We start from the raw sequence: 42,112 nt of genomic DNA, 5'->3' as shown, positions 1-42,112 counted from the left end.
TCGGGCAGCCGGCGGGCGGCGGTGGTGAAGGTGCCGTGGGGGTGTTCGGGGGTGCCCTCGGAGCGGGGGAAGAACTCGTACCAGGAGCCGTACAGGGCGCGTTCGCGCTCCACCAGCAGGGGCAGCGGCTCGGAGGCGGTGACCAGGTCCCGCAGCGGATACCGCCCCAACACCGCGTCCACGTTCGCCGCGAAGGCCGCCGCCAGCCGCGACTCGGGCGGCAGCGAGTCGTCCCGCAACGCGTTCGCGGCGGCCATCACCGTCGCCCGCCCCGCGTCGTCGGGCACTCCGGCGGCCGCACGCTCGTACAGGTCGCCGCCCTCCTCCAGGACCAGCCCGACGTCGATCCCGGCCGGGATCTTGATCCGGGCGTGATGCCGCCAGGTCGTGACCGGATCGCTCCAGGCCTCCACATGGAACGTCCAGCGGCCCACCGAGGGCGGTGTCACCTTGGCGCCCCAGCGGTCGGTGCCCGGAGCCAGTTCGTGCATGGGCGTCCAGGGGCCGGGACGGCCGTCCGGATCGGTCAGCACGACATTGGCGGCCACGGCGTCATGGCCCTCGCGGAACACGGTGGCGGAGACCTCGAAGGTCTCTCCCGCAACCGCCTTCGCCGGATGCCGGCCGCACTCCACGGCCGGCCGCACATCGCGTACCGGGATGCGGCCGATGGTCCCGGTGCCTGCACCGGCCCTGCTCTTGGTCCTGCCCATGGTTCACCTCCACCGTGCTCAAGGCCGGGCACCAGGCCCGGCCGGGGATCCAACTGCGCCGGAAGGCGCCGGTCCGCGTGCTATCTCCCCGCGAGGAAACGCCACCGCCGTGATCTCGGCGGACCCCGCCGCGCCGCCGGGCGGGTACGGGTCCGCTCGTCCTGCTCCCGGAGGTAGGCCGCCAGGGTGATGCGCAGATAGCGCTCCGCCGCGTCCACGGCCTCGCGCGCGCAGCGCTTCCCCATCAGGACGCACAGCGTGTAGCCGGCGTCCTCGAACGTGGCGCGCACCGCGTGGTCGGCCGGGGCCGCGAGCATGGCGCGTTCCCAGGCCCGGTATCGCCGCAGTTGCCGGGCGACTTCGGCTTTGGCCGGTAGCAGCATGGCGCCGTTCACCTTCCGGGCTGCTCGATGACGCGTCTCCCGACCGTCGGGCGGAACCCGTGCGCGCACACGCACGGGTTCCGTTACGGGCATCGAGGTCTTCACACATGGTGCATGGTCGATGACGCAGCGTCCTGTTGGAGCTTCAACTACCCCGGGCGCGCGTTCCTGTTGCACGAATGGCGTACGGCACTCACCCTGGAGTGACTCAGAAGCGATCAGTGCTCACGCTCCGTGTTCGGGGCCCGTCCCGCAGGGGCGAGGAGAGCGGGAGCTTTCGCGGTGAGGAGGTAACGACGGTGAAGACCGCAGTGCCCTGCTACTACCACCTCGATGTGGAAGTCAGCCCCGAACGGGTGGGTCAGGTCAGCCGAATTCTGGCCGCCCACCTCCGGTACTGGGACCTGGAGACCCTTGTCGAGCCCGTCCGCCGCGGCACGGAGATGCTGCTGCGGGCCATCGACGAGCATGCGACGGACAAGAGCACCTCGATCGAGATGTGGTGGAACGGCCAGCACCTCATCACCGCCATCGGCGACAACGACCGCGCCCTGCGCCCGGACCACGAACTGCGCGCCTGCCTGCAACACCTCGCGGCGATGAGCGACGGCTGGGGCTGCTGTGCCACCGGGACCGGCAGCAAGGTGATCTGGTTCTCCCAGCGCGCCCGCGCCGGCGAGCGCGCCCCGCTCATGCCGGCGGCTCCCGCACCCAGCCTGCGCGAGGCGCGCGGAGTGCCCCGCGAGGTGCCCGTCACGGCCCTGGCCGACGCGGTGGGCACCCGGGACGAAGTCCTGGAGGAGGCCCGGTGACCGCGAGACGGCGCCGCAAGGAAGTGAGCAAAGGGGTGCCCGCGTGGAGCGGGCACCCCTATCCGCTGGGTGCGGCCTTCGACGGTCAGGGCACGAACTTCGCCCTGTTCAGCGAGGTCGCCGACCGCGTCGAACTCGTCCTCGTCGACGACAAGGGCCGGCACACCCCGGTGCCGCTCACCGAGGTCGACGGCTTCGTCTGGCACGGCTATCTGCCCGGCATCGGTCCGGGCCAGCGCTACGGCTACCGGGTCCACGGCCCCTGGGACCCGGACCTCGGCCACCGGTGCAACCCGGCCAAGTTGCTGCTCGACCCGTACAGCCGGGCCGTGGACGGCCAGGTCGACAACCACGCCTCCCTGTTCGAGCGCACCCCGGGCGCCCCGTCCCCGGCGGACAGCGCCGGGCACACCATGCTCGGCGTGGTGACCGACCCGCACTTCGACTGGGGCGAGGACCGTCCCCCCAGGCTGCCGTACGCCGACACCGTCATCTACGAGGCGCACGTACGCGGCCTCACCCGCACCCACCCCGACGTCCCGCCGGACCTGCGTGGCACCTATGCCGGGCTCGCGCACCCCGCGGTCGTCGAGCATCTGACGTCCCTCGGGGTGACCGCCGTCGAGCTGATGCCGGTCCACCAGTACGTCCAGGACGGCGTACTGCTCGACCGAGGTCTGTCCAACTACTGGGGCTACAACACGATCGGTTTCTTCGCACCGCACAACGCCTACGCCGCCCACGGCACCCGCGGCGAACAGGTCGATGAGTTCAAGGCCATGGTGAAGGCGCTGCACGCGGCCGGCCTCGAAGTGATCCTCGACGTCGTCTACAACCACACCGCCGAGGGCAACGAGCGGGGCCCCACCCTGTCCTTCCGCGGTATCGACAACGCCTCGTACTACCGCCTCGTGGACGGCGACTGGGCGCACTACTACGACACCACCGGCACCGGCAACAGCCTGCTGATGCGCCACCCCTACGTGCTCCAGCTGATCATGGACTCGCTGCGGTACTGGGTGACCGAGATGCACGTCGACGGCTTCCGCTTCGACCTCGCGGCCACCCTCGCCCGCCAGTTCCACGAGGTGGACCGCCTCTCGGCGTTCTTCGACCTGATCCAGCAGGACCCGGTGATCAGCCGCGTCAAGCTGATCGCCGAGCCCTGGGACGTGGGGGAGGGCGGGTACCAGGTGGGCAACTTCCCGCCGCTGTGGTCGGAGTGGAACGGCAAGTACCGGGACGCCGTACGGGATTTCTGGCGCGCCGAACCCGGTTCGCTCGGTGAGTTCGCCTCCCGGCTGACCGGCTCCGCCGACCTGTACGCCCACAGCCGGCGCCGTCCGCGCGCCAGCGTCAACTTCGTCACCGCGCACGACGGGTTCACCCTGCGCGACCTCGTCGCCTACAACGACAAGCGCAACGAGGCCAACGGCGAGGGCAACCGCGACGGCGAGAACCACAACCGGTCCTGGAACTGCGGCGCCGAGGGCGAGAGCCGCGACCCGGCGGTCCTGCGACTGCGCGCCCGACAGCAGCGCAACTTCCTGGTGACGCTGCTGCTGTCCCAGGGCATCCCCATGCTCTGCCACGGCGACGAACTCGGCCGCACCCAGCGAGGCAACAACAACGCCTACTGCCAGGACAACGACCTCTCCTGGATCGACTGGCGCCTCACCGAGGATCAGCGCGCCCTCGCGGAGTTCACCCGCTACGTCATCGCCCTGCGCGCCGCCCACCCCGTCCTGCGCCGCCGCCGCTTCTTCCGCGGCGAAACCCCCACCCACCCCGACCAACCCCTGCCCGACCTGGTGTGGCTGCAGCCGGACGGCGACGAAATGACCGACGACGACTGGCACCGCCCCGACGCCCACTCCCTCGCGGTCTTCCTCAACGGCGACGCCATCGCCGAGCCGGACTGGTGCGGGCGGCCGGTCGTGGACGACTCGTTCCTTCTGCTTCTCAACGCCTACTGGGAGCCGGTGGAGTTCCTGCTGCCGGACGTCGCGTACGGCGAACGCTGGACGACTCTGATCGACACGGCCGAGACACAGGGGCCGCCCGACGAGCAGGAGCACAAGGCGGCGACCCGGGTGCTGGTCGAGCGCCGAAGCCTGGTGCTCCTGTCGAGACCGTCCCGCACGACCTCGTAGCCGCGGCCTCCACCGAAGTCGCGGCTTCTACCGATCACGTCGCAAGGTCACCGTGAACTGTGCCCCGTCCGGATCCCGCAGCACGGCCTCGTCAATGACCTTCGACAGCACGCTCCCCCCGTGCAGCTCCGCCGCCCGCGCGCACCCTTCCACGTCGGGCACCGCGAAGTGCACCTGCCAGTGCGGCCGGATCGTCGGATCGGGCGCGGCCTCCAGCGCCCCCGACTCGATCCGCGCCACCACGTCCCCGCCGCTGCGCAGCACGACCTCGCCGCCCTCGTAGCGGACCTCGCAGCAGCCCGGCCGCTCCGTCGCCCAGTCCAGGACCTCGCCGTAGAACATGGCGGCGTCGAAGGCGTCGCGGGTGTGGAGCCGGATGAACGTCGGTGCGGCACGGCGCCAGGTCTCCCAGTTGGAGATGAGCTCCCCCTCCCAGACGCCGAACGTCGCCCCGTCCCGGTCGGCGAGCAGCGCCGCCCGCCCCGGCGGCAGGGACAGCGGCCCGACGGCACTGGTGCCGCCGCGCTCCTGCACCCGGGCCACGGCCTCGTCCGCGCTGGGCACGGCGAAGTACGGCGTCCAGGCCACGGCCATCTGCCACATCGAGGCGACCGCGGCGATCCCGGCCACCGGCACGCTCTGCGCCAGCGCGACCCGGAACCGGTCGCCCAGCTTGGCCGGCCGCCAGCGCCAGCCGAGTACGGCCGAGTAGAACGCCTGCGTGGCCTCCAGGTCGCGGCTGGTCAGGCTCACCCAGCAGGGTGCGCCGAACACGGAGTGGGTGGACACGACCTCGGCCGTGCCCCTGGGGGTCTTCACATCGTTCATGTCAGTCGCGTCCTGGTCTCGCCCGACCGGCGGCCACCGGTGCTCTCCCAGTGTCCGGCGAGATGCCCTCCGGGGCCTGTCGAGTAGGCCTGTCGAGTACCCCTGCCGGGGCGGCGAAACAGCTGAGGAACGGCCTCCGCTTCTCTGGCCTGCGACTGGCAAAAAGACGATTATGGAGACGTGGCACCGACACCGAACGAGCCCGCCGACGGGAACGAGACCGACCGGATCCTCGAACTTGAGGAGGAGGTCGACCAGCTCAAGGCGGCGGTCGTCTCGCACGCCGTCGTGGACCAGGCCATCGGAATGGTGGTCGCTCTCGGCCGCGTGGCGCCGCACCAGGGGTGGGCCGTGCTGAAGGACGTCTCCCAGCACACGAACATCAAGCTCCGCCAGGTCGCGGAGCTGATTCTCATCTGGGGCCGGGACGGTGAAATGCCCGCCGAGATCCGCGTCGAACTCGAAGAGGCCCTCGAACGGTACGGTCCGACGCAGATTCCGGGATCACCGCAGGAGTAGACGCACCAGCCTGGGTTTTCAGCGGGCCTCGGCGAGCAGTTCCTCTCGCAGATGGGCGAAGCAGCCGCTCAGCAGCCGGGACACATGCATCTGTGAGATGCCGAGCTGCGTGGCGATGCGACTCTGGGTCATACCGCCGAAGAAGCGCAGGTAGAGAATGGTCCGTTCGCGCTCCGGCAGCCGCTGCAGACACGGCTGGACGGACACGCGGTCGACGATCACCTCGTACGCCGGATCCGGGCCGCCTATCGCGTCTCCCAGCGCGTAGCCGTCGGTGCCGGGCATCTCCGCCTCCAGCGACAGCGCGGAGAAGCACTCCAGGGCCTCCATGCCGGTGCGCACCTCTCCCTCGCTCAGATGCGCGTGATCGGCGATCTCGGACACGGTGGGCGCCCGCCCCGGAGTCAGCTGCGACAGCTCCTTCGCGGAGCTCCGCACCCGGTTGCGCAGGTCCTGGACCCGGCGCGGCACGTGCAGCGTCCACATGTGGTCGCGGAAGTGCCGCTTGATCTCGCCGGTGATGGTGGGCACCGCGTACGCCTCGAAGGCGTGGCCGCGGGCCGGGTCGTAGTGGTCGACGGCCTTCACGAGCCCCAGGGCGGCCACCTGGTACAGGTCCTCAAGGGACTCGCCGCGGCCCTTGAACCGGACGGCGATCCGCTCGGCCATGGGCAGCCACGCCTGAACCAGTTCGTCTCTGAGGGTCTTGCGCTCCGGACCGTCGGGCAGTCCCACGAGCCGTTCGAAGGCCTCGATCGTGTCGGGGGCGTCGTCGTGCGGGTGCTGCTTCGTTCTGGTGGTGGCACTCATCCGTGCGCACCTCCTCGGCAGGTGCCGGCTGGACGGACACCATGGGAGGCGCGGACTCGGACCACATGGAGGACATCCAGGGGCCCGAAAGCGCCGGCTCCCACGGACGTGCCTCCTGTCCGAAGCACATAGTGGGGAATTCCCCCCTAAATGGCATCTGAAACGCAATTCGTGAATGCCACTACGTGTCGCTGCCGGGTGACTGTGGGTTTGCCGGTGATCTCGGCATCGCCACGGCCTCCTCGCCGCGGGGGTGGCGGCTCGTCGATCTTGGCCCGGAACGTGATGTGCGGCACGTGGGTGAATGCGCCCGCCGGACCGGAAAGCGGATTCCTCCTGCCCACGGCTTGATCGGTGATCAAGAGGGCGAATGGGCTGGCCACAGCGCATTCTGCTCATTTGACAGTGCCCTGAGCGCAAAGATAGGAAGCAGCTCTCTGGGTCGAGAGGTGGATTGTGTACGAGCCGAACGTGGTCGGGGACTGGCACGAGTACGACGAGCATGCCGGTCTGCGTCTGCGCGTCCACTGCCTGGAAGCCGCCGAGCCGCCCCGCGGACGGGACGAGGCCGCCGAGGGGCTGACGTACTTCAGGGTCCGCGTCACCGTCGAGAACCGCGGCGAGCGGCATCTCGGCATCCACCTGGAGGACGGCCAGATCGACGTGCGGATCGGCCGCGACGGCGAGGCCGCGTTCATCGACTGGCGCAACTCGCAGTTCATCGAGGGCTTCGACGTCTACCCGCTGCGCCGGGCCACCGCCGTGCTCTACGCCGCGGGCCCGGAGGCGAGCCTGACCCAGGTCGACGTGCAGATCCAGCTGCGTGTCGAGGAGGAGTGGGCGGACCGCCGGCTGTGGACCGGCGGACTCGGCCTCCAGGAGCCGGCCGGCGTCCACGCCGCCACCCTGCGCGACGGCATCGCGCTCCAGGTCAGCAACTTCCTGCGCGAGCAGGCCGAAGAGGGCACCGCCTGACGGGTGAGCGTCCCGGCCGGCGGCGCCGCCCGACGCGGCAGCGCCCGCACGGCCGGGTGGGTCAGTGCGGGATGCCGTCGATGATCTCGCGGGCGCCCTGACGCAGCAGCGCGACGGCGACCGACGTGCCGAGCGTCGCCGGGTCCAGTCGGCCCGCCCACTCGTGCGCGTTCAGCCGCGTCTTGCCGTCCGGCGTGAACACACAGGCCCGCAGCGACAGCTCGCCGCCCCGGTCCACACGCGCGTACCCGGCGATCGGGCTGTTGCAGTGCCCCTGCAGGACATGCAGGAACATGCGCTCGGCAGTGGCCTCCCGATAGGTGTCCGGGTCGCCGAGGCCGCTCACCGCGTCGATGAGCCGGGAGTCGCCCTCCCGGCACTGCAGCGCGAGGATGCCCGCGCCGATCGGTGGCATCATCACGTCGGCGGAGAGGACCTCGCTGATCACATCACCGCGGCCGATGCGCTCCAGGCCGGACACCGCCAGCAGTAGCGCGTCCGCCTCGCCGTCCGCCAGCTTCTGCAGCCGCCGGTTGGCGTTTCCGCGGAACGGTACGCACTCCAGCTGCGGGTGGGTGGCGGCCAGTTGGGCGACCCGGCGCACCGAGGAGGTGCCGATCCGGGTCCCGGCGGGCAGCTCGTCCAGCGTGAGCCCGCCCGGGTGGATGAGGGCGTCGCGGATGTCGTCCCGCTTCAGGAACGCGGCGAACGTCGTCCCCGCGGGCAGTGGCCGGTCGGCGGGGATGTCCTTGAGGCAGTGCACGGCGAGATCGGCCTCGCCCGCCAGCAGAGCGGCGTCGACCTCCTTGGTGAACGCCCCCTTGCCCTCGACCTTGGACAGGTCGCCCATCCACTTGTCGCCGGTCGTCTTCACCGGCACGACCTCGGTGCGCACACCGGGATGCAGGACCGCCAACTCGGCGCGCACACGCTCCACTTGGGCGAGGGCCATCGGCGAGTCGCGGGAGACGATGCGGATCAGTTCAGGGACGGACATGCGGACACGATAGACCGTCACGACCCCGCGTCCGTACGGTACCGCCCTTTTGCGGCCCGCCCCTTCACCCCGCGGCCCGCTGCCGCCCCATGGCCCTCGGCGGCCGCCCCGCCACCGTCCCCGACGCCCACCTGCCCCGGCAGGCCCAGCACCGCGAGCGCCCCCACCGTCAGCAGCCCCCCGACCAGGAACGTGCCGCGCACCCCGACCGAGGGCAGCAGCAGGCCCCCGAGCAGCGCGCCGGCGGCGACGCCCACGTTGAAGGCGGCCGAGTTGGCCGCGAGGGCGGTCTCGGTGCGGCCCGGCGCCACCCGGAGCACCTGGCTCTGCGTCGCCATGAAGACGGGCGCGACCGAGGCGCCCAACAGCATCATCAGCGCGACGCTTGCCGCCGGGACGTGGCCCGCCGCCCAGAGGCCGAGCAGGGCCACCGCCTGGGTCGCCACCGGCACGGCCAGGGTGGCCTGCGGGAACCGGTCGAGCAGAGGCCCGGTCACGGTGACCCCGGCCAGTGCCGCCCCGCCGAACGCGAACAGCACGGCGCTCACCGCGTCCCCGCCGAGCCCGCTCACCTCGTCGAGGAAGGCGACGACATAGGTGAACCCGGCGAAGACACCCGTCACCGACAGGGCGGTCACGCCCAGCACGACGCGGAACCGGCGCCGGTCGGGCGCGGCACCGTAGGCGGAGTGGCCGTCCTGCGGGCGGGACGTGGGCAGCAGGGCGCCGACGGCCACGAGGCAGACGAGCGCGAGGGCGCCGAGCAGGGCGAAGGGTGTCCGCCAGTCGGTGTGCGCACCCAGCCAGGTCCCGGCCGGAACCCCGGCCACCGTCGCCAGGGAACCGCCGACGGACAGCAGCCCGATGATCCGCCCCCGGCGCTCGGGCGGGAACAGACCTACCGCGACCGGCCCCATCACCGCCCAGAACAACGCCTGCGCCGCTGCCGTCACCACCCGCGCCGCCAGCAGCAGCCCGTACGTCACCCCGCCCAGCGCCGACACCCAGCTGGCCACGACGAGCAGTCCCAGCAGCCCCGCGAGCAGATACCGGCGGGGCACGGAACGGCTGACATGGGCGAGCGGCAGCGACACGACGGCCACGGTCAGGCCGTACCCGGTGACCAGCGCGCCCACGGCCGCGAGCGGGACCCGCAGATCCTGTGCCATGAGGGCGAGCAGGCCGACCGGCAGGTTCTCGGTGGTGTTGAAGGTGAACGCCGCCAGCATCAGCGCCGCGACGACGGCGGCCCGCCGCCAGGGTTGTGGACGTACGCTGCTCATCCAACCGCCTTTCCGACCGGGGGAGTCGGAGCAAGCGTGCTGGTCGGCAGCCGAGGCCTCCACTCATTCGGTCCTGGACGAATCGACGCTCACGACGGGGGACGCATGCCTCTGGCCCTGCCGCTCGGCACCGACGACCTCACGCGCTGCCGGTTCGCGATCTCGCCGCTGTGCCAGACCCACGAGGCGCTGCGCATGCTGCGCCGTCCGTCCCGGCACGGCTACCACCGAAGCTGGCTGCGCCGAATGCGCAGTACGGTCACCGGCCTCGACCTGGCATCGCTGTGGCTGTTCATGCCGCCGCCCGGCGGCTACACCCCGGACTTCCTCGGCGCGCCCCCGGAGGAGCCGTACCCCTGCTTCGAGGACGAGCTGGCCCGGATGCGCGCCACCGACCCCGCTCTGGCGCACGCGGAGATGACCCGCTCGTTGGCCTGCACGCCGGGCCTCGCCGAGTCACCCCGAGGGCGTGGCGCGCTGGACGACCCGGCCGCCACGGTCCGGCGCCTCGCCGATCTCACCGAACTGGCCTGGCACGCGCTGCTCGCCCCGGACTGGCCGCGCCACCGCGCCGTGCTGGAGGCGGACATCGCGCACCGGTCGCGGCAGGCGGCGGACGGCGGTCTCGACGCGCTGCTGACCGGCCTGCACCCGGCCGTCGACTGGGCCGACCACACCCTCACCCTGCGCCGGTACGTCGATGTGCCGGACGCCCAGCGCCCCGACGGCAGGGGCGTGTTGCTCATGCCGAGCGTTTTCGTGTGGCCGGACGTGGTCAGCGGCTTCGCCCGGCCCTGGCAGCCGACGGTCATCTATCCCGCCCGGGGCATGGGCCGTCTGCACACCGAGCCGGTGCCACGCCCGCCGGAGGCGCTCGCCCGGCTGCTCGGCCACCAGCGCGCGACCGTCCTCGCGGGCCTTGCGACCCCGTCCTCGACGACGGACCTCGCCCGCCGTCACGCTCTGGCCCCCTCCACCGTGTCGGCCCACCTCTCCGTCCTGCGGGAGGCGGGCCTGCTGGTGTCCCGGCGGCAGGGCCACTACGTGCTGTACGGACGAACGGCCCTGGGCGACGCCCTCCTGGACCGGGGCGTCGGCCCGGAGGCCGTCTGACCGTTCTCGGTGGCGACCGCCCGCGGGATCAGGCGTTCGGGTCGAACGCGATACCGGACGGCTTCGCCGACGCCAGGTGGTTCGTGAAGTTGCCGTCCTTCAGGCCGAAGTTGGCGCTGCCGAAGTTGTACGCGACCAGCTTGTCGCGCACGCCCGACGGGTAGCCGTTCCAGCCGACCAGCGGCGGGTACTGCCAGGTCCCCTTGTGGTTCTCCGGCGGCTCGTCGTTCGAGTTGGCCGGCCGGAAGCAGTGCGTGCTGATGCCGTCCTTGTGGTAGACGATCTTCGCGTGGGTGCCGTCGAAGCGCACCGAGGACGCCGGGCTGATCGTGAACGAGCCGTGGTTGGACGTCGACACGTACTGCACCGCGTTGTTCTGCACCCACACCACGACGTGCTCCCAGTCGTGCCGGTGCCCGCCGATGCTGCTGCCCGCCACCGCCTGGTCCTTCTCGAAGTACAGGCCGTACATGTAGGCGCACCAGCCGTTGTTGCACTTGTAGCGCGAGTAGCCGTTGGTGTTGTCCAGATCCGAGGCGTCACGGCAGTCGCCGCTGAGTGAACCGGTGGGGTTCAGGCCGCCGTTGACGGTGCCGTCGGGGCCGATGGCGGGCGTGGAGTAGCAGCCGTCCGTGTCGTAGTCGAAGGCGGGCTGGTACGTCTGCTCGGCCGCCTCGGCGTTGGCGGGCAGCGCCTTGGGCGGAGCGGCGAAGGCGGTGCTGGGGAAGGCTATGACGAGCGCGGCGGCACCGGCCGCACCGGTGATCCAGCGCTTGCGGTGCGTACGGGACGTCTCTGAAGACACTGCGTCTCCTCGGGGGAAATCGGGCGCAGCCCAACGGTTGTGGGGGGAAAGGCAGTTCAGGATCCTGGCTTTTCACTTCCGTGCCAAGAGCCACGGGGGTACCGGCGGTAACGATCAGCGCAACAGTGAGCGGAAAGCAGGGAGGAAAGCTGTGTGTCAGGCGCTCTCGTCCGGGAGGTGGGCCGCCGACTCCTGCGGTGTGAGGTCGGGCCGCAGCCGCAGCCAGGACGGCTGGCGCAACAGCCCGGAACGGGTGCGCACGCTGTAGCGGACCTCGCCGACCAGCCGGGGCAGCACCCAGTGCGCGCCCGTCACCCGCGGGGCGGGATCGAAGGGGCAGGCGTCGGTTTCCGACGCCCGGAGTAGTTCCGCCAGTTGCGTCCGCTCCGCCTCGCTCCAGCCGGTGCCCACATTGCCGACGTACCGCAGCCGACCGCCCGCGCGCTGTCCGACCAGCACCGAGCCCGGGAGGCCGGTGAGCCGTCCCTTGCCGGGCAGCCAGCCCCCGACGACGACGTCCTCGGTCCGCATGTTGCGGATCTTGATCCAGGCGCGGGAGCGCACCCCGGGCTCGTACACCGAGTCCAGCCGCTTGCACACCAGCCCCTCCAGCCCGTGCTCACGGGTGGCCCGCAGGGCTTCGGCGCCGTGTCCGACCAGCGCGGCCGGCGTCGACCAGAACGGCCCGTCGAGGCCCAGCTCCTCAAGGCGCCCGCGGCGCCGGGTGTAGGGCAGCGTGACGAGGGACTGGCCCGCCAGATGCATCACGTCGAACAGCACCAGATGGACGGGCGTACGGGCCGCCAGCCGGGCGGCCCGCTCGGGCGCGTGTGCCAGCCCCATCCGGGACTGCAGCAACTGGAAGTCGGCGTGCCCCTGTTCGTCCAGCGCCAGGATCTCCCCGTCCAGAACCGCGGAGGTGGCGCCCAGCGCGCCGCCCAGCGGCCGCAGTTCGGGGTAGGCGGCCGTGATGTCCTCGCCGGAACGGGCGCGCAGCAGCAGGCCGCCGTCCCCCTCCAGGTAGACGACCGCGCGCTGGCCGTCCTGCTTGGTCTCGTACGCCCAGCGGGCGTCCTGAGCGGCGGGCGGCAGGGCGCCGGACCTGGCGAGCATGGGAGGGATCAGCGGCAGGCTCACGGGTCAGTCTTCGACGGCCCCGCCCGCCGCCACGCACCCTCGCCGCCGTTTTCCCCTGAACGGCGGCCGTGGCGCACGTCCCCCGGACGACGGCAGCGCCGTCAGCCGTCCCCGTTCGGCGGTACGGCCCGCACCAGACCCGACTGATAGGCCATCACCACGAGTTGGGCGCGGTCCCGGGCGCCCAGCTTCGTCATGGCGCGGTGCACGTGGGTGCGCACGGTCAGCGGGCTGACGAAGAGCTTCTCCGCGATCTCCTCGTTGGAGTGGCCCTCGGCGACCCGGGCCATGACCTCGCGTTCGCGGGCGGTGAGCGCGGCGAGGTCCTCGGGCGAGGCCGACTGCGAGCTCTCGGCGGGAGAGGCCAGGAACCGGGTGATCAGCGTGCGGGTCGCGGTGGGGGAGAGCAGGGACTCGCCGGCGGCCACGGTCCGGATGCCGTCGAGCAGCACGTCCGCGGTGACGTCCTTGCCGAGAAAGCCGCTCGCCCCGGCCCGCAGCGCCCGGGCGACGTACTCGTCGATCTCGAACGTGGTGAGGATCAGCACCCGCACCGCCGTGAGGTCCGGGTCGGCGCAGATCGCGGAGGTGGCGGCCAGCCCGTCGGCGCCGGGCATGCGGATGTCCATCAGGACCAGGTCGGGGCGGTGCGCCCGGGCGAGGTCGACGGCCTCGGCACCGTCGGTGGCCTCGCCGACCACCTCCATGTCCGGGCAGGAGTCGATCAGGATCCGGAACGTGGCCCGCAGCAGGGCCTGGTCGTCGGCGAGCAGTACGCGGATGGTCATGTGCGGGGTTCTTCCGGTTCCGGAGCGGTCGGGTACAGCTTCCAGGGAACAGCCAGGTATGTCGTCGTGCGTCCGCCGACATTCACCGCTACTCGGTTCGCAGTACGTGCCGCGGGCCAGGTCATCCCCGAGGGGGAGCGGGGCTCGTCCTCACCACACGCACGGCAGCTCCACCTCGACCGCCGTCGGCCCGCCCACCGGGCTCGACATCCGCACCGTCCCGTCGAGCGCCGCGACCCGCCGCCGCATCCCGAGCAGCCCCGAACCCTCCGACTCGTCCGCCCCGCCGTGCCCTGCGTCGGCCACCTCGACCCGCAGTCCGCGCCGCACACGGGCGATGCGGACGGCGGCCTCGGAGACGCCGCTGTGCTTGGCGACGTTGGTGAGCGCCTCCGCCACCACGAAGTAGGCGGCCGTCTCCACGGCCGCGGGAGCCCTCGGCCCGTCGTCCTCCAGCCCCGCCACCTCCACGGCCACCCGCAGCCCGCTGCCGGCGGCCAGCGCGCGCACGGCACCCACCAGGCCGCGGTCGGTCAGGATCGGCGGATGGATGCCGCGCACCACCTGCCGCAGCTCCGACAGCGCCTGCTCGGCCTGCTCCTGGGCGTCGTCCAGCAGCCCCCGCGCGGCGTCCGGATCACGGTCGTAGGCGCGCTTGGCGAGCCCGATCCGCATGGACAGCGACACCAGCCGGGCCTGCGCGCCGTCGTGCAGGTCGCGTTCGATACGGCGCAGTTCGGCGCCGTGCGCGGCGATCGCGTCGGCCCGTGTCGCGCTGAGCTGCTCGACCCGTGCGGCGAGCTGTGCCTTCGGGGACGGCCTGAGCAGCGCGGTCGACCAGCCGGCCTCCAGGTCCGCCAGGCGCACGATCCACGGCAGGACCACGGCCCGCCGACGCAGCAGCCCGCACCCCACGCCGTCGACGACGAGCCCGACCGGCCACAGCGGCAGGGCGACGATCAGCAGTGCGCCGTACACGTAGTAGGCGGCCATCCAGCGCAGATCGGTGAGCGTGCCGGGATCGCGCACCGCCGTGCGCAGCCGCCCGGTCAGCGGCCCCTCGATGGTCCGGTACGCCTCGGGGATCTCCCGCCCCGTCCAGGCGGTGGTCAGCCGGCGCTTGGCCCCGGCGATCCGCCGCAGGAGCAGCACCGTCTCGGGCAGCAGCCAGGCGCCGATCACCACGACCGTCCCGACGGCGGTGATCAGCAGCACGGTGATGAAGAGATACATTGCGAAGGCCATCGCGGCGGCCACGAGCAGATGGCCCGTCGCACGCCCGGCCTGCCGCACCGTCGCCCGCATGCCTGTCACGCCAGGCGACCGGGGGCCGCGCGCGGGGGTGCGGACACCCGTGGCGCAGGTGCAGCCCGCTCCACCATGCTCACCCTTTCTTTCAATCAGGTGACTTAGATTGTAGGGGTGAGGAGCCGCGACGGTTCGAAGGGACTGGCCGTCGCGGTGATCGGTGAAGTCCCGGTGCGGTGGTGATCATGGCAGGCAGGACTCTGCGGGCGGAGCAGGTCAACGCGACCCGGGAACTGCTCCTGACCGCGGCCGAGCGGCTCTTCGCCGAGCATGGCGTGTACGCGGTGTCCAACCGTCAGGTCAGCGAGGCCGCGGGACAGGGCAACAACACCGCGGTCGGCTACCACTTCGGCACCAAGACCGACCTGGTCCGCGCCATCGTTCGCAGGCACGCCACGCGCATCGAGGAGATCCGCGTCCGTCTGGTCGCCGGCCTGGCGGACCCCGACGACGTGCGCGGCTGGGTGGACTGCCTGGTCCGCCCGGCTCTGGAGCACCTCGCCGCACTCGGCAGCCCCACCTGGTACGCGCGGTTCTGTGCCCAGGTCGTCTCCGACCCGGCCCTGCACCGGATCATGGTCGAGGAGGCCCTCACCTCCCCGTCCCTGCAGAAGATCATCGAGGGCCTGAACCGGTGCCTGCCCGACCTTCCGGCCGAGGTCCGCGCCGAACGCGGCGAGATGGTCCGCCATCTCATCGTCCATGTGGCCGCCGAGCGCGAACGCGCCCTCGCCGAGCACACCCCCACCCCACGGTCCACCTGGGGCGACGCCGCCACGGGCCTCGCCGACGCCGTCGTGGGCATGTGGCTGGCACCCGTCACCGCGGGCCACTGATGCCCCGTGCAAGGAGTACGACCGTGACATCGACCCCCGGTCAAGGCCCGCGGCGGCGCCGGACGGGGCGCGTCATGAGCACCCGGCACCCGGTCCCGCCCCCGGACCGCGCCACCCGTGAAAGCCCTGCCCCCGAACGCGGTGCCCTCGCCCGCGGCGCCGGCCAGCATCTCCTGATCGTCGCCGGTGAACCCGATCTCGCCGAACTCCTCTCGACCACCCTGGAGTTGGCGGGCTACCGGACCAGCCTCAGCGGCACCGGCGCCGACGCGCTGGAGCGGGTCGTGGACCAGCACTTCGACCTGGTCGTCTTCGACACCACCCTGCCGGACATGGCCGACTTCGGCCCCGAGCGCCGCCCCGTGCTCCCGCACCGCCCGCCCGTCCTCCTGCTCACCGAGTACGACGCGCTGCACCGGCTCGTGCCCGAACTCGGCCTGGGGGAGCGGGACTACGTCACCAAGCCGTTCCGGGTGGCCGAGGTCCTCGCCAGGATCCAGGTGCTGCTCCGCGGCAATCGCCCCGGCCCGCCCCGGGGCAATCCCCTCCAGTACGGCGACCTCGCGCTGGACGACACCGCGTGCCGGGCGACGCGCGGGGCGCGGGTGCTGAGCCTCACGCCCGCGGAGTACCGGCTGCTGCGCCATCTCCTGGTCAACGCGCACCGGGTGCTGTCCAAGGAACAGATCGGCAGCTACGTCTGGGGCGGCCACCGCGACGGCAACGCGATCGAGCAACTCGTCTCCCGGCTGCGCCGCAAGGTCGACCGCGACACCCCGACGCTGATCCACACGCGCCGGGGCTTCGGCTACTGGCTGGGCCGCGCCGACGCCGACCCCTGACCCACAGCACAGCAAACAAGGGCGCCACCGGGGACTCCCCGGCGGCGCCCTTCGCCATGGGGACGCCTTCTCGCCGGCCGCCGACCGATCTCCCAACCCGCCCTCCGTAAAGGCAAGTTAAGTGCAGCGATGTGATCTGGGTCATGTCAGCCTCCTGTCAGGAAGCTGACCGGAAGGCGTCAGGCCCCTCTGTTTGCATGTGCTCATCGAGGTCGATCCCCCCACCTCCGAGGAGAGCCATGGCCGACATGCCGGCCGGCACCGCGCCCGAAGCGCCGGACGCCGCCCCCGAGTTCCCGATGCCCCGGCAGTCCCGCTGCCCGTTCGACCCGCCGCCCGCGCTCAAGCAACTGCAGGAAAAGGGACCGCTCACCAGGGTCCGCCTGTGGGACGGCAGCGAGCCCTGGCTGGTGACCCGCTACGCCGAGCAGCGCGCCCTGCTGGGCGACCCGCGCGTCAGCGCCGACACCGACCGGCCCGGCTACCCGACCAAGGCCGGCCCCGAGGCGGGCGAGGGCAAGCTCAGCTTCATCATGATGGACGACCCCGAACACGCCCGGCTGCGCCGGATGGTGACGGCGCCGTTCGCCGTCAAGAAGATCGGAGCGCTGCGGCCCGCCGTGCAGCGCATCGTGGACGGCCTGATCGACGACATGCTGGCCGGTTCCGGCCCGGTGGACCTGGTGGACGTGTTCGCCCTGCCGATCCCCTCGCTGGTCATCTGCGAACTGCTCGGCGTGCCCTACGAGGAGCACGAGTTCTTCCAGGAGAACACCAAGACCATGGTCCGAACGACCGCCACGCCCGAGGAGCGGGGCGCGGCGAGCCGGGAGGTCGCGGGCTACCTCGCCGGACTCCTCGGCAAGCGGCTCACCGAGCCGAAGGACGACCTGCTCTCCGCCATCGCCGCCCGCATCACGGCCGGCGAACTCACCCACCAGCAGGCCACCGAGATGGCCCTGCTCCTGCTGATCGCGGGCCACGAGACCACCGCCAACATGATCGCGCTCGGCACCCTGGCCCTGCTGCAGCACCCCGACCAGCTCAAGCTGCTGCGCGAGACCGACGACCCGAAGTTCGTCGCCGGCGCCGTCGAGGAACTGCTGCGCTACCTGCACATCACCCACCTGGGCCGGCGCCGGGCGGTGACCGGGGACATCGAGATCGGCGGCCAGGTCATCAAGGCCGGCGAAGGCGTCATCATGGTCAACGAGATCGGCAACCGCGACCCCGAGGTGTTCGCCGACCCCGACCGCCTCGACCTCACCCGCGACGCCCGCCGCCACGTCGCCTTCGGCTTCGGCGTCCACCAGTGCCTGGGCCAGCCGCTGGCCCGCATGGAGCTCCAGGTCGTCTACGGCACCCTCTACAAGCGCATTCCCACGCTGAAGCTCGCGGGCGCGCTGGAAGACGTCCGCTTCAAGACCGACGCGTTCATCTACGGCGTCCACGAACTGCCCGTGTCCTGGTGACACCCCCACCCCGACAACACCCGTGTCCGAAGAAGGGAAACCGACCGTGAAGGTGGAGCTGGAAGCCGACAAGTGCGTCGCGTCCGGACAGTGCGTGCTCGCCGCGACGGACGTGTTCGACCAGGACGACGACGGCATCGCGATCCTGCTGGACGAGCAGGTCGGCGAGGACCGACTCGACGACGTCAGGGAAGCCGTCGCGGTCTGCCCGGCCGCCGCGATCCGGCTGGTCGGTCAGTGAGGCGCATCGTCGTCGTGGGTGCCTCGGCCGCCGGACTCGCGGCGGCCGAGACGCTCCGCCGCGAGGGCTACGACGGCACCCTCACCCTCGTGGGCGACGAACCCCTCGCCCCCTACGACCGCCCGCCCCTGTCCAAGCAGCTGCTGGCCGCCGAGTGGGAGCCCGAGCGGCTGGCCCTGCGCACCCCGGACGACCTGGCCGGACTCGACCTCGACCTGCGCCTCGGCGTGGCCGCCACCGGCCTCGAACTCACCGAGCGCACGGTGCGGTTGGCCGACGGGGCGGCGGTGCCGTACGACGCGCTGATCGTGGCCACCGGCGTCCGGCCGCGACGGCTGCCCGGGGAGGGCGGGCATGTGCTGCGCACCCTGGATGACGCGGTGCGGCTGCGGGACCGGCTGACACCGGGCCGACGACTGGTAGTGGTCGGCGCCGGGTTCCTCGGGGCCGAGGCAGCCGCCGTCGCCTGGCGCCTCGGCTGCGAGGTGACGCTCCTCGAACCCGCCCCCGTACCGCTGGCCCACGCCGTCGGCACGGAGGTCGGCGAGGTGCTCACCGGCGCCCATCTGGAGCGGGGCGTGAACCTGCGCTGCGGGGTGACCGTGGCCGAGGTGACCTCCCGCGGCGTACGCCTGGCCGACGGTGAACTGGTCGAGGCCGACGAGGTGTTGGTCGCGGTCGGCTCGGTGCCCAACACCGAATGGCTGGCCGGCAGCGGGCCGGCCGTGGGCGACGGCGTGGTGTGCGACGAGTACTGCCAGGCCGCGCGGAACGTGTACGCGGCCGGTGACGTCGCCCGCTGGTACAACCCGCTGTTCGGGCAGTCGATGCGGATCGAGCACCGCACCAACGCCGCCGAGCAGGGCATGGCGGCCGCCCGTAACCTGCTCAATCCCGAGGCGCGCAAGCCGTTCGCGCCGGTGCCGTACTTCTGGTCCGACCAGTACGACATGAAGGTCCAGGCATACGGGTATCTGCGCGGCCACGACGAGGTCGCCGTGGTCGAGGGCGACCTGGCCGAGCGGAAGTTCGTGGCCGCCTACCGCACCGGCGACCGGCTGACCGGTGCCCTGGCGGTGGGCATGCCGCCCAAGGCGATCCGGCAGTGGCGACAGGCCATCGCGATCCGGGCGGGATGGCGGGAAGCGGTGGGAATCGGCGCCCCGGCAAATTAGTTGAGTTACGCAACGAGACGGTAAAGTGGCCAGCATGTCCACACCACCGCTTCCCGAACTGCCCGACACACCCGCGTCCCCGGAAGTGGTCGAGATAGAGCGTGCGCTCACCCGGATCACGTACCTGAGTACGCGGGCCAGGCAGCACGAGCGGCTGATGGCCCTGGCCGGGGTGCCGCTGGACCGGGCCGCCGTGGCGCTGCTGCGCCAGGTCGCAGACTCGGAGTCGCTGCGGCCCGGGGAGCTGGCCAACCGGCTCGGTGTGGAGGCCTCGCACGTCACGCGCACGGTGCAGCAGCTGCAGAAGTCGGGGTACGTCACGCGCGTCCCCGACCCGCGGGACCGCCGCGCCCAGCGCATCGAACTCACCGAGGCCGGCCGGCAGGCCATCGCCCGGGTTCGCGACGCCGGCGCCCGCGGGATGCAGCTCGCCCTGGCCGACTGGACGCCCGAGGAACTGGGCCGGCTGGCCGCCCTCTTCCACCGCATGGTCGACGACTTCCTCGCCCACGCCATCGACGAGGACAGCGAGCCGCAGCCGACGGCACCGGCCGCAACCGCCTGACGGATCCCCTCGCGCGACTCACGCCGATGTCGCGCGAGGGCGACGCCCGGACGGCCCGGACGCCGGGGCCGCCCGCCCGGGTACGGCCGGCTCCCGCAGTCCGCACAGCAGCAGCCGGCCCAGCGCCGGCAGCACGATCAGAGTGGCGAGCGCCGTCCGAAGCGAGGTGGCGTCCGCCAGCGCACCGATGGCCGGGGCGGCCGGCCCTCCCGCGCTCACGGTCAGCCCCAGCGTCACACCGCTCGCGGTCCCCACCCGCCGGGGCAGATAGTCCTGGCCGAGGGTGACGTGCAGCGAGAACGGCACGTACAGACCGGCCGACGTCAGGGCGACGAACAGATACACCGCCTGCCCGGGCACGAGGACCACACCGGCCACCGCGAACACCGTCAGCACATACGCATGGCGTACGACGGCCAGCCGTCCGTACCGGTCGGCGAGCCGTCCCCCGGCCACGGTGCCCACCGCGCCGCCCGCGTAGAGCACGCACAGCGCGACCGTGCCCGCCACGTCCCCCTCGCCGGTCCGCTGCCGGACGTACAGCGAGACGAACGCGCTCAGACCGACGAACACGATCGACCGGCAGACGATGGCACCGGACAGCCGCAGGAACGACGGCCAGTCGTCGGAGCCGGTGCTCGCTCCCAGGCCGCCGCCCCCGTCGCGGCGGCCGGCCGAGCGCACCGCTGCCGCGCACAGGGCCGCCCCCACCACCGCGGGCACGACCAGCAGCGGAGAGGCGCCCAGACCTCCGGTCGCGATCACCGCCGCCACCAGCAGCGGCGCGAGTGCGAAACCGACGTTGCCGCCGAGGGAGAACCAGCCCATCGCCGTATGACTGCCGTACGCGGCGTCGCGGGCCGCGCGGGCGGCCTCCGGGTGGTACGCGGCGACACCGATCCCGGACACGGCCACCACCGCCAGCGTGAGCGCGTAGGAATCCGTCACCCCGCTCAGCGCCACCCCGACACCACCCGTCAGCGCGCTGAGCGGCAGCAGCCACGGCATCGCCCAGCGGTCGGTGAGCGCCCCGAACAGCGGCTGGACCACCGACGACAACAGGGATGCGGCGAGTACGACACCCGAGGCGGCGGCGTAGCTGTACGCGCGCTCGGCGACGAAGTAGGGGACAAGCGCGGCGACGGCGCCCTGGTACACGTCGACACAGGCATGGCCCAGGGACAACAGCGTGATGGCTCGATTGCGTTTCTCGGACACCCTGCGATCGTCACGGCCACCGCATCTGGCCCGCTTCCGATAATCTGCCGAAGTGTGTCGAACATCCGCCACACCCCGACCGCGCCGACCCGTGCCAAGGCCCTGGCCGCCGGGGAGCGTATCGACGCGCACCGGCACGACGATCACCAGATCGTCTATGCCGGCTCCGGCGTCCTCGCCGTCACCACCGACGCCGGCACCTGGTTCGCGCCCGGCAACCGCGCCATCTGGGTCCCCGCCGGCACCGTGCACGCCCATCGCGCCCACGGCCACCTCGACCTGCACCTGGTCGGCCTGCCCGCCGACGACAACCCGCTCGGCCTTGACGCTCCCACCGTCCTCGCCGTCAGCCCACTGCTGCGCGAGCTGATCCTCGCCTACACCCGGGATCCCGCCGACGACAGTCCCGAGCGCCACCGTCTGCTCGCCGTCCTGCGCGACCAGTTGCGCGCCTCGCCCCAGCAGCCGTTGCGGCTGCCCACGCCCACGGATCCACGCCTGGCCGCGGTCTGCGCGCTCGTCCACACCGACCCCGCGGACTCACGCTCCCTCGCCGCCCTCGGCGCCGCGACCGGGGTGGGGGAGCGGACCCTCAGCAGGCTGTTCCGCCGCGAGTTCGGGATGACCTTCCCGCAGTGGCGCACCCAGTCCCGCCTGTACCACGCGCTGCGCCTGCTCGCCGAGGACACACCCGTCACGACCGTCGCCCATCGCTGCGGCTGGGCCTCCGCCAGCGCCTTCATCGACGTCTTTCGCCGCTCGTTCGGCCATACGCCGGGAACACATGGCCGCGGCGCACAGGGGGACCGATGGGGCCGGGGTGGGTGACGGGTCGTGATCTACCCTCCGGTAGCATCCGGCGGCAGGCCGTCCAAGAAGGAGCAGGCCATCCAAGGAGGATCCGTGCCCCGGTCCGAACGCTCACCCCTGCTGCTCGCCGGCCTGCTGGCCACCGCGGGGATCGCCCACTTCGCCGTCCCGCGCCAGTTCGACGCGACCGTGCCCCGTTCCCTCCCGGGGACACCCCGGACCTGGACCTACGCCAGTGGCGTCGCCGAACTCGCGCTGGCGGCCGGTCTGGCGGTGCCGCGCACCCGTAAGCCCGCCGCGCTGGCGGCAGCGGCCTTCTTCGTCGGAGTGTTCCCCGCGAACGTGAAGATGGCCGTCGACTGGCGGCACCGTCCCGCCCGGCAGAAGGCCGTCGCGTTCGGCCGGCTCCCGCTGCAGGTCCCGCTCGTGCTGTGGGCCCGTGGTGTCGCGAAGGACGCGGAGGGCCGGGCGTGAGCGCGCGAGTGGAGGTCGGCGACAAGGTCGAGGACTTCGCGCTGCCGGACGCGTCCGGCACCGTCCGCAGCCTCACCGAACTGCTCACCGAGGGACCGGTGGTGCTCTTCTTCTACCCCGCCGCCCTCACCCCGGGCTGCACCGCGGAGGCCTGCCACTTCCGGGACCTCGCCGCCGAGTTCGCGGCGGTCGGTGCCCGGCCCGTGGGCATCAGCGGCGACGCGGTCGAACGCCAGCAGGAGTTCGCCGACCGCCACACCCTCGGCATGCCGCTGCTCTCCGACGCCGACGGCACGGTCCGGGAGCGGTTCGGCGTGACCCGTGGCTTCTCACTGGCCCCCACCAAACGGGTCACCTTCGTCATAGGGCAGGACCGCACCGTCCTGGAGGTCGTCCGCAGCGAACTGCGGATGAACACCCACGCCGACCGAGCCCTCGCCGCGCTGCGCAAGTGAGTGGACCGAGGTCAGCCCGCTGAATCGAGCAGGGCTCGGGCCGCCCGGCGGGCGTGCAGTGCGGCGTCGGTGTCCCCGGCGAGCGTGGCGATGGCCATGGCGCCGTCGAACAACACCGCCAACTGCGCGCCCACCGCGGCCGGGTCCGCCACATCCGCCTTCGCCGCGAGCTCGGTCAGCAGCTCGCGCAGGGCGCGTTTGTGTCTGTGCACTGCGGTGACGACGATCGGCGCCGCGGCCCCCATCTCCCCGAACGCACCGGCGAACACACAGCCGTGGAAGCCCGGCTGGCGAAACCAGTCGTCAAGGAAGTCGAAGGGGCCGAGGACCTTCGCCAGGGGATCCTCGATCGTGCCGACGCGCTGTTCGATCGCCGTGCGCGCCACCTGATCACGCCGTTCGAGGCAGGCCGCCAGCAGCATGTCCTTGGACGGGAACATCCGGTAGAGCCGCCTCAGCGGCAGCCCCGCCTCGTCCCGGATGCGCTGCATCGTCACCGCGTGGACACCATGGGCGTAGAACAACTCGTCCGCGACCGCCACCACATCGGCGCGCAGCTCGTCAGGCGCGGACGGCTCGTCGGCCTGCCCAACCTCCGAGTCCGCAAGCGGATCAGGCATCTGCGCGCCCCCGTGTCGCCTTGAGAATCGCCATTCTCACCACTGCAGTCCCAGCATGGAACAGTCATATTGCCGGCCCGTCAAGCTGCCCGGAACATGCGTACACACATCACACCAACGCCGTAGCGGACTATCGGGGGAAGCCGTGCTGCGTATTCATTTCAGTGGCGGTGACCTGGCTCGCACCAGGGTCGCCGAGGAACCGGACCCCTTATGGGAAACCGTCCTGAGCCTGCATCAACTCCACGAGAAACGACGCGAACCACTCCTCGACGCCTGGCGACGGCGCAGGCGCACGTGCGACGCCCGGCGCGCTGCGGATGCTGTCGCCGCTGATGCCGCCGCGCGGCTACTTCCCGGACTTCCTCACACCCGCCGCGGCGTCGGGCGGCCTTGAGTGCGGGGTCGACGCCGTGCTGGCCACCCCGCGTCGCCAACTGCGCACCGAACTGGGGCTGTTGTCGATCAGCACTGCGCTGCCCGGCTGGACCCGGCGCCTGGCCGAAGGCGAAGTGAGCACGGTGCATCGCCTGGGCCGGGCCCTGCGCGTCTACCACGCCTCCGTCCTCGCACCCGGCCGGCCGGACATCGCCGCCCGGGTCGAGAGCGACCGGCGGCACCGGACCGGAACCCAGTGCCGGCTCGGCACCGAGGAGATGCTGCGCACCTTCGCGCCCATACTGCGCTGGGAGTCGCCGGTCCTCACCGCCGACTATCCGGGGTGGCGGAGCAGCCGACCGGCGATGAGCTCCACGCCCCCCGGCTGTGTACTCGACGATCCGTGGTGGGCCCGAGAGCACGGCTACGGCGGGCGGATCCAGCGCGCCAGGAGAGGGCCCGGCGGCATCCCGCCGCCGGGCCGTACCGCGCGGAGCACGGGCAGCGTCCCGTTCGTGAGCTTCGGTGGTGCGGGTCGGACCTGGGGTGCGTCGACAAGCCGGACGTCGCGGTTGATGCGGTGCGCCACAGGACTCATGCTGGACGACATGGAGCGCGTCTCCGCTGCGGCGATCATCGATGTCCAGGGTGTCGTCACGGGGTGGAGCGAGGGTGCCGGCAGGCTGACCGGCCTGACGGCCGAGGAGGCCGTGGGACGGCCGGTGCGGGACCTGCTCGCCGAGCAGCCGTCGCCCGCCGCCGTGGCGGCGCTGACCGGCACCGCCGTGCTGCGCCACCGGGACGGCTCGCCCGTCGCCCTGAACGTGACGGCCTGCGCCGTGCTGGGCGAGGACGGCGGTCCCGGCGGATACGTGATCACCGCCGTACCGTCCGACGCGCACGAGCCCACGGCCGACGTCCACGAGCCCACCCTGGCGGAGCGGGCCTTCCAGCAGGCGTCCATGTCCATGTCCGTGTTCGACACCGAGCAGCGCTACCTGCGGCTCAACGAGGCGGCCTGCAAGGTCATGGGCGTGGAGGAGGAGGTGCTGCTCGGCCGCCACTTCCCGGAGACCGTGCAGGACGAGGTGCACAGCCGGGGCTTCCTGTGGCACATGCGACGGGTCGCCGAGACCGGCATGCCGCTGCGCTACGAGAGCTACACCGGCGCCCCGGCCCTGAACCGGGAGCACGCCTGGACCACCGACATGTGGCCGGTGCGGGATGCCTCCGGCCGGCTGATCGGGACCGCTCTCGCCGCGTTCGACAGCTCCGACCAGTACTGGGCGCGGCAGCGGCTGGCCCTGCTGAACGAGGCCGCCGCCACCATAGGCACGACGCTGGACGTCGTACGCACCGCCGAAGAACTGATCAGCGTCATGGTGCCCCGGTTCGCCGACTTCGCCAGTGTGGACCTGTTCGACTGGGTCCTGGGCGCGGAGGAACCACCCGCGCTGTCCGGCACGGACATCGCCCTGCGCCGGGTCGCCCACGGCTCCGGCACCGAGGGCACTCCGGAAGCCGCCGTACACCTGGGTGAGGTGGACTACTACCCGCCGTTCTCGCCGCCGGCCCGGGCGATCATGGAAGGCCGGGTGATCCAGAACCAGGCGGGCGAGCCGGCGTTCATGCGGTGGATCGCGGAACGCAACTCCCGCAGCCCGGCCGGCCGGCGCCACCGCGTGGGCGCGCACTCGATGATGGCGGCGCCGCTGCGCGCCCGCGGCACCACGCTCGGTGTCGCGGTGGCCGTACGCATCCGGCAGTCGGACGACTACGGCGCCGACGACGCCGTGTTCGCCGAGGAACTCGCCAGCCGGGCCGCCGTCTGCGTGGACAACGCCCGCCGCTTCGCCCGGGAACGCACCACCGCACTGTCCCTGCAGCACAACCTGCTGCCCCGCGGCCTGTCCGGACAGGCGGCCGTCGACGTGGCCCACCGCTACCGGCCCTCCGGTTCGCAGGCCGGCATCGGCGGCGACTGGTTCGACGTGATCCCGCTGTCCGGAAGCCGGGTCGCCCTGGTCGTCGGCGACGTCGTCGGACACGGCATCCCGTCGTCGGCCACCATGGGCCGCCTCTGCACGGCCGTTCGCACCCTCGCCGACGTGGATCTGCCGCCCGACGAACTCCTCACCCACCTGGACGACCTGGTCATCCACCTCGCCGGGGACGACTCCGACGAGGTCGCCGAGCTGGGCGCCACCTGTCTCTACTCCGTCTACGACCCCGTGTCCCGCCACCTCACCCTGGCCTCCGCAGGCCATCCGCCGCCCGCCCTCGTCCTGCCCGACGGCACCACGCAGGTCCTGGAGATGAACGCGGGACCCCCGCTCGGCGTCGGCGGGCTGCCCTTCGAGGCGATGGAGGTGGGGTTGCCGGAGGGATCCCTGGTCGCCCTGTACACGGACGGTCTGATCGAGGACCGCGACCGCGACATCGACCACGCCACCGCCGAACTGTGCCGCGCGCTGACCGCGCCCGCCGAATCCCTCGACGCCCTGTGCGACACCGTGCTCAAGGCCGTCCTGCCGGAGGACCCCAGCGACGACGTGGCCCTGCTGCTGGCCCGCACCCGGGCACTCGGCGTGGACCGCATCGCGACCTGGGACGTACAGCCCGACCCCGAGCACGTGGCGGCCACCCGGCAGGCCGCCACGGACCAGCTGACCTCCTGGGGACTGGACGAAGCCGCGTTCGTCACCGAACTCGTCGTCAGCGAACTCGTCACCAACGCCATCCGGTACGGCGCACCGCCCATCCAGCTCCGCCTGATCCGCGACCGCACCCTCATCTGCGAGGTCTCCGACGGCAGTTCCACCTCGCCGCATCTGCGCAGGGCCCACGCCTACGACGAGGGCGGCCGCGGGCTGCTCCTCGTCGCCCAGCTCACCCAGCGCTGGGGCAGCAGGCAGACCGGCGGCGGCAAGACGATCTGGGCCGAACAGCCGCTGCCGCCGACGTGATCACCCGCACGCCGTGATCACTGGAACGGGCAGCCCGGGTTCGGTGCGTCCTCCGAGAACGGCGCGCCGTGCGGCAGCACGTAGAGCACGTCGAGGACGACCGGCGTGTCGCCCTCGTTGCGGCCTATGTGGACGTTGCCGGGCCCGGCCGGTTCGTTGATGAAGCTGCCCTTCGGGTAGACGCCGTCGGAGGCGCAGGCGGAGTTGTAGTGACTGAGCGTGCCCTGCTGCGTGAAGGCGTACAGCGGGCCGTCGTGGTAGTGCCAGCCGGTGGCCTGACCCGGCGGGATCGTGACCTCCCGAAGGATGTAGTCGGTGTCGCCGACGGTCTTCTGACTGATCGTCCTGGCGGTGACACCGGGCCCGGGCGGAGTTGCCTGGGCGGGCCCGGCGACGAGGACCGTGGCGGCTGCCACGGCGCCGGTCACGGCGATGCGGAGCGCGGGACGCATACGAGGAGCCTCCTGAGGCGAGAGCGACTGTCGCCGTGAACATAGAGGCAGGGAAAGGTGGTTGAGGCCGGAACCACAACATCCGCTGATTTCTCCGGCCCCCGTGGGCCCACGGGGGCCGCCCGACGACGGCCCCCGCTCAGAACTCCTCGTGCAGCTCGGGATCCCCGCCGAGCCGCCGATGCACCCGGTCGGCGACAGCGGCCATCTGGGTGTCGTCCAGGGTGAAGCGGAAGACGTCGAGGTTGTCGAGCTGCCGCCGCCGGTTCGAGGACTTCGGGATGGGCAGGACGCCCAGCTGGGTGTGCCAGCGCAGGACGACCTGTCCGGGCGTCGCCCCGACGGCGTCGGCGATGCCCTTCAGGACCGCGTCGTCCAGGAGGTCGCTGCCGCGGCCCAGCGGGCTCCAGCTCTCGGTGACGATGCCCTTGCCGGCGTCGAAGGCACGCAGCTCGTCCTGCGGGAACAGCGGGTGCAGCTCGATCTGGTTCACGGCGGGCAGGACCCCGGTCTCCCGCTCCAGCCGCTCGATGTGCGCGGGCGTGAAATTGGAGACGCCGATCGACCGTACGAGACCGTCCTCGCGGAGCTTGATCATGGCCCGCCAGGCGTCGACGTACTTGTCGACCCGGGGGTTCGGCCAGTGGATCAGATACAGGTCGACGTACTCGACGCCCAGGCGGCGCCGGGACTCCTCGAAGGAGGCGAGGGTCTCCTCGTAGCCGTGGTGCCGGCCCGGGAGCTTCGTCGTCACCACCACCTCCGCGCGCGGCACCCCGCTGCCGGCGATGCCCCGGCCGACCCCCGTCTCGTTGCAGTAGTTGGTGGCCGAGTCGACGAGCCGGTAGCCCAGCTCCAGGCCGTCGCGAACCGCCTGTTCCGCCTGGTCGTCGGGCAGCGGCCAGGTGCCCAGACCGATGGCGGGGATCGTCCTACCGTCGTTGAGCGTGTGCGCCGGAATGCTGATCACTGTCGCACCCTTTCTTCGACTGTGCCGTGCATCCAGCGTCACGGATAGGGTGAGGATTGATCAACCGGACGGGTGGGGGATGAGGGGCGCGGACGGCATGGGCGGCAGCGCGGAGAAGCAGGCCACGGGATCGGGACGTCCCACGTCACGGGATGTCGCCCGGCTCGCAGGCGTGTCGCACACCGCGGTCTCCTTCGTCTTCAACGGCCGCGCCGAGGGCAACCTCTCGCCCGCCACCCAGGAACGCATCCGCCGCGCCGCCGCCGAGCTCGGCTACCGCCCCGACCCCGTCGCCCGCGGCCTGCGCCGCCGCCGTACGGCCGTGATCGGCCTGGTCACCGACGAGATCGCCTCCTCGCCCTTCGCCGGGCGGCTGCTGCGCGGCGCCATGGAGACCGCCTGGGACAGCGAGCACCTCGTCCTGACCATCGACTCCGGCGGCGACCCGGCCAAGGAGGACGCGGCCGTGGCCGAGCTCCTCGACCGGCGCGTGGACGGCATCATCTACGCGGCCATGTCGCTGCGCCGCGTCCGTGTCCCCGAGGGCCTGCACCGCACCCACTCGGTCCTGGCCAACTGTCTGCCCGAGGACGACTCCCTGCCCGCCGTCATCCCCGCCGAGCGCGCGGGCGGCCGGACGGCGGCCCGGCTGCTGCTGGACGAGGGGCACCGCAGGGTCGCCATGGTCGGCGGACAGGACGACATCGCCTCCGTCGACCGGCTGCGCGGCTTCCGGGACGCGCTGCGCGCCGAGGGGATCACCGTCCCCAAGGAGTGGGTCGTCAGGAGCGGGGGCGAGATCAACGGCGGGTACCAGGGCGCACTGCGCGTCCTCGACGGCGTCCCCGCCGCCGAGCGCCCCACCGGGGTCTTCTGCTACAACGACCGGGTCGCGGCGGGCGTCCTGCACGCCTCGACCCGGCTCGGCATCACCGTCCCCGGCGACCTCTCGGTGGTCGGCTACGACGACCAGGAGCACATGGCCGAGTTCCTCACCCCGCCCCTGACCAGCGTCGCGCTGCCGCACCGGGCGATGGGCGACGCCGCGGCCCGGCTGCTCCTCGACGCCATCGGAACCGGCCGGACGCCGCCCGCGACGGTACGGCGCCTGGCCTGCCCCGTGATCAGTCGTGCGTCGGTGGGACCAGCTCCCAGCCCGTGACCCCGGCCGCGCAGCCGCTGACCGCCAGCTCGGGCACATCGTCCGGCCGCCGGTAGACCCGCTCGGTGACCGTCGCCCGGTCGCCGACGAACAGCTCGACCAGTGAGCCGTCGACGAGGATCCGCACCTCATCGGCCGACGCCCGCACGACGATCGGCGCCGCCCCCTCGGGCCCTGTCCGGGGCCAGTCACCCCGGTCGAACGTGACCGTGCCCTCGTCCGGGTCCAGCACCACCGTCAGCTCCGCACCCGAGGCGGACCGCAGCAGACTCACGGTCGTACGGCCGGACGCGGTGACCGTCAGGTCGTACGCCTCCGGCAGCACGGCCCGCCGGCCCGCATCCGTGACGAACGGCTCGGCCGCCCGCAGCAGTTCCAGCTCCGGAGCCGGTACGACCCGCAGGGCGCCGTCGGCATGGACGTCCACCACCCGCGGCGCGGTCAGCACCCCGGCCCACCCGGCGCGATCGACCTCGCCCTGCTCCCGTGCCTCCCAGGACCACCCCCACATCAGCGCCCGGTCCGGTTCCTGGAGCACGGCCGGCGCGTAGAAGTCCCGCCCATGGTCCAGCCGCCCGCCGGTGCGGGCCTCGAAACGCAACCCGTCATCGCCGTACGGCCGCAGACGACCCGTCAGATAGCCGGTGGAGCAAGGGTCCCCGTCCCACAGCGACACCACCAGCACCCACTCCCCGCCCGGCGTCGCGTACAGCTGCGGGCACTCCCAGCCGACGGCCTTGTCGCCGAACACGTCCACCGCGACCGGGTCGTCGCCGTCGAGCAGCACTCCGGCGAACCGCCAGTCGGCCAGGTCGTCGCAGTCGTACAGCAGCACCGACGCGGTCCCGTCGGCGTGCCCCGCACCGACCAGCGCCCAGCGCCGCCCCCCGTCCCTGAACACGAACGGGTCGCGGAACATCACGACGTCCAGTTCGGCGGGCGGGCCGCTCACCACCGGCGTGGGCAGTGGCCGCCAGTCGGTGAGCGTCTCGTCCTCCGGCATCAGCGCCCGGGCCAGGCAGATCGAGCCGAGACCGGTGTGCTCCCGGTCGACGCCCGTGTAGACGGCCGTCGGCACGCCGTCGTCGTCGACCACACACCCCGACCAGCAGCCCGCCTCGTCGGGGCCGCCGGGTGTCGGGGTGAGCGCGAGCGGATGGTGCTCCCACACGACGAGATCGGCGCTGGAGACATGCCCCCAGTGGACGTTGGTGTGCACCGGCGCGTCGGGATTGTGCTGGTAGAAGAGATGATGGCGGCCCCGCCAACGGAACGGGCCGTTCGGGTCGTTGATCCAGTTGGCGGGCGGACGGACCCGGAAGCGCGGGGCGTTCGGGTCCGTGGACTGAGCGGCAAGGCTCAACGGTTGACTCCTGCGGACGTGATGCCCTCACGCAGAGGGCGCTGACCGACGACGAACACGGCGACGGCGGGGATCATGGAGAGGACGACACCGGCGAGTACCACCGAGATGGAGCCGGTGCCGAGGTTGCCCTGGAGGGACACCAGGCCCAGGGGGAGGGTGTAGTTCTGCCCGGAGGTCTCCAGGATCAGGGGCCGGAAGAACTCGTTCCAGTGGTAGTTGAAGGCCAGCACGCCGACGATCGCCAGGCCGGGCGCGGCGAGCGGCGCGTACACCGACCGGAAGGTCCGCCAGGGCCCGCAGCCGTCCAGCATCGCCGCCTCGCCCAGGTCCTTGGGCATGCCCAGGAAGTACTGCCGCATCAGGAAGGTCCCGAAGGCGGTCGGGAAGGCCGGGATGATCAGACCGAGCAGGGTGTCGGTCAGGCCCATCGACTTCAGCACCAGGAACACCGGCACGATGGTGACCTGCAACGGCACCATCATGGTCGCCAGGACCAGCCCGAACAGGGGCTTCTTGAACCGGAATTCGAGGCGCGCGAAGGCGTATCCGGCCAGACCGGCCGTGATCATCTGGCCCACCGCGATCAGCGCCGTCACCAGCGTCGAGTTGAGGGCGAGCAGCCAGACGTCGAGCTGGTCGAAGACCCCGCGGTACGCCTCCGCGGACGGGTGCGTCGGGATGATGCTCGGCGGCAGGTCGAAGGCCTCGGCCGGGGTGCGCAGCGAGGTGGAGACGGTCCAGATGACCGGGCCCAGCGTCAGCAGCGCGCACACGGCCAGCGTGGCGATCCGGGCCCACGGCGCGAGCGAGCGCCTGGTACGGCTCAGGGACAGGGTTGCTTGGCTCATGGGAGGCTCACCGGCTCACTGGTAGTGGACGAAACGCCGGCTGAGCCGGAACTGGAGGGCGGTGACCGCCATGATCAGCACGAACAGCAGCACGCCCACCGCCGAGGCCTCGCCGAAGCGGAGCTGCTCGAACGCGCTCTCGTAGATCACCATCACCACGGTCCGGGTGGCGTCACCGGGTCCGCCGTTGGTGAGGACGTACGGCTGCTCGAAGACCTGGAGCGCGTTGATGATGCCGACCACCGACGCCACCAGCAGCGTGGGCGACAGCAGCGGCAGGGTGATGCTGAGGTGCTTGCGCAGACCGGTCGCGCCGTCGAGGGAGGCGGCCTCGTGGACCTCCTTGGGGATGTTGTTCAGGCCTCCGACGAACAGCAGGAACGAGAAGCCGAACTGCTGCCAGACGTACACCAGGATCACCGTGGCCATCGCGGCGTTCTCGGATGTCAGCCACGGCACCGGAGCGACACCGACCAGACCGAGCCCCCAGTTCACGACCCCGAAGTCCTGGTTGAACAGGTACTTCATCACCACCGAGATCGACGCGGCGGACAGCACCAGCGGGAAGAAGAACGCCGACCGGAACACCGAGCGCAGCCACACCGGCATCCGCCCGTTCACCGCCAGGGCGAGGGTGAGCGCGATCAGCAGTTGCAGCGCCACCGCGAACACCATGAACACCAGCGTGTTGCGGAAGGAGACCAGCACGGTCGAATCGGTGAAGACCTCACGGTAGTTGGCGCCCCCGGCGAACGTCGGGTCGTCGATGACGTTCCAGTGGAACAGGCTGAGCACCACCGAGCCGATGATCGGGACGACCGTGAAGACGACGATGCCGACGATGGTCGGCGCGAGGAACAGCGTGGCCAACAGCCGGGCGCCACGGTCACGGGCGGGGGGCCGGGCCGCGGGAGCCGCCGGAGCGGGGGGCTGCTTCGGCCGTACGGCCGGTATCCGGGTGTTCGTCGTGTCCGTCATACGTCACGCTCCATGGCCTTCTCCAGGTCGCTCTGCATCCGGCGCAGCGCGGGCCCCACCGAGCGCCGCGAGGCCAGGGCCGTACCGGTGTGCTTGAGCAGCACCTGCTCGACCTCGGCGACCTGCGGCGGCGCGGGGATCGGCCCGGTGTCGGGGAACTTGTCGAGGGTGTCGTAGAAGACCTGCCAGTGGTCCGGGCCGGTCTCCCGATAGCGGTCGGCGGTCAGCATCGAGCGGCGCGCCGGGGTGGTCTGGTTGGTCTCGAAGAGCCGCATCAGGGTGTCGCGGCGGGCGGCGTACTTGATGAACTCCCAGGCCTCCTCCTGCCGCTTCGAGGTGCGCAGCAGCGCGTAGCCGGCGGCGCCGTACTGCATGCGCTGGGTGCGCCAGCGCGGGAAGTACTGCACGTCGAAGGAGTCCGCCTTCATCCCTGCCAGATGCAGACCGCCCGCCCAGAAGCCGCCCGCGGGAGTGACGCCGACCCGGCCGGTGGAGAACACGCCGATGAGGTTCTGGCCGTTGCCGCCCTCGGGCCGGCTGCACAGGCCCTCCTGGACGAGGGAGGCGAGATAGTCGTACGCCTCCTCCACGCGCTCGTGCGTGGCCTGCGGGGTGGTCCAGCGGAAGCCGCCCCCGCGCCCCTCCCGCACGGCGGCCGGATAGAACGAGTCCCACAGCCAGGAACCGCCCGGCGCCTTCGACTCGGTGAGCAGATTGGCGTCGTTGGCGAACAGCCACGGCACGACGCCGCCCCAGAGCCGGTTGGTCCAGAAGTACGGGGTGAACTGGGAGCCGCTGGACTTCTTCATGTCGCGCAGCAGCGCGGTGAAGTCGTCGCGGGTCCAGTCGGCCGCCGGGAAACCGGCTCCCGCCCGCTTCAGCACCTGGTTGTTGAGATAGATGTCGGCCGCGTTGAACTCGACCGGCAGCTGGTAGAGGGACCCCTCGTACATCATCGACTCCACCAGCGAGGGATGGACGTCGGCGAAGTACTCGCGCAGCTCCTCGGCGTCCCGCTTCACCCAGTCGTCCAGCGGGACCCCGAGGCGCTGCGCGAACAGCTGGACGCCTTCGGTGGCGACGTACACCAGATCGGGCGCCGTGCCCGCCGCGATCTGGGTGAGGATCTTCGCGAAGAAGTCCGACCAGTCGACGGCCTGCACGGCGTTGATCCGGAGCTTGATGTCGGGGTGGACTTTCTTGAAGCCCTCGGTGAGCGTGCGGATGGCCTCCGGTCCGTACGCGGGGCCGAGCGTGGCGACGACGAGGGAGCCGTCGTCCCGGCCGGGGATGTCGGCTCCGGTGAGCCGGTCCCAGCTCGCGGCGGTACCGGCCAGCGCGGCGGCTCCCGCGCCGTAGGCGCCGTACCGCATCAAGGTGCGGCGGGTGAGGTGCGAGTCGGTCATTCAGCGGGCCTAACTCGTGTTAGTCGAGTAGTGATGCCCCAGATGATGAGAAGCCGGTCACCCCCCTGTCAATAGTCGTGAACCACTTGACCTTTAACGAGTTAGGTCGCAGAGTCCTGGTCCACATGAGCCGCAGTCCCGACGACGGCGTCGGGGAAGGGAGCCGAACCATGCGTGGCGCATCGGGCATGCCCGGAATATCCAGGAGGTCGCTGTTCATCGCCTCGGCCGTGGGGGCGGCCGGTGCATTACTCCCGCCCGGTCCGAGGCCCGCGATGGCAGCCTCGGAGACGGCCGCCGCCTGCACGGGCAGCTACCGCGCCGCATACCACTTCACCGTCCCCGACCAGTGGATGAACGACCCGCAGCGGCCGGTGTGGATCGACGGCGAATACCACTACTACTACCTGTACAACCCCGACTACTCGACGGGCGGCACCACCGCCGGCACGACCTGGCGCCTGGCCACCAGCACCGACCTGGTCTCCTTCACCGACCGCGGGATCGCCGTACCGAAGGACACCACCCCCAACGGCGACGTCTGGTCCGGCTCGGCGGTGATCGACACCGACGACACGGCGGGCTTCGGCGCGGGCGCGGTGATCGTCATCGCGACGATGGCGCCGGACGAGGTCACACAGGCGCAGTACCTGTACTACTCGACCGACGGGGGCCGTACGTTCACCCACCACGGCACCGACCCCGTCCTGCCGAACCCCGGCGTGCGGGACTTCCGCGACCCCAAGGTCATCCGCGACGAGGAGCGGGGGAGATGGGTGATGGCGCTCGCGGAGAACGACAAGGTGGGCTTCTACCACTCCGCCGACCTGAAGTCCTGGACGTACGTCGGCGGCTTCATCAAGGGCGGCATCGGCGTCCTCGAATGCCCGGACCTGTTCCGCATCCGGGCGGCGGACGGCACCTGGAAGTGGGTGCTGGGCGTGAGCGCCAACGGGAAGGGATCCGGGCTGCCGAGCACCTACGCCTACTGGACGGGCTCCTTCGACGGCACCACGTTCACGCCCGACCTGAGCGACCCGCAGTGGCTCGACCACGGCTGGGACTGGTACGCGGCCGTCACCTTCGACAAGCGGGACGCGGACGGCACGCTCGACCCGGCGGCACGGTACGCGATCGGCTGGTTGAACCACTGGGACTACGCCAACACCACGCCCACCATCGAATGCGACGGCTTCAACGGCACCGACTCGATCGTCCGCGAGGTCACGCTGAAGCGGGCGGCGGACGGCACGTACCATCTCGCCTCCCGGCCGGTCGCCGGCCTCGACGCCCATGTCTCCCGCACGGTCGACCTCGGTGACCTGGAGGTCGACGGGACCCTCCTGCTCGACTACACGGGGACCGCCTACGAGGTGTCCACCGACCTCACCTGGGACCAACTGACCGGCGCGGGGCTCCAGTTGCGACGCTCCTCCGACGGCGGACGTCACATCGACGCAGGGATCTACGGCGACTACGCCTTCGTCAACCGCGGATACACCGTCAGCCCCGACAGCACCGGCCGGTGGCAGGAGAGCCGCAGCCCCTTCGACGCGTCGGCGGGCACGGTGCGGCTGCGCATCCTGATCGACCGTACGTCCGTCGAGATGTTCGTGGACGACGGCCGGTACGTGCACTCGACCGAGGCCTTCCCGGATCCGGCCGACAGCGGGCTCGCGCTGTTCACGATCGGCGGGACCGCGGTGTTCCGGAACACGGTGATCCGGGAGTTCGACGTGACGTGAGCGGCGCCGCGTGGGCGACCGGTGAGTAGGGTCGACGGCATGCAGGGCGTGCGCGTGGTGCTCATCGGGGGAACGTCCCACACCGGCAAGTCGACCGTGGCCCGGGCCGTCGCCGAGCGGCTCGGGTTCGACTGCCGCTCGACCGACAAACTGGCCCGGCATCCGGGGCGGCCCTGGCGGACGGCGGAGTGGGAGCCGCCCCCGCATGTCGCCGAGCACTACGCGACGTTCGACGTCGACGAACTGATCCGGTCCGTGCTCGACCACTACGCCCGCCTGTGGCCGCGCATCGAGGAACTGGTCGCCGACCGGGCGACCGGAGACGCACCCGGCCTGGTCCTGGAGGGCTCCGCACTGTGGCCCGCCCGCGTGGCCGGGCTGACGGCCGACCCGTGCACCCGGGCCGTATGGCTCACGGCGGACGAGGCGGTGCTGCGTGAGCGCATGCGCGCGTCGGCCGGATACGACGAACTGCCGGATCCGGAGCGGTACTTGGTGGACAAGTTCCTGGCCCGTGCCGGGCGCTTCCAGTCGCTGATGGTGGAGGCGGTGGACGCATACGGCCTGGCTCGGGTCGGTACGGATGGTCGCTCGGTGAGGGAGTTGACGGACGGGGTGATGACGGCTGCGGGCGTGGCGGTGCGCTGACTGTGGTGGGCGGGGCGGGGGGTTTATGGCGGTGACGCGGTCACGCCGCGCCGGGTGAGGGTGAGGGTGAGGGCGAGGGCGAGGTGGCGGCCGTGGGGCGCGCGTGAGTCGGTGGCGGTTGGGTGCGTGTGAGTCGGTGGCCGTGGGGTGTGCCTGAGTCGAGGGCCGCGGGTGCCCGGGGGCCGGCGCCGCGCGTGCGCCCGGGTGCGCGTGCGCCGAGGCGCTGTCGCCACGCTCTTCGAACGCTGTCACGATCTTCCTGGAGCCGGTTCGACCGGAGCCGGTGCGGACGATCGACGGAGTGCGCATGACGACGGACAGGGCCACCGCGGGCGGGACGGAGCAGGTCGCGGGGATCGAGGTGAAACCGGTCTCCGGGCACATCGGGGCGGAGATCACGGGCGTCGACCTGGCCGGCCGGCTGGACGACGCCGTGGTCGCCGCCGTCCGGGCGGCGGTGCTTCGCTGGAAGGTCGTGTTCTTCCGTGGGCAGCGGCTGGACCACGCCGGGCATGTGGCGTTCGCGCGCCGGTTCGGCCAGCCGGTCGTCCTGCGCAAGCGGGGGAGCGCCTCCCCGCCGGACCACCCCGAGATCGAGACGACCGCCGACCGGCTGGAGCTGGGCGGGAAGTTCGGCATGGAGCACGACGAGTGGCTACGGCGCCGCCGCCACACCCTGCTGCGCGGCTGGCACTGCGACCACGGCGCCCGGATCGACCCGCCCGCCGCGACGATCCTGCGCGCCGAGACCGTACCGCCGTACGGCGGCGACACCACCTGGTCGAACCTGGCGGCGGCGTACGCCGGACTCTCCGCCCCGCTGCGGGAGTTCGTGGCCGGCCTGCGCGCCGAGCACCGTCTCGGCGTCGGCTACCAGCCACGGCCCGGTGACGACACGTACGTCCGTCATCTGCTGGACCATCAGGTCGCCTCGCTGCATCCGCTGGTGCGGGTCCATCCGGAGACGGGGGAGCGGGTGCTCTACGTCAACGGCTACTACGTCGAGCAGATCGCCGACCTCTCGCGGACCGAGAGCCGGGCGATCCTCGACATGCTGCTGGAGCAGGCGGTGCGGCCGGAGTACACGGTCCGATTCCGCTGGGAGCCCGGCAGCGTCGCCTTCTGGGACAACCGGTCCACCATCCACCTCGCCCCCAGCGACAACGCCCACCTCGACTTCCCCCGGATCATGCACCGCGTGATGCTCGCCGGTGAGGCGCCGGTCGGGGTGGACGGGAAGCCGTCGGAGCCGATCGTCGGGACCGAGCCGGGGCGTTGGTAGCCGACGACGGTGCGTGACGTGCGGTGCACGGCGGGAGGGCTGCGGCTTGGTTCAGCGGGCGAGCAGCTCCCGCAGTGCCTTGGCGATATCGGCGGGCGCCTCCTCGGCCATGAAGTGGCCGCAGCCGACCGTGGTGTGCCGTACGCCGGGTGCCCAGGCGCGCCACAGCGCGGCGGCGTCGAAGCCCAGGGCCGCGCCCCAGTCCTGCTGGAGCACGCCGACCGGCATCCGCAGTGTGTTTCCCGCCGCCCGGTCGGCCCGGTCGTGCTCGATGTCGATGCCGGCGGAGGCCCGGTAGTCGGCGACGATCGAGGGCACCGCCTCCCGGCAGGCTGCCAGGTAGGCGGCGCGGACCTCGTCCGGGACGGCCCGCCGGTCGGCGGTCCAGACGTCGAGGAAGTGGCCGAAGAAGGCATCCGGTGCGGCGCCGATCATGCGTTCGGGGAGGCCGGGCGGCTGCGCCATCAGATAGAGATGGAAGCCGACGGCAGCCGTGACGCCGTGCATCACGTCCCACATGTCCAGGGTCGGCAGGATGTCGAGACACGCCAGATGGGTCACCGTGTCGGGACGGTCGAGCGCGGCACGGAAGGCCACCAGCGCCCCGCGGTCGTGCCCGGCCAGGGCGAAGCGCTCATGACCGAGCGCGCGGCCCAGGGCCACTATGTCCGCGGCCATGGTCCGCTTGGCGTACACGCTGCCGTCGGTCTCCGCCGGCTTGTCACTGGCGCCGTAGCCGCGCAGGTCCGGGCAGATCACCGTGTGGTCGGCCGCGAGATCGACGGCCACATGGCGCCACATCAGATGGGTCTGCGGAAAGCCGTGCAGCAGCACGACGGGCGTGCCGGAGCCGCCGACGGCCGTGTGCAGCGACACACCGTCGGCGACGGGGACGCGGTGATGATCGAAGCCGGGGATGACAGGGGACATGGCTCCGCTCCTTCCGATGCTCATCGAGGGGTGGGGACTCCTCGATCCTCCGGGGAGCGGATGAGCAGTGGATGAGCAGCGGCGTCCAGATTCGCTGAAAGGACTGCGTAAGGGCGTCTCCGCGCAACTGGAATTGTCCTTACTCTATTCTCGCAGCCGAATCCGGGGCCACATGTCCTGGAGTTCTACGGTGTGCAATTCCAGGGATGTCCTGCTCGATGGAATCAAGGGAGAATCATGTCCAAGATCAAGAACCTCGTCACTCCGATGGTGGCCATCACCGCGCTGGTCGGAGCCCTCGGTATTGCGGCGTCCGCGCCCGCCCAGGCGAGTTCTCCAGAGCGCCCCGCGAGGATCAACGCGGATGGCAATTCGATCGTGCACTTCCAGGGCAAGATCACTGCCGTCAACGACGGCGGGAACATAGACGTGGCAACGAACGGCAAGGTCGTTAAAGTCGACCACTCCAAAGCGTACTGGGTGAGCCCGCTGCGTGTGGGCGCCTGGGCTGACGTCACGGCATCCGAAGAGGATGGCGTATACATCGCAAAGGTTGTTGTTTCCTGGTGAATCGGAGTGCTTCCGGTTAACTACCCGCTTGCCGCTGTCCTGCTGGGTTCTGACCCGGCGGGACAGCTTTCTTTCTGTGGATGGACGCAAGAATCCCGAAAAGTTGAAACAAGCGCGAAAGGAAATCCCCTCCACAGGAGATTCATTGCTACTTTCTCCGCAGTCGGATCACACACCCAACGGGCTAGGAGAGCATCATGGGTAAGCGGAATCGCATCACGAAGCTGGCAGTTGTCGCTGCCGGGCTGGTTGGTTTCGTGGGAGTGGCCGTTTCCGTGCCGGTACAGGCGGCGTCGACGGAGCAGAATGCGAAGGTCAACGCCGTAAGTGCCAGGGTGGCGCAGGACTCGGGCCAGAGTGAGGAGTTCGATGGAAAGATCTCCGCCTTCAAGGATGATTACCTTGAGCTCGACACCGGCGGTGAGGTGATGAGGTTCAGCCTGATAAAGGGCACTTACTACTGTGGTGCCATGATAGTGGGCGCCGTAGCGAAAGTCGTCGCCCATGTAGACAATGGTGAATACGTCGCCGAGCGTATCGCCGCAGTCATGCCAAATTAGCCAGACAGGCGTCAAGCGTGTTCCTCCCGTCGGTAATCTGCCGACGGGAGGAATGCTTTGGGCGTCGTCGCCTCCTGCGCCCCGCCGCTCAGCTGCGGCCGATGACTCTGAGGTCCACGCCGAGGCCGCGGATGCGCACCTGCTCCTCTGCGGGGAGGGCGCTGTCCACCAGCACGATGTTGAACGCGGTGAGCGGGGCGAGGGCATGCAACCCTTCGTGAGTGAATTTGGTGTGGTCGACGATCAGGACACGGCGTGTCGCGGACTCCATCAGAGCCTGTTTGACGTGCACGGTCTCCTGCGACTGGTGATAGCAACGTGCGCGAATGATCGCGGTCGTCGACATGAAGAGCGCGTCGGCGTGGTACGCGGCCGCTGCTCTCGCCGTCTCCAGGCCCAGGAAAGCGTCGTACGCAGGAAAGTATGTGCCGCCCAGGGAGACCAAATTGATGCCGGATTCACCGGCCAGACGCTTCATCACGGGGAAGAAATTGGTGATGACGGTGAGTGGCGTGCGTTCGGTGAGTCGTTCGGCGAGTGGCAGACACGTAGTGCTGTCATCGAGGGCCACCGTCTGTCCGGAGACCACGAGCTCCAGTGCTGCATTGGCCAGGCGCCGCTTTGTGTCGGCCATCGTGGTCATGCGCTCGCTGACGCCACCGTGAAATGCCGATGAGGTCAGCGATGTCGCACCGCCACGCACTTTACGGAGCCAGCCCTGCGACTGGAGCACGTCCAGGTCCCGGTGCACAGTCATCAGGCTGACCTCGAACTGTTCGGCCAGAGCAGCGGTACGCACGAATCCTTCGTCCAGCACGCGCTGCTGGATCTGCTGCCTGCGTTCGCGCTTCTCGTCGGACCGTTGCGCGGCCGCGAAAGTGTTGGGGGGCCGGTCGCCGCTCCCCGTCGGAGAGACGTTCACGAGGTCACTCTTTTCGGGTGGAAGGATGCGCCGAAGCGCGGGCCGCCCGTGCTGGGCCCCCATAGACCTTCCACGGTCGTCGCCTCTCCAGTCCGCCGCACGCTCGGCAGGAATTCAATTGCCGGATCGCCTGCCGGACCGCGGTCGTTAACTTTTCTAAGAACATGAAGCCTTCACCGAAGCACGCCGGTGGCACACCAGAGGCACACCGAAGGCACATCGGAGACTCTGGAATGTCGCGGGGGCTGTGGGGTTCGATTCTTCAGCGCAGTTGGTTTGCCGCCCGCTGAGGCGGCTCGACCGGGCACTCACCAGAGTCGGTGCCAGTGCCTGCTCCTGTCGAATTCTGCGGGGACTCCCGCCCCTGGCACCTCAGGAAGTCATATGCACACCCACCCCATCGTGCCCGGCCTGTCGGCAGGCCCGCGCGGACCCGTCGCGCGCGGTAATCCGGCCGGCCAGAAGGACCAGCAACGAAGCCCCCGCACCGATCGCATTCACATATTGCGCTGGCCCGAGCAGGCGGTCGAGGTCGAGGCCTGTCGCCGCCGCAGGATGCCTCGCTTGCTGGTCGTGGCGCCGGGCGCCCGACCGCCGGCGTCGATCGACCCGCTCGAAGACTGGGTCCGGGCTCCCGTGGACGAGAAGGACCTCCAGGCTCGGTGGGAGACGCTGAGGGCCAGAGCGGCGCCGCGTGACCCGGTGATCGACTCTGAGGGCGTCCTGCACTACGGCGGTCGGCGTCTGCCACTGGCTGCCGGTGAGGCCCACCTCGTGCGTCTGCTGCTCGATTCGTACCGGTCAGTGGTGGGCCGGGAGGAACTGGCGGCGAAGATGTGGCCGGACGGCACGAGCGCTCGGCGCAACGCCCTTGACGTACGCATCCTGCGGACCCGGCGCCGACTGGCGCCGCTGGGTCTGGTCATCAGGACCGTGTGGCGCAGGGGCTATCTGCTCGATTCGGACTCTGGGAGTGATGTGGCATGAAGGGACGCGACGCTGTGCACGTCGATGCATCGCCCACCGTGGACACCTCGGCCCACCCGGCGACATTGGCCCACTTGGCCCGCCGTAACGCCGAGCAGTGGCCGACGACCACCGCCGTGCGATGGCGCGATGCCGACGGCGTGTGGTGTCGGCGGACATACGCCGAGGCATGGCAGGCCGGCGAGGAAACGGCCCGCGGACTGATGGCGCTCGGGCTTGAGCCGGGCGACCGCGTGGCGGTGCTGAGCTCCCTGCGGCCCGAATGGACCTTCACGCTCATGGGAGCTGCCGCTGCCGGACTGGTGGTGGTCTCGCTCCTGCCGACCACAGTGCCGGACGAGATCGAGCACGTACTCGGTGACTGCGCCGGGAAGGTGGTGCTGTGCGAGAACACGGCTCAGCTCGCCAAGGTGGAAGCGGCCTGGAACCGTCTGCCGCACCTGCGGCAGGCCGTGCTGATCGATCCCCCCGACCTCGCCCCGACCCCGTCGCAGGATGACGGCGGCGCTCGCACCGCGAGAACCACCCGCACCCCAAGGACGATGACCCTCGCCGGGCTGCGTGCGCTGGGCCGACGTCACATCTCGCCGGAGGAGTTGCGCAGCCGTTC

At 71.2% G+C, this 42,112-nt stretch carries 43 protein-coding genes (1 of these 43 running past the window's edge); 23 read left to right on the top strand and 20 right to left on the bottom strand.

Annotated elements, in window-relative coordinates:
* Together POF73_RS31855 and POF73_RS31850 are read right to left on the bottom strand one after the other, a co-directional pair.
* Nucleotides 1-713: maltotransferase domain-containing protein (locus POF73_RS31855; RefSeq protein WP_272122467.1), on the bottom strand; the 713-nt coding region annotated here is incomplete at its 3' end.
* 80 nt (nucleotides 714-793) lie between these two features.
* Nucleotides 794-1,096 carry a DUF5133 domain-containing protein gene (locus tag POF73_RS31850; RefSeq protein WP_272122465.1) on the bottom strand — a complete coding sequence of 101 codons (303 nt, stop codon included), beginning with the start codon at nucleotides 1,094-1,096 and terminating at the stop codon, nucleotides 794-796.
* Between the two features lie 299 nt (nucleotides 1,097-1,395).
* Between POF73_RS31850 and POF73_RS31845 the strand changes: the two genes are divergently transcribed.
* Both POF73_RS31845 and glgX read left to right on the top strand, forming a co-directional pair.
* Entirely contained in the window at nucleotides 1,396-1,908 is a 513-nt protein-coding gene (locus POF73_RS31845; RefSeq protein WP_272122463.1) for a pep a2, read from the top strand.
* Nucleotides 1,905-4,061, top strand: a complete 2,157-nt coding sequence (gene glgX, locus POF73_RS31840) for a glycogen debranching protein GlgX (RefSeq protein WP_272122461.1) — start codon at nucleotides 1,905-1,907, stop codon at nucleotides 4,059-4,061. Before POF73_RS31845 ends, glgX begins: the two co-directional genes overlap by 4 nt.
* A gap of 27 nt (nucleotides 4,062-4,088) precedes the next feature.
* Here glgX and POF73_RS31835 read toward each other — a convergent pair whose 3' ends face one another.
* The gene (locus tag POF73_RS31835) at nucleotides 4,089-4,889 is read right to left on the bottom strand and encodes a VOC family protein (protein WP_272122460.1); all 801 of its coding nucleotides are present in this window, start codon (nucleotides 4,887-4,889) and stop codon (nucleotides 4,089-4,091) included.
* A gap of 180 nt (nucleotides 4,890-5,069) precedes the next feature.
* Here POF73_RS31835 and POF73_RS31830 point away from each other — a divergent pair, with 180 nt between their 5' ends.
* Entirely contained in the window at nucleotides 5,070-5,408 is a 339-nt protein-coding gene (locus POF73_RS31830) for an ANTAR domain-containing protein (protein ID WP_272122458.1), read from the top strand.
* An 18-nt stretch (nucleotides 5,409-5,426) separates the two neighbouring features.
* On the opposite strand, the gene POF73_RS31825 is transcribed toward POF73_RS31830, so the two are convergent.
* Nucleotides 5,427-6,218, bottom strand: coding sequence for a SigB/SigF/SigG family RNA polymerase sigma factor (locus POF73_RS31825; RefSeq protein WP_272122456.1), 792 nt, complete (start codon nucleotides 6,216-6,218; stop codon nucleotides 5,427-5,429).
* 456 nt (nucleotides 6,219-6,674) lie between these two features.
* On the opposite strand from POF73_RS31825, the gene POF73_RS31820 reads away from it, so the two are divergent.
* The gene (locus POF73_RS31820; RefSeq protein ID WP_272122453.1) at nucleotides 6,675-7,193 is read left to right on the top strand and encodes a hypothetical protein; all 519 of its coding nucleotides are present in this window, start codon (nucleotides 6,675-6,677) and stop codon (nucleotides 7,191-7,193) included.
* A gap of 61 nt (nucleotides 7,194-7,254) precedes the next feature.
* Here POF73_RS31820 and hemC read toward each other — a convergent pair whose 3' ends face one another.
* Nucleotides 7,255-8,190, bottom strand: coding sequence for a hydroxymethylbilane synthase (gene hemC, locus POF73_RS31815; protein WP_272122451.1), 936 nt, complete (start codon nucleotides 8,188-8,190; stop codon nucleotides 7,255-7,257).
* A 17-nt stretch (nucleotides 8,191-8,207) separates the two neighbouring features.
* Nucleotides 8,208-9,473, bottom strand: a complete 1,266-nt coding sequence (locus tag POF73_RS31810; protein WP_272122449.1) for an MFS transporter — start codon at nucleotides 9,471-9,473, stop codon at nucleotides 8,208-8,210.
* A gap of 105 nt (nucleotides 9,474-9,578) precedes the next feature.
* Here POF73_RS31810 and POF73_RS31805 point away from each other — a divergent pair, with 105 nt between their 5' ends.
* Nucleotides 9,579-10,586 (top strand): ArsR/SmtB family transcription factor, encoded by a 1,008-nt coding sequence (locus POF73_RS31805; RefSeq protein ID WP_272122447.1) that lies wholly within the window; start codon nucleotides 9,579-9,581, stop codon nucleotides 10,584-10,586.
* Between the two features lie 28 nt (nucleotides 10,587-10,614).
* On the opposite strand, the gene POF73_RS31800 is transcribed toward POF73_RS31805, so the two are convergent.
* From POF73_RS31800 to POF73_RS31785, 4 genes are all read right to left on the bottom strand, one after another.
* Nucleotides 10,615-11,391, bottom strand: coding sequence for an NPP1 family protein (locus POF73_RS31800; RefSeq protein WP_272122445.1), 777 nt, complete (start codon nucleotides 11,389-11,391; stop codon nucleotides 10,615-10,617).
* Between the two features lie 156 nt (nucleotides 11,392-11,547).
* Nucleotides 11,548-12,528 carry a non-homologous end-joining DNA ligase gene (gene ligD, locus POF73_RS31795; protein WP_272122443.1) on the bottom strand — a complete coding sequence of 327 codons (981 nt, stop codon included), beginning with the start codon at nucleotides 12,526-12,528 and terminating at the stop codon, nucleotides 11,548-11,550.
* Nucleotides 12,529-12,629: 101 nt separating this feature from the next.
* Nucleotides 12,630-13,316 carry a response regulator gene (locus POF73_RS31790; RefSeq protein ID WP_272122441.1) on the bottom strand — a complete coding sequence of 229 codons (687 nt, stop codon included), beginning with the start codon at nucleotides 13,314-13,316 and terminating at the stop codon, nucleotides 12,630-12,632.
* Nucleotides 13,317-13,466: 150 nt separating this feature from the next.
* On the bottom strand, nucleotides 13,467-14,621 hold the full coding sequence (locus tag POF73_RS31785) for a sensor histidine kinase (RefSeq protein ID WP_272122439.1): 1,155 nt from the start codon (nucleotides 14,619-14,621) through the stop codon (nucleotides 13,467-13,469).
* 188 nt (nucleotides 14,622-14,809) lie between these two features.
* Here POF73_RS31785 and POF73_RS31780 point away from each other — a divergent pair, with 188 nt between their 5' ends.
* From POF73_RS31780 to POF73_RS31755, 6 genes are all read left to right on the top strand, one after another.
* Nucleotides 14,810-15,460 (top strand): TetR/AcrR family transcriptional regulator, encoded by a 651-nt coding sequence (locus POF73_RS31780; protein WP_272122437.1) that lies wholly within the window; start codon nucleotides 14,810-14,812, stop codon nucleotides 15,458-15,460.
* 74 nt (nucleotides 15,461-15,534) lie between these two features.
* On the top strand, nucleotides 15,535-16,302 hold the full coding sequence (locus POF73_RS31775) for a response regulator transcription factor (RefSeq protein ID WP_272122435.1): 768 nt from the start codon (nucleotides 15,535-15,537) through the stop codon (nucleotides 16,300-16,302).
* 239 nt (nucleotides 16,303-16,541) lie between these two features.
* A complete protein-coding gene (locus tag POF73_RS31770) occupies nucleotides 16,542-17,774 on the top strand; it encodes a cytochrome P450 (RefSeq protein WP_272122433.1) in 1,233 nt (410 codons plus the stop codon).
* Nucleotides 17,775-17,820: 46 nt separating this feature from the next.
* Complete coding sequence (locus POF73_RS31765) at nucleotides 17,821-18,015, top strand: ferredoxin (protein WP_272122430.1); 195 nt, start codon at nucleotides 17,821-17,823, stop codon at nucleotides 18,013-18,015.
* Nucleotides 18,012-19,190, top strand: a complete 1,179-nt coding sequence (locus POF73_RS31760) for an NAD(P)/FAD-dependent oxidoreductase (RefSeq protein WP_272122428.1) — start codon at nucleotides 18,012-18,014, stop codon at nucleotides 19,188-19,190. Before POF73_RS31765 ends, POF73_RS31760 begins: the two co-directional genes overlap by 4 nt.
* A gap of 34 nt (nucleotides 19,191-19,224) precedes the next feature.
* Nucleotides 19,225-19,755 carry a MarR family winged helix-turn-helix transcriptional regulator gene (locus POF73_RS31755; protein WP_272122426.1) on the top strand — a complete coding sequence of 177 codons (531 nt, stop codon included), beginning with the start codon at nucleotides 19,225-19,227 and terminating at the stop codon, nucleotides 19,753-19,755.
* An 18-nt stretch (nucleotides 19,756-19,773) separates the two neighbouring features.
* Here POF73_RS31755 and POF73_RS31750 read toward each other — a convergent pair whose 3' ends face one another.
* Nucleotides 19,774-20,973, bottom strand: a complete 1,200-nt coding sequence (locus tag POF73_RS31750; RefSeq protein ID WP_272122425.1) for an MFS transporter — start codon at nucleotides 20,971-20,973, stop codon at nucleotides 19,774-19,776.
* A gap of 54 nt (nucleotides 20,974-21,027) precedes the next feature.
* Between POF73_RS31750 and POF73_RS31745 the strand changes: the two genes are divergently transcribed.
* The 3 genes from POF73_RS31745 to POF73_RS31735 all read left to right on the top strand — a co-directional run bounded on the left by POF73_RS31745 (nucleotide 21,028) and on the right by POF73_RS31735 (nucleotide 22,712).
* On the top strand, nucleotides 21,028-21,801 hold the full coding sequence (locus POF73_RS31745) for an AraC family transcriptional regulator (RefSeq protein WP_272122422.1): 774 nt from the start codon (nucleotides 21,028-21,030) through the stop codon (nucleotides 21,799-21,801).
* 75 nt (nucleotides 21,802-21,876) lie between these two features.
* Nucleotides 21,877-22,257, top strand: a complete 381-nt coding sequence (locus POF73_RS31740) for a DoxX family protein (RefSeq protein WP_272122419.1) — start codon at nucleotides 21,877-21,879, stop codon at nucleotides 22,255-22,257.
* Nucleotides 22,254-22,712 (top strand): peroxiredoxin, encoded by a 459-nt coding sequence (locus POF73_RS31735; RefSeq protein WP_272122418.1) that lies wholly within the window; start codon nucleotides 22,254-22,256, stop codon nucleotides 22,710-22,712. The genes POF73_RS31740 and POF73_RS31735 overlap by 4 nt, the downstream gene beginning before the upstream one ends.
* A gap of 11 nt (nucleotides 22,713-22,723) precedes the next feature.
* On the opposite strand, the gene POF73_RS31730 is transcribed toward POF73_RS31735, so the two are convergent.
* Nucleotides 22,724-23,332, bottom strand: a complete 609-nt coding sequence (locus POF73_RS31730; RefSeq protein ID WP_272122416.1) for a TetR/AcrR family transcriptional regulator — start codon at nucleotides 23,330-23,332, stop codon at nucleotides 22,724-22,726.
* Between the two features lie 986 nt (nucleotides 23,333-24,318).
* Here POF73_RS31730 and POF73_RS31725 point away from each other — a divergent pair.
* Complete coding sequence (locus POF73_RS31725) at nucleotides 24,319-26,676, top strand: SpoIIE family protein phosphatase (RefSeq protein WP_272122477.1); 2,358 nt, start codon at nucleotides 24,319-24,321, stop codon at nucleotides 26,674-26,676.
* 17 nt (nucleotides 26,677-26,693) lie between these two features.
* Here the strand turns inward: POF73_RS31725 and POF73_RS31720 are convergent, their stop codons facing one another.
* Together POF73_RS31720 and POF73_RS31715 are read right to left on the bottom strand one after the other, a co-directional pair.
* Complete coding sequence (locus POF73_RS31720) at nucleotides 26,694-27,128, bottom strand: cupin domain-containing protein (protein ID WP_272122414.1); 435 nt, start codon at nucleotides 27,126-27,128, stop codon at nucleotides 26,694-26,696.
* 139 nt (nucleotides 27,129-27,267) lie between these two features.
* The gene (locus POF73_RS31715; RefSeq protein WP_272122412.1) at nucleotides 27,268-28,098 is read right to left on the bottom strand and encodes an aldo/keto reductase; all 831 of its coding nucleotides are present in this window, start codon (nucleotides 28,096-28,098) and stop codon (nucleotides 27,268-27,270) included.
* Between the two features lie 97 nt (nucleotides 28,099-28,195).
* Between POF73_RS31715 and POF73_RS31710 the strand changes: the two genes are divergently transcribed.
* Nucleotides 28,196-29,260 carry a LacI family DNA-binding transcriptional regulator gene (locus POF73_RS31710; RefSeq protein WP_272122475.1) on the top strand — a complete coding sequence of 355 codons (1,065 nt, stop codon included), beginning with the start codon at nucleotides 28,196-28,198 and terminating at the stop codon, nucleotides 29,258-29,260.
* Here POF73_RS31710 and POF73_RS31705 read toward each other — a convergent pair.
* The 4 genes from POF73_RS31705 to POF73_RS31690 are packed head-to-tail and all read right to left on the bottom strand — an operon-like array spanning nucleotide 29,223 to nucleotide 33,858.
* Nucleotides 29,223-30,623 (bottom strand): glycoside hydrolase family 32 protein, encoded by a 1,401-nt coding sequence (locus POF73_RS31705; protein WP_272122410.1) that lies wholly within the window; start codon nucleotides 30,621-30,623, stop codon nucleotides 29,223-29,225. The genes POF73_RS31710 and POF73_RS31705 overlap by 38 nt on opposite strands.
* The gene (locus tag POF73_RS31700; protein WP_272122408.1) at nucleotides 30,620-31,474 is read right to left on the bottom strand and encodes a carbohydrate ABC transporter permease; all 855 of its coding nucleotides are present in this window, start codon (nucleotides 31,472-31,474) and stop codon (nucleotides 30,620-30,622) included. Before POF73_RS31700 ends, POF73_RS31705 begins: the two co-directional genes overlap by 4 nt.
* A 15-nt stretch (nucleotides 31,475-31,489) precedes the next feature.
* The gene (locus POF73_RS31695) at nucleotides 31,490-32,452 is read right to left on the bottom strand and encodes a carbohydrate ABC transporter permease (RefSeq protein WP_272122406.1); all 963 of its coding nucleotides are present in this window, start codon (nucleotides 32,450-32,452) and stop codon (nucleotides 31,490-31,492) included.
* Nucleotides 32,449-33,858 carry an extracellular solute-binding protein gene (locus POF73_RS31690; RefSeq protein WP_272122404.1) on the bottom strand — a complete coding sequence of 470 codons (1,410 nt, stop codon included), beginning with the start codon at nucleotides 33,856-33,858 and terminating at the stop codon, nucleotides 32,449-32,451. The genes POF73_RS31695 and POF73_RS31690 overlap by 4 nt, the downstream gene beginning before the upstream one ends.
* A 188-nt stretch (nucleotides 33,859-34,046) precedes the next feature.
* Between POF73_RS31690 and POF73_RS31685 the strand changes: the two genes are divergently transcribed.
* The 3 genes from POF73_RS31685 to POF73_RS31675 all read left to right on the top strand — a co-directional run bounded on the left by POF73_RS31685 (nucleotide 34,047) and on the right by POF73_RS31675 (nucleotide 37,533).
* Nucleotides 34,047-35,603 carry a glycoside hydrolase family 32 protein gene (locus POF73_RS31685; protein ID WP_272122473.1) on the top strand — a complete coding sequence of 519 codons (1,557 nt, stop codon included), beginning with the start codon at nucleotides 34,047-34,049 and terminating at the stop codon, nucleotides 35,601-35,603.
* 39 nt (nucleotides 35,604-35,642) lie between these two features.
* Nucleotides 35,643-36,251 (top strand): AAA family ATPase, encoded by a 609-nt coding sequence (locus POF73_RS31680; protein ID WP_272122402.1) that lies wholly within the window; start codon nucleotides 35,643-35,645, stop codon nucleotides 36,249-36,251.
* A 307-nt stretch (nucleotides 36,252-36,558) separates the two neighbouring features.
* Nucleotides 36,559-37,533, top strand: a complete 975-nt coding sequence (locus tag POF73_RS31675; RefSeq protein ID WP_272122400.1) for a TauD/TfdA dioxygenase family protein — start codon at nucleotides 36,559-36,561, stop codon at nucleotides 37,531-37,533.
* Nucleotides 37,534-37,584: 51 nt separating this feature from the next.
* Here POF73_RS31675 and POF73_RS31670 read toward each other — a convergent pair whose 3' ends face one another.
* On the bottom strand, nucleotides 37,585-38,463 hold the full coding sequence (locus POF73_RS31670) for an alpha/beta fold hydrolase (RefSeq protein WP_272122398.1): 879 nt from the start codon (nucleotides 38,461-38,463) through the stop codon (nucleotides 37,585-37,587).
* A 237-nt stretch (nucleotides 38,464-38,700) separates the two neighbouring features.
* Between POF73_RS31670 and POF73_RS31665 the strand changes: the two genes are divergently transcribed.
* Complete coding sequence (locus POF73_RS31665) at nucleotides 38,701-39,033, top strand: hypothetical protein (RefSeq protein WP_272122396.1); 333 nt, start codon at nucleotides 38,701-38,703, stop codon at nucleotides 39,031-39,033.
* Nucleotides 39,034-39,230: 197 nt separating this feature from the next.
* Nucleotides 39,231-39,593, top strand: a complete 363-nt coding sequence (locus tag POF73_RS31660) for a hypothetical protein (protein ID WP_272122394.1) — start codon at nucleotides 39,231-39,233, stop codon at nucleotides 39,591-39,593.
* An 88-nt stretch (nucleotides 39,594-39,681) separates the two neighbouring features.
* Here the strand turns inward: POF73_RS31660 and POF73_RS31655 are convergent, their stop codons facing one another.
* The gene (locus POF73_RS31655) at nucleotides 39,682-40,515 is read right to left on the bottom strand and encodes a DeoR/GlpR family DNA-binding transcription regulator (RefSeq protein ID WP_272122392.1); all 834 of its coding nucleotides are present in this window, start codon (nucleotides 40,513-40,515) and stop codon (nucleotides 39,682-39,684) included.
* 384 nt (nucleotides 40,516-40,899) lie between these two features.
* Between POF73_RS31655 and POF73_RS31650 the strand changes: the two genes are divergently transcribed.
* Both POF73_RS31650 and POF73_RS31645 read left to right on the top strand, forming a co-directional pair.
* Entirely contained in the window at nucleotides 40,900-41,502 is a 603-nt protein-coding gene (locus POF73_RS31650; protein ID WP_272122390.1) for a winged helix-turn-helix domain-containing protein, read from the top strand.
* On the top strand, nucleotides 41,499-42,112 hold the 5' end (the start) of the coding sequence (locus POF73_RS31645; RefSeq protein WP_272122388.1) for an AMP-dependent synthetase/ligase. Its footprint extends 1,282 nt past the window's final position; only the first 614 of its 1,896 coding nucleotides appear in the window; its start codon is at nucleotides 41,499-41,501; its stop codon lies beyond the right edge, outside the window. The genes POF73_RS31650 and POF73_RS31645 overlap by 4 nt, the downstream gene beginning before the upstream one ends.

Source organism: Streptomyces sp. HD, assembly GCF_028369295.1.
Taxonomy (GTDB): Bacteria; Actinomycetota; Actinomycetes; order Streptomycetales; family Streptomycetaceae; genus Streptomyces.
The sequence above is the reverse complement of the archived record's forward strand: the minus strand, read 5'-3'. Positions and strand labels throughout refer to the sequence as shown.

Bases quoted from the DNA above. Each gene is read 5' to 3' on its own strand.
- POF73_RS31755 (WP_272122426.1), top strand. From the start codon at position 19,225: ATGTCCACACCACCGCTTCCCGAACTGCCCGACACACCCGCGTCCCCG.
- POF73_RS31770 (WP_272122433.1), top strand. From the start codon at position 16,542: ATGGCCGACATGCCGGCCGGCACCGCGCCCGAAGCGCCGGACGCCGCC.
- POF73_RS31790 (WP_272122441.1), bottom strand. From the start codon at position 13,316: ATGACCATCCGCGTACTGCTCGCCGACGACCAGGCCCTGCTGCGGGCC.
- hemC (WP_272122451.1), bottom strand. From the start codon at position 8,190: ATGTCCGTCCCTGAACTGATCCGCATCGTCTCCCGCGACTCGCCGATG.
- POF73_RS31665 (WP_272122396.1), top strand. From the start codon at position 38,701: ATGTCCAAGATCAAGAACCTCGTCACTCCGATGGTGGCCATCACCGCG.
- POF73_RS31690 (WP_272122404.1), bottom strand. From the start codon at position 33,858: ATGACCGACTCGCACCTCACCCGCCGCACCTTGATGCGGTACGGCGCC.
- POF73_RS31780 (WP_272122437.1), top strand. From the start codon at position 14,810: ATGGCAGGCAGGACTCTGCGGGCGGAGCAGGTCAACGCGACCCGGGAA.
- POF73_RS31775 (WP_272122435.1), top strand. From the start codon at position 15,535: ATGAGCACCCGGCACCCGGTCCCGCCCCCGGACCGCGCCACCCGTGAA.
- POF73_RS31680 (WP_272122402.1), top strand. From the start codon at position 35,643: ATGCAGGGCGTGCGCGTGGTGCTCATCGGGGGAACGTCCCACACCGGC.
- POF73_RS31670 (WP_272122398.1), bottom strand. From the start codon at position 38,463: ATGTCCCCTGTCATCCCCGGCTTCGATCATCACCGCGTCCCCGTCGCC.
- POF73_RS31695 (WP_272122406.1), bottom strand. From the start codon at position 32,452: ATGACGGACACGACGAACACCCGGATACCGGCCGTACGGCCGAAGCAG.
- POF73_RS31650 (WP_272122390.1), top strand. From the start codon at position 40,900: ATGCACACCCACCCCATCGTGCCCGGCCTGTCGGCAGGCCCGCGCGGA.
- POF73_RS31850 (WP_272122465.1), bottom strand. From the start codon at position 1,096: ATGCTGCTACCGGCCAAAGCCGAAGTCGCCCGGCAACTGCGGCGATAC.
- POF73_RS31785 (WP_272122439.1), bottom strand. From the start codon at position 14,621: ATGCGGGCGACGGTGCGGCAGGCCGGGCGTGCGACGGGCCATCTGCTC.
- POF73_RS31660 (WP_272122394.1), top strand. From the start codon at position 39,231: ATGGGTAAGCGGAATCGCATCACGAAGCTGGCAGTTGTCGCTGCCGGG.
- POF73_RS31805 (WP_272122447.1), top strand. From the start codon at position 9,579: ATGCCTCTGGCCCTGCCGCTCGGCACCGACGACCTCACGCGCTGCCGG.
- POF73_RS31730 (WP_272122416.1), bottom strand. From the start codon at position 23,332: ATGCCTGATCCGCTTGCGGACTCGGAGGTTGGGCAGGCCGACGAGCCG.
- POF73_RS31710 (WP_272122475.1), top strand. From the start codon at position 28,196: ATGGGCGGCAGCGCGGAGAAGCAGGCCACGGGATCGGGACGTCCCACG.
- POF73_RS31675 (WP_272122400.1), top strand. From the start codon at position 36,559: ATGACGACGGACAGGGCCACCGCGGGCGGGACGGAGCAGGTCGCGGGG.
- POF73_RS31835 (WP_272122460.1), bottom strand. From the start codon at position 4,889: ATGAACGATGTGAAGACCCCCAGGGGCACGGCCGAGGTCGTGTCCACC.
- POF73_RS31725 (WP_272122477.1), top strand. From the start codon at position 24,319: ATGGAGCGCGTCTCCGCTGCGGCGATCATCGATGTCCAGGGTGTCGTC.
- POF73_RS31685 (WP_272122473.1), top strand. From the start codon at position 34,047: ATGCCCGGAATATCCAGGAGGTCGCTGTTCATCGCCTCGGCCGTGGGG.
- POF73_RS31810 (WP_272122449.1), bottom strand. From the start codon at position 9,473: ATGAGCAGCGTACGTCCACAACCCTGGCGGCGGGCCGCCGTCGTCGCG.
- POF73_RS31825 (WP_272122456.1), bottom strand. From the start codon at position 6,218: ATGAGTGCCACCACCAGAACGAAGCAGCACCCGCACGACGACGCCCCC.
- POF73_RS31720 (WP_272122414.1), bottom strand. From the start codon at position 27,128: ATGCGTCCCGCGCTCCGCATCGCCGTGACCGGCGCCGTGGCAGCCGCC.
- POF73_RS31700 (WP_272122408.1), bottom strand. From the start codon at position 31,474: ATGAGCCAAGCAACCCTGTCCCTGAGCCGTACCAGGCGCTCGCTCGCG.